Below are 57671 nucleotides of genomic sequence, written 5' to 3'. Positions count from 1 at the left end.
GACTTTTAGGGTAACCTTGTCTGTCTGTTTCAGATATTCCCGGACTAGGATGAAAGCGCTATAAAAAATTGTTGACTACATGTATATACAGGAATACAATATAGTCATAAGTTGTATATACAAGTTATAAAAACGGATACGGAGGGGTTGGCATGGGGGAACTGAACAAATCGGCACGGCAGATTGTCGAAGCAGTCGGCGGTGCTGAAAATATTGCAGCGGCAACTCATTGTGTTACACGTTTGCGTTTTGCATTAATAGATGAAAGCAAGGTTGATCAAGAGGAACTTGATCAGATTGACGTTGTAAAGGGGTCGTTTTCGACAAACGGGCAGTTTCAGGTCGTGATCGGCCAGGGAACGGTCAACAAAGTGTACGCTGAACTGGTCAAGGAAACGGGGATTGGCGAGTCAACAAAGGATGAAGTGAAGAAGGCTTCAGAAAAAAATATGAATCCTTTGCAGCGTGCTGTGAAAACGCTTGCAGATATTTTTATTCCGATATTGCCTGCGATTGTCACGGCGGGTCTCTTGATGGGGATCAATAACATTTTAACGGCGCAGGGCATTTTCTTCAGTACAAAGTCGATTGTGCAGGTCTATCCGCAGTGGGCGGATCTCGCTAATATGATTAACCTGATTGCAGGCACGGCCTTTACGTTTCTGCCTGCGTTAATCGGCTGGTCTGCGGTCAAACGGTTCGGCGGCAATCCGCTCCTTGGCATTGTGCTTGGCGTTATGCTCGTGCATCCTGATTTGCTGAATGCGTGGGGATATGGCGCCGCAGAACAAAGCGGAAAGATCCCGGTATGGAATTTGTTCGGCCTTGAGGTGCAGAAAGTCGGCTATCAGGGACAGGTGCTCCCGATTTTGCTGGCATCCTATGTGCTGGCGAAGATTGAGGTGTTTTTAACAAAGCGTACACCTGAGGGCATACAGCTGCTCGTTGTTGCGCCGATTACGCTTCTCGTAACAGGTTTTGCTTCTTTTATCATTATCGGCCCGGTTACATTTGCGATCGGAAACGTGCTGACTTCAGGGCTTATCTCAGTGTTTGGCTCTTTTGCCGCACTGGGCGGTTTGTTATATGGCGGTTTCTACTCAGCGCTCGTCATTACCGGCATGCATCACACGTTTCTTGCAGTCGACCTGCAGCTCATCGGCTCAAAGCTTGGCGGCACATTTTTATGGCCGATGCTGGCGCTTTCTAATATCGCACAAGGTTCAGCTGCGCTGGCCATGATGTTTATCGTGAAAGATGAGAAACAAAAAGGCCTTTCCCTCACATCAGGGATTTCTGCTTATCTCGGTATTACAGAGCCTGCCATCTTCGGAGTGAATCTGCGATACAGATTCCCGTTTATCATTGCGATGGTCAGCTCCGGGCTGGCCGGAATGTATATTTCTTCTCAAGGTGTGCTGGCAAGCTCCGTCGGTGTCGGCGGCGTGCCGGGTATTTTCTCAATCATGAGCCAGCACTGGGGCGCGTTTGCAATCGGGATGGCTATTGTATTGATCGTGCCGTTTGCCGGAACATACGCGTATGCAAGATTCAAACATAAATAACCAATGGGGAGCGGGACGTGTTTTAGCGTTCCCTTTTCCCGTTTTTATTCTGAAAAATCGGTGGTGGAGACAGATGAAAACAGAACAAACGCCATGGTGGAAAAAAGCTGTGGTCTATCAAATTTATCCGAAAAGCTTTAACGATACGACAGGAAACGGTGTCGGCGATCTGAACGGCATTATTGAAAAGCTTGATTACTTAAAAACACTTCAGGTGGATGTGCTTTGGCTGACACCGATTTATGACTCTCCGCAGCAGGATAATGGGTATGACATTCGTGATTATTACTCGATTTATCCTGAATACGGGACGATGGAGGATTTTGAGCGGTTATTGTCCGAAGCCCATAAAAGAGGCCTGAAAGTCGTCATGGATCTTGTCGTCAATCATACGTCAACAGAGCACAAATGGTTTCAAGAGGCGATTTCGTCAAAAGACAGCCCGTACCGTGATTTTTATATATGGAAAAACCCGCAGGAAAACGGTTCTCTTCCGACGAACTGGGAATCGAAATTCGGCGGCTCGGCATGGGAGCTTGACGAAGCATCGGGCCAATACTATTTGCATCTGTTTGATGTGACGCAGGCTGATTTGAATTGGGAAAATGAAGAGGTCAGAAAGCATGTCTATGAGATGATGCATTTTTGGTTTGAAAAGGGAATAGACGGCTTCAGGCTTGATGTCATTAACCTGATTTCTAAAGACCAGCGCTTTCCGAATGCGGAAGACGGCGGTGACGGCCGTTCCTTTTACACTGACGGGCCGCGGGTGCATGAATTTCTGCATGAAATGAACGAAAAGGTGTTTTCACATTATGACAGTATGACGGTCGGTGAGATGTCTTCAACAACTGTAGATCATTGCATCCGGTATACAAATCCCAAAAATAAAGAACTTGATATGACGTTCAGCTTCCATCATCTCAAGGTTGATTATCCAAACGGTGAAAAATGGGCTTTGGCGCCGTTTGACTTTTTGAAGCTGAAGGAGATCTTATCCGAGTGGCAGACGGGGATGCACGCTGGAGGGGGATGGAACGCTCTGTTCTGGTGCAATCACGATCAGCCGCGCGTTGTATCTAGATATGGAGATGACGGCGCGTACAGGGTGAAATCGGCGAAAATGCTCGCTACCGCCATTCATATGATGCAGGGCACGCCTTATATTTATCAGGGCGAGGAGCTGGGAATGACGAATCCGAAGTTTGCTGATATCAGCTCGTATCGGGATGTCGAATCACTGAACATGTATCACGCTTTTAAGGAAAAAGGAATGCCCGACCAAGAGATCACAGCAATTTTACAGGCGAAATCCCGCGACAACTCCAGAACGCCTGTCCAGTGGGATGATACGGAGAATGGCGGTTTTACAACGGGCACGCCATGGATACCGGTCGCCGGCAACTATCGGGAAATCAATGCTGAAGCGGCGTTGCAGGATCAGAACTCGGTGTTTTACCATTATCAAAAACTGATTCAGATTCGAAAAACATATGACATTGTGACAGAGGGGACGTATGAATTAATCGCAAAGGATGATCCGAACGTTTTTGCGTATCTCAGACACGGCAGCAATGAAAAGCTGCTCGTGATCAATAATTTCTATGGGACAGAGGCAGCCTTTACACTGCCGGATTCTATAGCGCCTGACGAGTGGAAGGCAGAGGTGCTGCTGACGAACGATGATGTGAGGGAAGAGCTGCAGAACATGACGCTCCGTCCGTATGAGTCCATTGTTTATCGTTTAACGAAACCGTGTTAAACTAAGCTGGGTGGTCCATAATGAAGGTGAATAAATTCATCACAATCTATAAAGACATCGCGCAGCAAATTGAGGGCGGCCGATGGAAAGCGGAAGAGATTCTTCCGTCTGAACATGAGTTGACCGCACAGTATGATACATCAAGAGAAACGGTCCGAAAGGCGCTTCACATGCTTGCGCAAAACGGCTATATTCAGAAAATCAGAGGGAAGGGCTCTATCGTTCTCAACCGTGAAAAAATGCAGTTTCCCGTCTCAGGCCTTGTCAGTTTCAAGGAGCTCGCACAAACGCTTGGCAAAGAAACGAAAACAACTGTACACAAATTCGGGCTGGAGCCTCCGTCAGAGCTGATCCAAAAACAGCTCCGGGCCAATCCGGATGACGACATTTGGGAAGTCATCAGGTCTAGAAAGATTGACGGGGAACATGTAATTTTGGACAAGGATTACTTTTTCAGAAAGCATGTGCCTCACCTGACGAAAGAAATTTGTGAAAACTCCATATATGAATATATTGAAGGAGACCTGGGTCTTTCGATCAGTTATGCCCAAAAAGAAATTGTTGCCGAGCCATGTACGGATGAGGACAGGGAGTTGCTCGATTTACGCGGCTATGACCATATGGTCGTGGTGAGAAACTACGTCTTTTTGGAGGATACGAGTCTGTTTCAATATACGGAAAGCAGACACCGTCTCGACAAATTCCGATTTGTTGATTTTGCGCGGCGGGGAAAATGAGAAAGGCGCCTGCCTGCGGCAGCGCGCTTTTTTTGTTGGTATCAAAATTGATACTATCCAACAAAAATGTGCGTACTTTTACTTTTTATGATAATGGCTACAATAGAGATGAGAGTAACCATAAGGAGAGGTGTTTAACATGGCAGATGTAAAGAAACAAATTCTCGATGCATACAATTTCAGACATGCGACAAAGGAATTTGACCCGAATAAAAAAGTATCAGACAGCGATTTTGAATTTATTTTAGAGACAGGAAGACTGTCTCCGAGTTCCCTCGGCCTTGAGCCTTGGAAATTTGTTGTCGTCCAAAATCCGGAATTTCGCGAGAAACTTCGCGAATACACATGGGGCGCGCAAAAACAGCTGCCCACAGCAAGCCATTTCGTTCTGATTCTTGCACGTACAGCGAAGGATATCAAATACGATGCGGACTACATCAAACGTCATTTAAAAGAAGTGAAACAAATGCCTCAGGACGTGTACGAAGGCTACCTCAGCAAAACGGAAGAGTTCCAGAAAAACGATTTGCATTTGCTTGAAAGTGACAGAACATTGTTTGACTGGGCATCAAAACAAACCTATATTGCACTTGGCAACATGATGACGGCCGCTGCGCAAATAGGCGTTGATTCCTGCCCTGTAGAAGGCTTCCAGTATGATCACATTCACCGCATTCTTGAAGAAGAAGGCCTTCTGGAAAATGGAAGCTTCGACATTTCTGTGATGGTGGCATTCGGCTACCGTGTACGAGATCCTCGTCCGAAAACAAGATCTGCTGTTGAAGATGTTGTGAAGTGGGTCTAAATAAAGAAAGCTGCTCGCTTAACGAGCAGCTCTTTTTTTATGCCTGATTCGCTCTATTCTGTTTTCTTCTCTGATGCAAGTACATTGCCGTTCCGAGCGCGCTGATCAGAAATCCGGCCAAGAGGATCGAGTACATAGATGTGGCTGTGTCCGGAAGCAGGCCGCCAGCGGGACTGTCCGTTCCTGATCCGCCTGACCCGTTTCCTCCAGAGCCATTTGTCGGTTCAGTGCCGGGAGGTGTATCATTTCCTCCGTTCCCGTCAGTCGGCTGTTTTCCGCCTGGTTTATCGGAGCCTCCGCCATTGCTGCCGTCATCACCGCCGGTCGGCTGATCAGACGGGAATGCCGGCGGTTTGTTGTTCTCACCGGAATTTAAGATCGTGTATTCGCTGAAGTGGTTTGTATATCCTGTCACGATATCATCGTCAACTGATCCGTTTTCTGTCTTTGTGAAAGCTTTCTTTTTCCGGTCGACGTGGTAAATGGCAGGATTATGAGCTTCTTCAATATCAAACATGCGAAGCGAAAGCTGTACGGGCTCCTTGAATGATTTCACTTCTTTTCCTTTTTGCTTCACTGTAAAATCATATACATCTCCGATAGACACGTCCAATTCACCGGTAGATTTGATTCCAATTACAGTGTCCGCGGTTTTGATGTTCGCCATTGGAAGCTTCATGCTGTACCAGTAGTTGAACACCGTCAATGAAGGATCTGACTCTCTTTCTTTCAAAAGTTTGACCTGATCTTCTTTTACTTTAAGATTGATAGGCTTCTCTTGAGATCCTTCATATGTTTCATAATAGACAAACGGCGTGTTGGCATTTTTAGCATAAATCGCAAATTTGTCTTCATCGAGAGTCCAGCTGCCATCCTTCTGCTTTGTCGGCAGGAATACTTCTTTGATGCGTCCTTCGATTTTAGGAGAGACCTTGTTTCCTAGTTTTTTCAGCTGTTCGGTGAAAATCTCGTAATCCACGTAGCCAAGGTCTTCACCATGGGATGCTTCCGTAAAGACAGAATATCCGTCTCCTCCGGCGCCGACAAAATTATTTGTTGCCACGCGGTAGGTATTGTCAGGATCAAGATTAACTGTTTTTCCGTCACGCGATTCCAATTTGACTTCAAGAACACGGTGTCCAGGTTCCTTGTTTAATGTAAACGTATACTGGATTCCGGCCACCTGAGGGAAGGCGCCGCCTCCGTTTTCCACATTGCTTAAGCCTTGTTCAAGGGCTTCTTTGATTTGTTTTCCGGTCAAATCGGCCACGTAAAGCGTGTTGCCGAACGGCATCACGTTCAGCACCTCGCCGAGTGTGATGTCGCCTTTGTCAATGCCGGCTCTGATGCCGCCGCCATTTGTTATCGCTATTCTGGCGCCGGCAGCTTCTTTCGCTTTTGCCAGCATGCCGTCTGCAATGAAGTTTCCGAGATTGGTTTCCTTCGTGCGCACATGCTCGCGCTGGCCGTCAAGCGCGACATCCGTGTATCCTACTTTTTCATTTTTCACGTCCTCTAATTCAGTTTTGAACTGATCGAGCTCTTTTTTGGCTTTTGCGTTTTCTTCTGTATGTTCATCAATTGGCAGCACGCTTAGATTTGATTTGTCTGTTTGCACCACGCCGTTTTCATCAAACACGACATCGACACGTCCCAAGTATTGTCCGTATTCTTTTGCCTGCGCCACAATCGTCGGTTCTTCGTTGTCCACGACCTCCATTTTGTCAACGAGGGTATGGGTGTGTCCACCGATGATCAAGTCAATGCCTTTCACTTTTTTGGCCAGCTCAAGATCACGGTTATGCCCGATATGGGTTAAAGCAATGATTTTGTTTACTTTTTCTTCTTCCTGAATCGCTTTGACGGTGTTTTGTGCTGTTTCAAAGGCATCATTGAAAACGATGCTTTTGCCCGGGCTTGATGTGGTGGCTGTATCTTCCGTTGTCAGTCCGAATACGGCGACTTTCTCACCGTCAACATCTAACAGAATGTAAGGGTGGATGCCGGGCTCTTTCTTTTCACCTGCCGTAAAGGTTTGCGGCTTTTTGACATATGATGTCAGCTTAGGCTCATTTGACACATCTACATTTGCGCTGACGAACGGAAATTCAGGTGCTTCAAAGTGATAGCGGTTCGCCGGGTCGACGGTTGTGCTGTTTCCGCTGAGAAAATCAGAAAGCACTGTCGGTCCTTTATCAAACTCGTGGTTTCCGAAGGTCATGGCGTCATAGCCCATCATGTTCATCAATTTCAAATCAGCTAAACCGTTCCATTTTGTGAAATACAAGTCGCCGGAAAATACATCTCCCGCATCAAGGAGAATGTTGTGGTCTGTTTCGCTTCGCACTTCGTTGATTTTCGTCATTCGTCTCGCCGCGTCATCGAGGTGAGCGTGCGTATCATTGGTGTGCATCACAGTCAGATCCCACAGTCCGTCTTTTGGAGGATCAGGATTTGAATCATCATCGAATTGCAGCTTGTACACACCATAGCCACTATTTTCAGACTCGCCTACATAAGCGACATCATCCGCTTTATCGGCAAACGGCTTAGCCAAAAGCGAGGATTCAAACGTCACATTCGTTCCGGAAACAGGCGCGATTGACCAGTTGTTGTCCGCTTTTGGATTGACTGTTTTTTGTTCGATAATGTAATCCATCAGCACCTGTCTGTTTTCAACTGCGGAGCCATGGACAATCTTATCACTCGTCAGGTGAGGGAAACCGCCGCCTCCGGACGCGCGATAATTATTTGTGACAACGAGAAATTCCTGATTCGGGCTGATTGCTTTGCCTTCATAGGAAAGGTTGATGATCCGGGATGAGTCCGCGTTGATCACTTTTCCGTTCTCATCGTACTTCGCCGGTTTTGTGACATCGACCTGATATGTGACACCGTCAATCACATCAAAATTATAGGAGCGGAAATTGTCATTCAGCAAGGCTTGATCGCCGCCTTTTGACGGGTCAATTTGATTGAATTGGCCTGCTGACATCTCCAGCCAGTCCTTGACTTCGCTGCCTGTCAGCTTGACGATCTGAACGGTATTATCGTACAGATACAAGTCACCGACGTTTTTAATGGCAAGATCTCCAGCCGGAATATTCGTATAGTAATTGGCCCCGTTTCTGCCGCCTGCTTTAAACGGCGCTCCAGCGGATAAAATCGGCAGGTCCTTGTACTCGGTATCCTTCATTTCCTTTTCGGCATACCATTTTTGCGCGTCGGTCACAACCTGAATGGAAGGGTCATCTTTGACCTGTGCAAAGAAGCTGTTAATATCTGCTTCTGTTTTGCCGACTGGTTTTCTGACATATTCCAGTGTGTTTTGGTGTGTTTGCTGAATGGTGTTTGTGACCGTTTCATTTCGGGATGTGACACTGCCGGCAATGGATTCAATACTGCCTTTGGAATCTGCCACCTTCCATGAGCCGTCCGTCTTTTCGAGTTTGAGATCAATCACGCCTAAGTATTTGCCCCAGCTGCTTGGCATGACGACAGGAATGCCGTTAATCGTTCCGTTTTCAACATCGAATTGAGAAACACCCGCATACTCTGCGGAAGGGAAAAGTCCGTGCTGATGGCCCGAGATAATCGCGTCAATGCCTTTCGTTTTGGTGGCTAGGTCAAATACAGCGTTTTCCGCGCCTGGCGATTGCGCTTGCTTTTCAATACCGCTGTGGGCGAGGGCGATAATGACATCTGCGCCTTTCGCCTTCATTTTAGGGATCGTTTCATTGGCGGATTCTACGATATCCTGCACTTGCACCTGACCTTCGAGATGCTTTTTGTCCCACGTCATAATTTGCGGCGGGACAAAGCCTATGTAGCCGACTTTTACTATCTGCTCATTGCCGTTTTCGTCAGTGACGGCTTTTTCTTTAATGACATACGGCGTATAACGGTTTTCACCGCTTGTTGTTTTGACGTTGGCATTTACAATCGGGAAATCGGCCCCTTTGATCGTGCCGTCGAGAAAGTCGAGCCCGTAATTGAATTCATGATTCCCCAATGTGCCGGCGTCGTATTTCAGCGCATTCATGACACTGATGATCGGATGGGTTTTCGCGCCGGAGATAATGTCGTCTTTTTCATATTTCACCGCGTATTCGCCCAGCGGATTCCCTTGAATCAAGTCGCCGTTATCGACGAGCAGGGTGTTTGGGTTTTGCTCGCGGTGCTTTTGGATCAGCTGTGCCGTTCTTGCCAGCCCGAAATCCGTCGTTTCTTTGTCGCTGTAGTAATCGTAATCCATCATGTTGGCATGAATATCAGTCGTGGCCAAAATACTCAGTTGTACCTGAGGAGCCGCGCTTTCTTCTGCATGAATGGGTGGTGTTGGGAGGATTAGGCTAAGTATCATAATTGGGGGCAAAAGAATACGGAGAATGTTACCGACGTGTGTTCGTCTTTTCTGTATTCTCACCGGTTCTCCACCTTTCAACGAAATTTGTGTTACAGCTCCTATTGTAAGAATATTTTGTAACTATTTGTAGGTGTTTCTTTATGATTATTGTAAAAGGGAGAAAAATGAGTATTATGTAGCAGCATCAAACGACAAATGCTGGGTATTTATGCTTATCGTTTGTCAGATTCGCGGAATGTTTATTTTAGTGTGGCTGGGGTAGAGTGTTTTATGTAGGCATATTAAAGCGGGAGGTAATGATTCATGGGGAAAAAAATTGCAGTTGTTTTGACAGATTATTTTGAGGACAGCGAGTACACTGAACCTGCGAAAGCCTTTAAAGAAGCGGGACATGAACTGACTGTCATTGAAAATGAAAAAGGAAAAACAGTAAAAGGCAAGCAGGGGAACGCGGAAGTGACGGTTGACGCGTCCATTGACGACGTAAACCCTTCAGACTTTGATGCGCTTTTGATTCCCGGAGGATTTTCGCCAGACCAGCTTCGCGCGGATGACCGTTTCGTCCAATTTGCAAAAGCGTTTATGACTGACAAAAAACCGGTATTTGCGATTTGCCACGGCCCGCAGCTTTTAATCAATGCGAAAGCGCTCGATGGCCGAAAAGCGACAGGCTATACGTCCATTCGTGTTGACATGGAAAACGCGGGTGCTGACGTTGTGGATCAGGAAGTGGTCGTTTGCCAAGATCAATTGGTCACAAGCCGCACACCGGATGATATTCCGGCGTTTAATCGTGAATCGTTAGCATTGCTTGAGAAATAAAAAAACGGACGCTCCCGGGCGTCCGTTTTTTGTTGCTTAGGCTTGAGCACCTGTCAGTTTCTTGTATCTGTAATATAAGAAGGCGGCTGCAGCTGTTCCGATGACTGCTATGCCGAAGTCGAACATAAAGATATGGGCGATGCCTCCCGATTTTGCGATGAGCCCCGTGGCAATCGGCAGCAGAATCGACGCGATGCTTGAAGCGGTGGCTACAATTCCGGTAACGGTTCCTTTTCGCTTCCAGAAAAGCTCTGTCATTAATGTAATGGTAATTTGAAACACACCCGCGGTAGAAAAGCCTAAGAAAAAGGCAGTGATGTCCAGCACAACCGGGACATGAACCGTCAGCATGACTGCGAGTGTACATAAAGTAATAACAGGATATAAGAGCGTAATCATGACCGGCTTTATCCATCTGTTCAGCAAAACGGCTAGCAATAATACAGATGTCAGAGATCCTATGCTGTAATAACTCAGCAATTGCACGGATGCTGATTCAGCTAAACCGGCAGCCTTTTGCGCATAGCTCGGAAGCCAGATTTGAGAAACAGTAAATAAAGCCGTTGATGTAAAACCGATAATGATCAGTGCGGTGCCTTCTTTCTGAAAAACGGGTTCAGACAAGAAAGCGGGAGATTCCTGTTGGCTGCTGTTAGTTGGTTTCTGTTTCTTAGGAAACGAAAGCGTTGATAGATAAACGATATTCAGCGCATAGACCGCTGCCGGCAGATAAAAAGCAAATCCGTAAAACAGGCTGTGGTCTGAAAAAAATGTGATCAAAAGCGGCAAAAGAGCGGCCCCAACAGACATAAAGGCTTTGACCAGGACATTCGCCGAGCCGGAAGCAGCCGGGAAGAGCTCGGTTAGGGCCGGATATGTTCCAGCGTCCATCGCTGAATTTGCGACTCCGGCTAATAAGGCGAACACAAACGCCAGTTCATAGCTCGGTGACAAAGGAATACCGACTAAAAAGACGGCCATAATTCCCGCAGAAGCGATAACAAGCGGCTTTCTGCCAATTTTATCTGATAAAACGCCGGAAATTCCGTATGTCAGCAGCTTGCCGAAGCCGATAGCGGCAATGACATAACTGATGCCGGTCGGGTCGGTATTCCACTGTTTCGTTAAAGAGGACATATTGGATGCCAGAATGATGTTGACCATCCCCAGAAAGAAGTAGTTGATATACATTCCGGATGCTGTTTTGATAGCTGTCGTTTTCATGCTTGTACTCCTTCAAATCTTATTCGAACATTGTCATCAACAGGCATTTCTTTACCGGTCAAATAGCAGAAAGCGAAAACGTTCTGCCACAGTATCATGTTTGGCCGCCTGTTTCTTCCGGTTGTAAAAATAAAGTTCATGACGCCTGTTTTAAGGAAAATTGGTTTTGGGGCAATGATAAAAAAGACTCGCCGAGTTTCCGGCCAGTCTCATTTATTTACGAAGTGAGGCTAGTTCTTGAGCAATCGCCTGCATTTCACTAGGGCTAAATGATTGTTTTTTCATCACCATGCTGTGAAGGTACGTGAGGTCTTCGATCTTTTCATCACTGAAATCCTCCGCTTTAATCACGCCGACGTTCAGCATGTTCAGTTTTTGGGAAATCTCTTCAATCATTTGAGTTAACGTTTCTGTATTTGGGCTGGACAAATGGTTCCATCCTTTCTTTGCGCGATATTCGGTATATTTTATTCTAACAGAATTCGATCAGAAAAAAACCCTAATCTAAGAGCTTGCTGTTGATTTCAAAAAAGTGGAGACATCAGTTGAAAAGGAAATGAACATCCTACTAAGATATTGATGAAGGTTTCTTTTTAGAGAAATATGGGCAAAGAATAGGGAGGTTGCACAAGATGATAAGCGTGTTATTTGTTTGTTTAGGAAACATTTGCCGGTCTCCGATGGCGGAAGCGATTTTTCGGGACTTGGCAGCCAAAAAAGGATTAGAGGGGAAAATCAAGACGGACTCAGCGGGCATCGGCGGCTGGCACATCGGCAATCCGCCGCATGAAGGAACGCAGGAGATATTGCGCAGAGAAGGAATCAGCTTTGAGGGCATGCTGGCGCGTCAAGTCAGCGAACAGGATCTGGCCGATTTTGATTACATCATTGCGATGGATGCAGAAAATATCGGGAGTCTCAGAAGCATGGCGGGCTTTAAGAACACGCCGCATATCAAAAGGCTGCTGGACTATGTTGAAGATTCAGATTTGGCTGACGTTCCCGATCCTTACTACACAGGTAACTTTGAAGAGGTCTGCCAATTAATCAAATCGGGCTGTGAGCATCTGCTTGCATCCATTCAAAAAGAAAACCAATTGTGAGTGAAAGGAGAATTTGCATGAACAACGAACGTTTAATGCTGAAAGGTATATTTCTCGGAGCTGCGGCAGGTGCGGCGTTATCGCTGCTCCATAAGCCGACAAGACAGGCATGCGGCATGAGATGGCTGACATGCAAGCATAAACTTTCACTGTACAAAAGCAATCCGGAGCTGTTGAAAAACACCGTCATCACAAAAGTGGATGAGGCCAAGAAGCTGGCCCAGACGCTGTCAAATGAAGTCGGCTTTGTAAATCAGCAGGTGAAAGAGCTGAAGAAAACAACACCGCAAGTGATGGAGCTTGTACAAGAAACGAAAGAGCATTTTTCAAAAAAGTGATCAAACATGCGAGGTGAGACGACATGAATTTTTTGAAAGAGCTTTTCAGCAGATACACCCTTCATGAAGGGCAAAGCAAATCAGCGGAGCTGGCGTATTTCTTTCTATTGTCGTTGTTTCCGTTTTTGATTTTTATGCTGACCCTCACTGCGTATCTGCCTATTTCTACCAATGATGTCCTGGGAGTTGTAAAACAATATGCTCCCGACAGTGCGATGTCCCTCGTTGAATCCATTACCCAACAAACCTTAAATAATCGAAATGGCGGCTTGCTGTCATTCGGGATTATCGCGGCTTTATGGTCTGCGTCTAATGGAATGAACGCCATCGTCCGATCATTAAACCACGCGTATGAAGTGGAGGAAAACCGCTCTTTTATCATTGTTCGTCTAACCTCAATTTTTCTGACAATCGCCATGGTATTTACGATTTTAGTGGCCCTGCTGCTGCCGGTATTCGGCCGGGAGATTGGAAGGCTCGCTTCAGATTTTGTCGGCGCATCGGATCTGTTTTTATCTATATGGGCCGCAATTCGCTGGGGTGTCAGCCCGCTTGTACTGCTAATCGTTTTTTCCGCCCTGTATGTGATTGCGCCGAACAAAAAACTGTCCCTTCGGTTTGTCATGCCGGGTGCGGTGTTTGCGACCATCGGCTGGATCGTTGTCAGCACTCTGTTTTCGTTTTACGTCAGCACGTTTGCCAACTATAGCGCCACATATGGAAGCATCGGGGGAATCATCGTCCTGATGATTTGGTTTTACCTGAGCGGCATTTTAATTATTTTGGGGGGAGAAATCAACGCTCTTTTACATAAACGTAAAAAGCTTCCTGATGAAAATCCCTATCATTAGCGCACCCTATAAATGAACTTCGGTTCAAAAAAGAAGTCGGGGGGCTATCGTGATGACCAAGCATACAAAAAAAGGCGGAAGCCATAACAAACAAAATTCGAAAAGCAAATCGAGCAATAAAACAAGCGGAAGCGCCAACGGACAAAACGGCTATCATTAGCATAAAAGCCTCCTGACATGATGTCAGGAGGCTTTTCGATTAAGAAGATGAAGAATAGGTTTCAGCCGGTGACCAGCTTTTCGGTTTGCCCAGCACAAGGGCAAGCCACACAGCGCTAAGCGTAAGGGTAATGAAATAAAACAAGTTTGCGCTTTCAAATGTCTGCATATACCAGCCGCCGGCAATCGGACCGAGGATGCTGCCGAGACTGAATGTAATGCCGCAAAGCAGGTTCCCCGCCGGCAGCAGGTGGGACGGAAGCAGATCTGTCATATAGCTGATGCCAAGGGTAAAGGTGGATCCTACTGCCATTCCTGCAATAAAAAAGCAGCAGCCGATTATGTAAGGCAAAGGAAACACGCCGGCGATGAAAAAGCAGAGTGCCCCTGTCAGCAAAATCACAAGCAGCACATTCCGTCGCCCGTATTTATCGCTGAGGATACCGAGCGGAAACTGAAAGATTATGCTCCCAATCGCAAATGCGGGAAGGATCAGTGCCACTGCGTCTACAGATATCCCCAAACGGAGCGCATACACCGGAAAGCTTCCGTTTAGCGCCGTCTCCAGAAAGCCGTAGCCAAATGTAGGCATAAAGGCAACCCATCCAAACAGCATGGCTTGATAAAACCGCCTGAAACTATTGTCTGATTTGGTTTCGTGAGGACTGGTTTCCGGGTATGCATTTTGTAGAAAGAAAACAAAAAGCCACGCAAACAGACTGAAGCAGCCGGACACGATAAAAGGCAGCGACGGGCTCAGCTTGACAAGCGGAACCATGAACGGGCCCGCGGCAAAGCCAAGGCCGAAGGAAAGCCCGTAAATAGACAGATTTCTTCCGCGATTTTGTTTCGATGACATGGAGGTCACCCACGTTTGCGTAGAAAAGTGAAGCATGTGGTCGCCGATCCCGATAAACAGGCGAAGCAGGAACCAGATCCAAACCGAATGAAGCCAAATAAATCCGAACAAGCTTAAAATGACAATGCTTCCGCCAATGACGATCAGCGGCTTGAATCCGAGCTTTCTGAGCGGCGCTTCCATAAACGGAGAAGCCAAAAGCACGCCGATATACAATCCGGTTGCGTGCAGGCCATTGATGGCGGCCGATTCCCCATTTGTTTCAAAAATAATCGAGATGACAGGCAGCAGCATGCCTTGTGAAAAACCGGAAATGGAAACGAGCAAAACAAGGATAAAGAAATGAAATCGTGACATCGTGTTTTTCTCCTTATGTGGAATCTATGTTGATCGTACAATGATTTCCAAAAGCAGGCAACATGAAAAAAAGCTTATATCACAAGTAAACAATTGAACTCGTGTAATCATGATGATTTTTGTGAAGAATAAAAATAAAACAAGTCATATAAAAGGAGCCAACTCACCATGAATCGTATCTTTTTTATTTTAGTGGCGGCGGGGATTCCGCTTTCTGTGATCGGCAGTTTCATGCATTGGCCTTCTGCCATTCTCTTTGCAGTGTATTGCATAACAATTATCGCACTTGCAAGCTATATGGGGAGGGCAACAGAATCGCTGTCCATAATCGCAGGACCGCGGATCGGCGGTTTGCTGAACGCCACCTTCGGGAATGCTGTTGAGTTAATCATCTCTTTATTTGCACTAAAGGAAGGCCTGACAGGAATCGTGCTTGCCTCTTTAACCGGTTCAGTGCTGGGGAACCTGTTGCTGGTAGCGGGCTTATCGTTTTTTGTCGGCGGTTTAAAATATAAGCGGCAGGAATTTAATATCCATGATGCCCGCCATAATTCCGGTCTTTTGATTTTTGCCATCATTGTCGCTTTCGTGATTCCGGAGGTATTCTCCGTTGGTATGGGCGACGTGAGCAAGCTTAATTTAAGCATCGGCATCAGCATCATTTTGATTCTGTTATATGTGGCTGCTCTGTACTTTAAACTCGTTACGCACCGCGGTGTTTATCAGCCGAACAATGCCGCCCAGCATGTGGAAGAAGAGGAACCGGAATGGTCAGGCAAGGTGGCTACGATTGTCTTGTTTGCAGCAACGATTGCCGTGGCATATATATCCGAAAACCTGGTGCACACATTCCACTCGGTGGCCGAACAGTTCGGCTGGAGCGAGCTGTTTATCGGGGTCATCATCGTGGCGATTGTCGGTAATGCCGCGGAGCACGCGTCAGCCATCATTATGGCCTATAAAAATAAAATGGATATTGCAGTTGAAATCGCAGTCGGCTCGACGCTGCAGATTGCTATGTTTGTCGCACCGGTTCTTGTGATCTGTTCCATCTTTTTCCCGGTAAGCATGCCGCTAGTCTTTACATTGCCGGAGCTTGTTGCGATGGTATCATCGGTTCTCTTGATGATCGCGATTTCGAATGACGGGGATTCCAACTGGTTTGAAGGGGCGACACTGCTTGCCGCCTATGTCATTATGGCAATCGGCTTTTTCCTTCTATAACCTGAAAAAATGATGGATAACAACAAACAGGGATGAAAAGACTAAGGGAAAATGCCATAGAAAGAGTGATATGATGAAAAAGCTATTTCATTCCACACTTATTGTGTTGTTATTCTTTAGTTTTTTCGGTGTTCAGCCCATCCACGCGAAAAAGCAGTTTAAGGTTCCTAATTCTGTCGCAAGCATTTCAAAGGAAAACACATATCCGAATGCTTCACAGGATCAGCCGATGCTTCAGCCGAGCAAGCTGGCAAAGGAATTGCTCGATCATTCTGAGGTGAAGATTGAAAACCCGCACCTTATCAAAATGCTGAATGAGTCCAACATATCCGGTACACCGCTTGCAGTCGGCTACCGGGCGACAATATTTCTCGGGAAATGGGCGCTCGGCTATGAATCAAATGAAACAGTCGCGAACTGGGAATATAAAAAAATAAACACAAACCGTGCAGATAACCGCGGCGGAAAAGAAACGGCTGAGATGCATTATGCCCAGGAACAGCAATACAAAGTGAAGGGCGGCTTGACAGCTAAGGTTCCAAATGCTGAAGATGTCAAAAGCATGATGATGCTGAAAGCGATGAAGAAAACGAACCTTCCGCTTGCATTTGATACGGTTGTCGGTGCGGGTACAAAGCGGGATCAAATTTATAAAGTCGCTCCTAAAAAACTCGGTTATCTAAATGCATATGCACCGGCTGTGAATGAAAAAGGAAAAGTGACTTACGGAGAAGTATACTTAGTGCTGAAAGGGAATAAACGAAAACTTGTCGTCAAAAATGTCACCTCACAGGGCATCGGCGCTTGGATTCCGGTTCAAGACCACCTCACGTTTAGCTTTCAGCTTTCCTCGCAGCCAAGATAAACAAAAAACTGATTCCAACTCGGAATCAGTTTTTTATTTATTGCGTTCTCTCAATTCTGACCGCTTCCTCAAGCATTTGCACATTGTTTTGGTACAGCTGGCGAACGAGAACCCGTCTTACTGCGAGGCTGGCGCTGAAATAATCATCATCTTTCACCATGCCTTTTACCGTAAATTCGACGCCGCGATTGATTTTATTCAATGCGGTGATCCCGTGGATTTGAAACGGTTCTGTTGGATTGCCGAATTCATCCCGCTTCAATGAATCCTGAAGCTCTTCATTCAGCATGTCACATGCTTCTTCCAATACGTTGTACACGCGGTCCGGATCTTCTTTAAAGCTGATGAGAAAGGATTCGGTAATCCTCATAAAATCGATATTATAGTTCTCTATCTGTCTGACCTCGCCGTTGCTGATGGTGAGCAGCTTCCCGCTCCATTCCCGGATTTGCAGCGAGCGAAGGCCGATTTCCTCCACAGTCCCGTTAAACAAATTGTTGACGGTGACATAATCGCCTTTGTGCAGCTGTCGTTCATAAATTAAGAACACACCCGCCAGCACGTCCTTGATCAGCGATTGGGCGCCAAAACCGATGACGATACCGGCTACGCCAGCCCCGGCTAATATTTTGCCGAAATCATGCACAAATAAAGAAATGACGTAAAAGATAAAACCAATCGTCGCCGTATACTGGGTGATAGAACGGACAAGGCTTTCAATCGTTTTTTCTTTTCTTTCTTCAATAAAGTCCGTCCGTTTAAAGAATAGCTGTACCAGCCGGTTGATGATAAAGACGCCGATCCAAAGGATAACAGCAACGAGGAGAATATCGACGATTTTATTCTGAAAAATTTCCGTGAGTGTTTCTTCCATCCACATCTAACTCCTGGCTTGACGTTTTGAGAAATCTGTATCTTGATAATAACTGTTTTTGACGAGAACATTCGGCCCGAGGCATCGGACATTCGGACAGTGGCAATTCAGCTCTTTCGCAAGCTTGGTCTCTCTCCATTTTTCATAGGCGGAAGGGAGGCTGTCCGTCTGAATATTGCCAAGCGGCGGTGTATCGCCGAAATCGGTCACGATAATGTTTCCGTCGAAAATGTTCACATTCAGGCGGGAACGGCCGTCAGGGTCATTTCTCACCGTGACGTTTTTCGCCGCGCGAAGCCGGCGAAGCAGCTTTTGATCATCTTCGTTCTGACTGCAGGCATAAAACGGCAGTGTCCCGAACAGCATCCACGTATTTTCATCACGGATATCCAGCAAGCGGTGAATGGCCTGTCTCATCTCTTTCAGACTCAGAGATTCAAGAGCGCTTGCGAAATCGCTTGGATACATCGGATGGACTTCGTGACGCTGACATTTCATATCTTCTGTGATTTGGCGGTGAATATGCTCGATATGAGGAAGTGTGCGTTTATTAAGCATTGTTTCCGCAGATACCATCACCCCGGCATCGACTAACGTGCGGCTGTTTTCGATCATTTTTTCAAAATAGCGCGCGCGCTGTTCGAAGGTCGGTTTTCTGTCCATCATGGCAAAACCGATCTCAGCAAAATCCTCAACTGTACCCCAGTTATGAGAAATATGCAGCACATCAAGATACGGAATAATCCATTCGTATCGATCAATATCAAGGGTCAGGTTGGAATTGATCTGCGTCCGCACGCCCCGTTCGTGGGCGTATTTCAATAACGGAACGACATATTCTTTTACTGATTTTAACGAAAGCATCGGCTCTCCGCCTGTAATACTGATGGATCTCAGACGCGGGATTTCCTCCAGTCGTTTTAACAGAAGATCTATTGGCAGAGCATTGGGGTCTTTAGGCTGCAATGTATAGCCTACAGCACAATGCTCGCATCTCATATTGCACAGTGTCGTCGTTGTGAATTCAACGTTTGTCAGCTGCATGTCTCCGTATTGGTCAACATCCATATAGGCTTCCCAAGGGTCAAACTCAGGTGTGATCGGACGCAGCTTCGTGTTTTGTGTCATGACTATCTAACTCCTTTATAAATGGGGCATACTAACGCTGCCAACAGTTAATTTTAGACCTGATTTGTCAAGATCGCAAGTAGCGCAGCGATTGAAAAACGGCAAAAAATGAGCTACCATAATAAAAAATGAATGGAGGAACAGAATGGGGAACGCCGTAAACAATAAGGATCAGCAGATTGATTATTTAAAGAACAGACTTGACATGTTTATGAACGTCATCGATTCATTAGACCCTGAAGCAACCGACGTTGAAGATATAGACAGGCTCATTAGCATGCTTGATGATCTGGAAGCCAAATACGAACGCTTTAAAAAAGACTGGGAATAAAACCGCGCGCACGCCGCGGTTTTTTGTTTGGCATAAAGCGTCAGTATAAAACGAAGCGCCTTTCTGTAAAATAAGAAAAAATGCAGAAGGAGCGCTGGCCATGAAATGGATGTGTTCAATATGCTGTGCCGCCGTCTTGCTTGCTGGGGGCGCAGCACAGGCGGAAGCGGTGCCGAATGAGCCGATCAATTGGGGCTTTAAACGTAGTGTCAACCATCAGCCGCCTGATGCCGGGAAGCAGCTGAACAGTTTAATTGAAAAATATGACGCGTTTTATTTAGGCAATACAAAGGAAAAAACGATTTACTTGACGTTTGATAATGGCTATGAAAATGGCTATACGCCAAAAGTGCTTGATGTCTTAAAAAAACATCGCGTAACAGGCACATTTTTTGTCACAGGGCATTTCGTAAAGGATCAGCCTGAGCTGGTTAAGCGAATGTCAGATGAAGGCCATATTATCGGCAACCATTCCTTTCACCATCCGGATTTAACCACAAAAACGGCTGATCAAATTCAGGACGAACTTGATTCAGTCAACGAAGAGGTCTATAAAATTACGGGAAAGCAGGACAACCTGTATCTGCGCCCGCCCCGCGGCGTGTTCAGTGAATACGTGCTGAAAGAAACGAAACGCTTAGGCTATCAAACCGTTTTCTGGTCGGTCGCTTTTGTTGATTGGAAAATCAATAACCAAAAGGGGAAGAAATATGCCTATGATCATATGATCAAACAGGCGCATCCAGGAGCCATTTACCTGCTTCACACCGTATCAAGGGACAATGCCGAAGCACTGGATGATGCAATCACAGATCTGAAAAAACAAGGCTACACATTTAAAAGCCTTGATGATTTAATGTTTGAGAAAGAAATGAAGCTGCCGTCTTTGTAACGAGAAGAGCCTCTCCTTTAAGGAGAGGCTCTCTTATTATTTTATACATTTGATAAGTGCGGCCCAATCCAAGTCTCCGAAGCCTTTTTCAATTCCGCTTTCAAAATGGCTCTTGGCCAGCTCGGCAAGAGGGAGGTTTGCAGAGACCTGTTCTGCGGCGGCGAGTGCCAGATTGGTATCCTTCAGCCCTAAAGACATTTTGAAACCGGCCGGCTCAAATTTCTGCTCGGCCATGATGGTTCCGTAATTTTGATAGACAGGAGAGCCAAAGAGCGCGCTGGCGATTTCTAAAAATTGTTTTTGTTCTAAGCCGTATTTTTCCATCATTAAGAATGATTCAGATAATGCCTCCAGCATGGACACGAGCAAGAAATTGATGCTGATTTTGGCCGCGTTTGCTGTCTTGCTTTCTTCGCCGACGTCAAATACCTGCTGGCTCAGGCTGTCAAGCAGTGGCTTGGCGGTTTGCTTCGCTTCCGCCGGTCCGGCTGTTATGATGCGGAGCGCGGCTTTGGCGGCGGCATCCGGTCTTCCGAGCACAGGAGCTGCGAGGAAGGATTGTTCTTTCTCCGCATGAGCCGCTGCGAGCTTTTCTGAGAACTCAACACTGATGGTGCTCATCGAGATGTGAATGCCGTTCTTGGCTAATCCTTCAATCAGCCCGTCTTCTCCGAATGTCACAGCGCGGACAGAATCGTCATCTGAAAGCATCGTTATGACAATATCAGCGGACTCTGCCGCCTGTCGCGGCGTATCAGCTGCTTGTGCGCCTTCTGTTATAAATTCTTCCGTCTTTTGTTTTGTTCGATTATAAACAGTCAATTCATAGCCTGCCTGAAGCACGTTTCGGGCAATGGGCTGTCCCATATTGCCGAGTCCGATCACAGCAATTTTCAATCTGATCACTCCCAGAACATTTTTTCCATTATAAACAAAATGAACATCATATGCATGGAAATCTGCTTGCCAACATAAAAAGAACAGCTTCACGCTGTCCTCATTTAAAAATTTTGAACCATCCTTTATGTAAAAACCATATCAACATCCCGATCACAAGCGCGGCCATCAGGCCAAGTACAGCAAAATATCCGTATTTCCAATGCAGCTCCGGCATGTTGTCAAAGTTCATGCCGTATACGCCGGCAATAAAGGTGAGCGGGATAAAAATGGTCGATACGATCGTCAGTGTCATCATAATCGCGTTCATCCGGTTTGAATTCAATGTCACGTAGCTGTCGCGCAAGTCGGACGTCATGTCACGATTGGATTCGACAATCTCAGACAATTTTAACAAATGATCGTATATGTCGCTGAAGTAGGCTTTCGTTTCCCGCTGCTCTTTCACATGGTCAAGGCTTAAAATCCGATAGAGCAAATCACGCATCGGAATAATGGTCCGTCTTAGATGCAAAAGGTCTGTCCTGAGATCAAACACCTCGTTCATCAGTGTTCCGTACGTTTTGTGGGGCCGGCTCTCTTCAATTTCGTTCAGCCGGTCTTCAATTTTGTACACGAGAGGAAAATATTCATCAACAAGCTGATCCATAATCATGTAAGAGATATGCCCAGGCCCTTTTTTCAATATGTCCGGTGAAGCATACAAACGCTCCCGGACTTTGGCGATTCCGGGTGTTTCGTGTAAATGAAAGGTGACGACAAATCGTTCGCCTTGAAAAATATCAACTTCCTCCGTCTCAAGCGTTTCCTTATTCAGCGCATGAATCACGTAAAAGCGATAACCGTCATAATGGTCAAGCTTCGGCCGCTGCATATGCTGGAAGCAATCCTCAATGGCAAGCGGATGAAAATGAAAAAAATCTCTCAATAATGCCGTTTCCGTATCCTCCGGGCCATATAAATCAACCCAGTACCACGCAATATCAGGCTGTTCCACTCGTTCGATCGGTATATTTTTCAGCAGCTGATGCTCTGTTGTAATTGCCGTAATGTTGATCATAAACAACCCTCCACCTGCCATTATATCATGCGGCCTTTAGGAGAAAAGTATACGGTGTTCTGCCTATTTCCAGCGGCGTGTTATACTGGACAAAAAACGGAAAAAGGGTGGATTGCATGTGGAAGGAAAAAGTATCTGTCACGCCTCCGTACCATTTTGACCGCGTGTTGGACAGACTGTCTTTAGACCCTCTCAATGCGGCAGATAAAGAAACGCGGGAAATATGCGTGCCGATCAGAAACCAAGCGGGAGACGTGTGCATTGTGAAGGTACAGGCGTTAGGCCATGCGGATGAGCCTGAGTTTCTCGTCAGCGGAGAAACGGATCAGGATGAGATGATGAAGGAAATCAAGCGGATTTTTCAATGGGAAAATGATCTGCAGCACGTTCTCGATCATTTTTCGAAAACGAGTCTGTCCGCCATCTTTGAAGCACATGCAGGCACGCCACTTGTACTGGACTACAGCGTGTACAATTGCATCATGAAATGCATCATCCACCAGCAGCTCAATCTTTCCTTCGCTTACACGCTAACAGAACGGTTTGTCCATGCGTTTGGCGAACAGAAGGACGGCGTGTGGTGCTATCCAAAGCCGGAAACGATTGCGGAACTCGATTATCAGGATCTGCGCGATCTGCAATTCAGCATGAGAAAAGCGGAATACACCATTGATACGTCAAGGATGATCGCAGAAGGCACACTCGACTTGTCAGAGCTTCCGAATATGACGGATGAGGACATTATGAAGAAACTAATCAAAATCAGAGGCATCGGCCCGTGGACCGTACAAAACGTCCTCATGTTCGGCCTTGGACGCCCTAATTTATTTCCGCTTGCCGATATCGGACTCCAGAATGCGATCAAACGCCATTTTCAGCTGGACGATAAGCCGGCAAAGGATGTCATGCTTGCGATGAGCAAAGAGTGGGAGCCTTATTTAAGCTATGCGTCTTTGTATTTGTGGAGGAGTATAGAATAATTCGTCTGACAATGAAGGAAATCCTGCAAACGTGTTATACTAGTTAGATGTGAAAAAAACATTTCACTTTCTGCTATCTGCAGAAAGCTTCATATAGAAACGGAGAGAACAACGTGAACCAACAAAAAAAACAGGCGCCCGTCGAACTGAAAGTCGGACAAACCTTTCCCCTGACGATTAAGCGTCTCGGCATTAACGGAGAAGGTGTCGGCTATTTTAAGAAAAAAGTCGTCTTTGTGCCCGGCGCGCTTCCTGGCGAAGAGGTTGTCGTGCAGGCGACAAAGGTTCAGCCGAAGTTTTCGGAGGGCCGCATTAAGAAGATCCGCAAGCCGTCAGAGCACCGCGTGACACCGCCTTGTCCTGTATACGAACAGTGCGGCGGCTGTCAGCTTCAGCACCTTGCATACAGCCAGCAGCTTCGGGAAAAACGCGACATCGTCATTCAGTCGCTTGAACGCCATACGAAGTTTAAAATAGAAAACATGGAAATCAAAGAAACGATCGGCATGGACAACCCGTGGAATTACCGCAACAAAAGCCAATTCCAGATCGGGCGCTCGCAAAGCGGCAGCATCATCGCCGGCTTATACGGCCTTGATTCTCATGACATTGTGCCGATTAAAGACTGTGTCGTTCAGCATCCGGCAACCAACAAAACAACAGGCATCGTCCGCCGCATTTTAGAGGACTTCAATGTGTCTGTTTATAATGAACGGAAACGAAAAGGCGACGTTCGCACCATTGTGACAAGAGTCGGATTTGAAACAGGTGAAGTGCAGATCGTGCTTGTAACAGCAAAAGAAACGCTTCCGCACAAGGAAGAAATCGTCAAAGCGATCCAAAAGCGCCTGCCAGAGGTCAAATCCATTATCCAGAATGTAAACGGAGCGAAAACCTCAGTGATTTTCGGTGAGAAAACAAAACCGCTCGCCGGAAAAACAGTGATTCAAGAAGTGCTTGGCGACGTTTCATTTGAACTGAGCGCCCGCGCCTTCTTCCAGCTCAACCCGGAACAAACCGTCAAGCTGTATGATGAAGTAAAAAAAGCGGCGCAGCTGACCGGAAAAGAAAAAGTCGTTGACGCGTATTGCGGCGTCGGCACCATCGGCATGTGGGTGGCGGACGGAGCGAAGGAAGTCCGCGGCATGGACGTCATCAAGGAATCAATTGATGATGCCAAGAAAAACGCCAAAAAACACGGCATGACAAATGCCACATACGTAACAGGAACAGCCGAGCACTGGCTCCCGAAATGGACGAAAGAAGGCTTCCGCCCGGACGTCGTCATCGTAGACCCGCCAAGAACCGGCTGTGACAGCACGTTTCTGGATACGATCAAAAAAGTCAAACCGAAACGCTTTGTCTACGTTTCCTGCAATCCATCCACGCTTGCGAAGGATTTGCAGGCGCTGTCGAAGGACTATCGCGTGGACTATATTCAGCCTGTCGATATGTTTCCGCAGACGGCGCATGTTGAAGCAGTGGCGAAGCTTGTATTGAAATCGTCTAACTAAAATAAACAATTCGTAATCAGACCTGGATTTCGGTAAAATAAACAATTCCGATTTCTGGGTCTTTTCACGCGCAGCCTATTTATTTAGGTAGGGACGAACTAAGTATGTGATGAGCTTCCTAGCTATTGTAAGAAGTTTTCAAGAACATACAGTAGAATACTGGATAATGAACCTAACCCTATGGCTCAAACTGCCTTTTCTTAGTCAGTTTACTTTGTCGCTTTTTATGTAGTAAAGGGTTTAAATGTTCAAAATTTACTATAGTTTGATAAGAAGTGCTTAAGCATGCTATAAGTGTAAAAGAAGCATGATCAGCTTTTTAATTTTGGGATAAAAGTTTGGCCGTATCCCATTATGAAAGGATTTGAATTTGTTATGATAGATAATTTCTGGCGTGATTTACCACGACCATTTTTTGTACTGGCACCAATGGAAGATGTGACAGATGTAGTTTTCCGGCATGTAGTAAGTGAAGCAGGCAGACCGGATGTGTTTTTTACAGAGTTCACAAACTCAGAGAGCTATTGCCACCCGGATGGGAAGGATAGCGTGCGCGGCCGTTTGACTTTTACAGAGGATGAACAGCCAATTGTGGCCCATATATGGGGAGATAAGCCTGAAAACTTCCGCCAAATGAGTATTGGTATGGCGGAATTAGGATTTAAGGGTCTAGATATCAATATGGGCTGTCCTGTGCCTAATGTAGCGGGCAATGGGAAGGGAAGCGGCCTTATTTGTCGTCCTGAAGTTGCGGCAGAATTAATACAAGCTGCAAAAGCAGGGGGATTGCCTGTAAGTGTGAAGACAAGGCTTGGTTACACAGATGTAGACGAATGGCGCGACTGGCTGACACACGTATTGAAACAAGACATTGCGAATCTTTCCATTCATCTGCGTACAAGAGCGGAAATGAGTAAAGTGGATGCGCATTGGGAACTCATCCCGGAGATTAAGAAACTTCGTGACGAGGTGGCACCAGATACCCTTTTGACAATCAACGGGGATATCCCTGACCGTCAAACTGGCTTGAAACTTGCTGAACAATACGGTGTTGATGGGATTATGATTGGGCGTGGTATTTTTACAAATCCATTTGCCTTTGAAAAGGAGCCGAAAGAGCATAGCAGCAAGGAATTGCTTGATCTCTTAAGGCTGCATCTGGATCTCCATGATAAATATTCAGCATTAGAAGCCCGCCCGTACAAGCCTCTTCCTCGCTTTTTCAAGATTTACCTCCGCGGATTCCGAGGGGCAAGTGAATTAAGAAATCAATGCATGAACACAAAGTCAACACATGAAGTGCGTGCATTGCTCGATGACTTTGAGAGAAAGTATCTTGAGGGGATAGAGTAACAGCAGTGCTTGATTCAAAAAAGGCTAATAAAATAAAGGGGTTTGAACCCAGTTCTTGACTAAAATAAATACACTCCAGTAAAAATAGACCTGGATTTCGGTAAAATAAACAATTCCGATTTCCGGGTTTTTTTCGTGCGCAGTCCTTGCTCTGTCTGGTTTTTTGGTATTCTATTTCTTATTTTCGAGATCTATATTTTAAATCGAGGGAAAGGTGGAATAAATTAAGCCGATGACGGTCAATTTGAACTATAATAGTGTAAAAATGAAGATATAGAAAAATACTATTCTAACGTGTAAGTGAGTTGGAATAGTGAGCATTTAGTTGTGGAACTTTTTTATATAAAAGACTTCTTTATTACTGGTCTTTAGATCTGTAAGTGTGAATTACACCATTTTTTCACTTATTGACAAAATGTTTGAGTTCCATAAAAGAAACATCAAAGACATATATATTTAGTTACTTTGATTTAAAGTAAAATAATCTCTTAATAAGGAATATAATCTTTTTTAGAGAGAAAGTATCAGAAAAGGGAATGATATTTACATTTTTAATATATTATGCTAACATTTACTAGGTGTTGGTCATAGATTATAGTGTAGAAGTATAAAAGGGGAAGGATAGTTTTATGGCAAAGGTAGTAGAAACGGTTATTAAAGTTAGTTTAGGTTTCCTTAAGGTTGAGAGAAAAGTAACAAAAAAAGTTCCTGACAAGAAGAAAAAGAAAAAGAAGAAAAAGTAATTACATAAAATATTATTTCTGTATTTGATATAATTAAATAAAAAATCTATACTATATCTATGACTAACCTGCATGGGGGAATACATCATATGTCTAAAAAAACAATAGTAGAAGTTATAAAATATACTTTACCAGTGAAAAGCAGAATCGCTTTGGTGATAGCGTTCATTTTATCGTTGCTAAGTGCTGCTATTGGTTTGGTTTCTCCGATGATTGTAAAGGAGTTTGTTGATCAATTTTCAAACCAAGTTATAGATTGGACGTTAGTTGCCCTTGTTGTAGGATTGTTAATAGCAGATAGTGTATCTTCTACAGTTGCTTCCTCTATAATAAAGTTTACAGAAGAAAAAGTAGTATATTTATTAAGGGAAATTTTATGGAGCAAAATATTAAAACTACCTGTTTCATATTTCCAAAAAAATAAGTCGGAGTCTTTAGTTAGTCGTCTAACTGAAGATGCCACATTAATTTCATCTATCTTAACAAAAGATCTAATAGATTTTGTGATGGCTATTATCTCTGTGATTGGGGCCATTATAGTTTTAATGTTAACTGATTTTTGGTTAACTATATTAGTCATCGTGCTTGTTCCGCTTACTTTTGTTCTAGTTTTACCGCTTTTTAAAAGAATAGAGCATATTAATTATAGTCGACAAGAAAAATTATCAGAAGTTACCGTCTTTTCTTCACAAATACTTAGGAATTTCAAAATTGTGAAAGCTTATGGTAGGGAAGCAGATGAACAAGCTAAAGGAAAGAACTTTTTTTCTAATATGTATCAATTGAGTATTAGAGAAGCGATTATAGATTCCGTAATCTATCCTTTATTGAGTGTGATTGGTTTTGTGATTGTCGTTATAGTTGTTGGATTTGGTTTCTGGCGTTTAGGTTCTGGAGACCTTACAATGGGTACGTTGGTTGCTTTTGTATTATACTTATTCCAGGTTATTGTTCATGTGGCGGGGATTGGAATGAACATTGGCTCCTATCATGAAGCGAAAGGTTCCTTAAAACAAGTGTTTGGAATATTGATGGAAAAAGAAGAAGAGAGCAAAATAGAGAATGGCAGCAAAATGAGATTTCCTTTTAATGAAATTAGACTTGAAAATGTTGATTTTTCTTACAATAAGAAGGAGAATGTTGTCTCTAATCTATCTTTAAATGTTTGTCGTGGGGAAGTACTGGCGTTGATTGGCGAGAGTGGCGCGGGAAAATCAACGATTATCAATTTGCTTGAAAGATTCTACGAACCGGATTCAGGCAACATGCTAATTGATAACGTTTCTTATAAAAATATTCCTCCCCAAATTTGGCGAAAAGGGTTTAGCCTTGTTTCGCAAGATACATCGTTGTTTGACGGAACAATAAAGGATAATATCAAATATGCAAATCCAAATGCAACAGACGAAGAAGTCATATTTGCAGCAAAACAAGCGAGTGCTCACGAATTTATAATGAAATTAGACGATGGATATGATTCGGATATTGGTGACTATGGTAGTTATCTATCTGGAGGGCAAAAACAAAGAATAGCAATTGCTAGAGCTTTTTTAAGAAAAAGTTCATTCGTCTTGTTAGATGAGTATACTTCTAATGTTGACAGTGATACTGAACAGGAATTAATTAAGGCAGTTTCTCAGATGAGAGGGGATATGGGGTTTATTATCATAGCTCATAGACTTTCCACTGTAAAAGGTGCCGATAAAATTGCTGTGATTAAAGATGGGCAGTTAGAGGATATTGGAACACACGAAGAATTAATCAAGAGAAATGATTATTATGTAAGAGTAATTAGAGAACAAATGGATCGTGGCAATGATGTACTATGTAAGTTAGACGAACAAACTAATAATATAGGGTCAAGTTGATATACTCAATTAGGCTGCTCTGCTACCAAATTCTATTGGTGTATGTTTGCCTGATTTTTTTATACATTCTTTCTTTTCCCTCAATTAATATTGGATGAATATTATTTTACATACAAGCAAATAATTGAATGGTGTGAGGTGTAGATATCTTTTTCAATACCCAGAGCTGCCTTTTCAAAAAGAAGAAAACTGCTTGAAGGCGGAACGGTGACAAATATTATTCCTCAGCAAGCCAAAATGATTATTGAAACACGCCTTGATTCAGAAGAGGTCAATCGTGATCTTGAGGAACGAGTGCGAAGGATTATTGCCCACAGTGCAGCCATGCATGAACTCGAATATAACATTGAAATCATGGCAAGCTATATCCGATTAAATGTGATGAGGAAGTGGTCAAAACTGTACTTGAAGCGGCTACAGAGGTTGACACGGGGAAGGGAAGACGCAAGCCAAGCTACATGATCGAAAGTGTAAACGAGCAGGGAGGAAAAGGAACGTATATGATTATCGGCACCGACAACGCCGCCCCGCATCATTATGAAAAATTCGAGATCCAGGAAGACATTCAGCCACGAGGTGTCCAGCTGCTGGAGCGGGCGGCAATGAAGCTGTTGAAATAGAGGGATTATAAATGTAAGAGTCAAGATAGCAGGGACAATTTTCCTTGCTATCTTTTTTTATCTAAAAGGATAAGATAAAATACATGGTAATAATAGGAGATGGTGCGGATACAATGAAGGGGGAATTTGATGAAAGAATTTCCTATAATTGAAACAAAAAGATTATGTTTAAGAGAAGTAGACTTTGAAGATGCCAAAGATATGCTAACATATCTTTCAGATCAAGATGTTGTTAAGCCAATGGGGTTAGAACCCTTTGAAACAACTAGTGATGTTTGTAAAGAGATTAGGTGGTATAAATCCATATATGAAAAAGGTACAGGAATCAGATGGGGAATTACACTTAAAGATTCTGGCATAGTAATAGGAAGTTGTGGATTTCTTAATAGACTTGCAAAACATTATCGAGCTGAAGTTGGGTATGAATTAAGCAAAGATCACTGGAGAAAAGGAATAGTCAGTGAAGCATTAGAGGCTGTCGTCAAATATGGATATAACCACTTGCAGCTGGAAAGAATTGAAGCTCTTATTGAACCTTCTAATATCCCATCGATAAAACTAGTAGAAAAACAAGGTTTTAGCAGAGAGGGCTTGCTGAGACATTATGAATTTACTTGTGGTAAATTTGAAGATTTATATATGTATTCAATGATCAAAGAAGATTTAAAAACTGGTTTGGGAAAAGATAAATATGAACTTTAACTAATTTCTCTATTGTGAGAAACTAACCGCGATCTGGAAAACAGATTCCATTCTTGGTGGTTTTTGACCTGCGAAATGCCAAGGAGAAATTAAACAGGGCACTTGTTATTTTGGCTATTATATGAAACAGAAATAGGTGGAGAAAAATGAAACGACTATGCATCATCCCCTGCGGAAAGAAAAAAATATGGGACATCCATCCAGATACAGGGCCGGTAAGGGCGGAGGACGCCTATCTCAGCCCGTTTCATCAGGCGTGCGAGCGGTATGCGAAAACATTTTTCGATGAGTGGGTGATTTTGTCGGCGAAGCACGGCTTTCTTCGCCCTGATGATATCGTATCGGGAAATTACGATGTGACTTTTGGCACCGCTCATCCGGAGATTATGACAACAGAGGAGCTGCGCCGCCAATTTTGCGAAAAAGGCTTTTCCAACATCGAAGAGCTTGTCATGCTTGGCGGAAAAAAATATCGAAGAGTCCTAAACGCCGTCATCGGCGAGCATCAGCATATCAACTGGCCGCTGTCACCGTACAAAGGCATTGGCTACATGCTTCAAGCACTGAACCGGGCTGTTGAAGAAAAACAAGAATTGTAGCACAACATATCAAGGAAAGAGTGTGAACATGAAAAAACTTGTGGGTGGCTTGATTGCCATTGCGGTATTCGGATGTGGACTATATATCTATCATGTATGGTTCGGTGATCCATTTGCGAAAAATGCTGCAGAGCAGAAGCTTGTCTCTTATGTGAAACAAACCTATCCTAAAAAAGAAATTAAGATCACGAATGGGGTATATAACGCTAAAACCTCTGAATATGTATTCCAAGCAAACACCCAAACTCATCGCTCCCCAATGTGTACGAAGGGATTTCTCCATCCTAAAGTAACGTGCGATGGAATTGAAGAAGCGTATACTGAATCAGTAGCAAAAGATGTAAGTGAAGAAGCATCGAAGGCAATCGAAGCAGACCTGAAAAAAGCGGTTCCGCAAGTCATAAAAGCTGATGCTGCTTTGAGTATCGAAAACGGCCAGTTCACGTTAGATACAAAATGGAACAAACAGCTCGCTGAACAAGCACCTATGAGCATGACGATTCAGTTAGACGCCAGCGGGTTATCAAAAACAGATGCCGCAAAGATGGCGGAAACAGTCAGAAAAACGCTTAATGAAAAGGGATATACATACTCAAACGGCATCATAGACTGTATGCAGAAGGACGGGGACGGCGGTATCGGATATGTCAAATATTCAATTGATTTTCTTTCAAAAGCAGCTATTCAATCAAACGATGCAGAGGAACTAGGAAGTTAAAATCATTTCCAAGGAAATAAATACGTCGATCATTGTCAAAGGCCGGGTGATGCCCGGTCTTTTTTGCATGTCATAAAACGAGACAAATGGATCAGATTGAGACAAAATGAGACACCTGTCTCTAACTGTCTCCAGTGTAAAAATGAAACGACTGATTTTACGGGCTCCAAAGACTGGCACGCTTCTTGCATTTATAAACGTGAACCCTAATTAGAAGGAGGCGCACAAAATGGAATTGTTAAAACGAGAAGGCTTGTCATTAACTGAGGAGAAAGCGCTGTGGATGTACCAAAAGATGCTGGAGATCAGGGGCTTTGAAGACAAAGTGCATGAGCTGTTCGCACAAGGAGTGCTTCCCGGATTTGTCCATTTATATGCCGGTGAGGAAGCGGTGGCTGTAGGGGTGTGCGCTCATTTACATGATGGCGATAGCATTACAAGTACGCACAGGGGGCATGGCCATTGTATCGCCAAAGGCTGTGATCTGGACGGCATGATGGCGGAAATTTTCGGGAAAGCGACCGGATTGTGTAAAGGCAAGGGCGGATCTATGCACATTGCCGATCTCGATAAAGGCATGTTAGGGGCTAATGGAATTGTGGGGGGTGGATTTACGCTTGCATGCGGATCAGCGCTCACCGCTAAATATAAACAGACTAAAAATGTAAGCGTTTGCTTTTTTGGGGATGGAGCAAATAACCAAGGCACCTTCCATGAAGGGCTGAACTTAGCGGCAGTATGGAACCTTCCTGTCGTATTTGTTGCTGAAAACAACGGCTACGGCGAAGCAACCCCATTTGAGTACGCGTCGGCCTGTGATTCAATCGCCGATCGGGCGGCTGCCTATAACATGCCGGGAGTGACGGTGGACGGAAAAGATATTTTAGCAGTTTACCAAGCAGCGGAGGAAGCGATTGAAAGAGCAAGAAACGGCGGAGGACCGTCTTTGATCGAATGTATGACCTACAGAAATTATGGCCATTTCGAAGGGGATGCCCAAACGTATAAAACGAAGGATGAAAGAGTTGAGCACCTTGAAGAAAAGGATGCCATTCAAGGCTTTAAAAACTATCTTTTAAAAGAAATAGATGTTAATAAACTGTCAGACATTGAACAGCGTGTTAGCAAATCGATTGAAAAAGCCGTCTCGTTCAGTGAAGACAGCCCATATCCGAAAGAGTCAGAGTTGCTGACTGACGTCTACGTGTCATATGAAAAAGGGGGAATGTGAGATGGCGAGAGTCATAAGCATGTCAGACGCAATCAATGAAGCGATGAAGCTTGCGATGAGAAAAGACGAAAATGTGCTTTTGATCGGTGAGGATGTCGCCGGGGGAGCGGCAATCGATCATTTGCAGGATGATGAAGCATGGGGCGGCGTGTTAGGAGTCACAAAGGGGCTTGTACAGGAATTCGGGCGCAGCCGAGTGCTGGACACACCGATTTCTGAGGCGGGCTATATGGGTGCGGCTATGGCTGCGGCATCAACCGGGCTGAGACCGATTGCCGAGCTGATGTTTAACGATTTTATCGGCACGTGCTTTGACCAGGTGATTAATCAAGGGGCGAAATTCCGCTATATGTTCGGAGGAAAAGCGCAAGTGCCGATTACCGTCCGCACCACATACGGAGCGGGGTTCCGGGCAGCTGCCCAGCATTCACAGGCGCTGTATGGCCTTTTCACCAGCATCCCGGGGCTAAAGACGGTTGTTCCTTCTAATCCGTATGATGCCAAAGGCCTGCTGCTTGCAGCAATCGAAGACAATGATCCGGTGTTCTTCTTTGAAGACAAAACGTCCTATAACATGAAGGGCGAGGTGCCGGAAGATTATTATACAATTCCGCTTGGAAAGGCGGACATCAAACGCGAAGGCGGCGATGTCACGCTATTTGCAGTCGGCAAGCAGGTCAATACCGCGCTTGAAGCGGCGGCGAAGCTTTCAGAGAAAGGCATCGAAGCCGAGGTGCTGGATCCCCGCAGTCTGTCTCCTCTGGATGAGGAAGCGATTTTCACATCTTTAGAAAAAACAAACAGGCTGATCATCATTGATGAAGCCAATCCGCGATGCAGCATTGCCACGGATATTGCTGCGATTGTCGCCGACAAGGGCTTTGATTTGCTTGATGCGCCGATTAAACGGATTACAGCGCCGCATACACCAGTGCCGTTTTCACCAGTGCTTGAAGATCAATATTTGCCAACACCAGATCAAATTGTCAGCGTCACGCTTGAATTGCTTGGCGAGCCGGCAATGAATTAAAGGGGGGACACAAATGGCGGTAAAAGTAGTGATGCCAAAATTGGGAATGGCCATGAAACAAGGGGAAGTATCGATATGGAATAAAAAAGTAGGCGACCCGGTTGAAAAGGGAGAAAGCATTGCCAGCATTCAATCGGAGAAAATTGAAATGGACATCGAGGCGCCTGAAAAAGGAACGCTGATCGATATCAAAGTAAAAGAGGGGGAGGAGGTCCCGCCCGGCACAGCGATCTGCTACATCGGGGACGCCAATGAATCGGTGCAGGAAGAGGCGAGCGCGCCTGCTGCTGAAGACAGTGTGCCGCAAGCCGTCCAGCCCGTCAAACAAGAAAGCAAACCCGCAGCCTCCAAAAAAGAACGAATCAAAATATCTCCAGTTGCCAGGAAAATAGCAGAAAAGGCAGGATTAGACCTGAAACAGCTGAAAGGTACTGGACCAGGCGGACGAATCGTAAAGGACGACGTGACAAAAGCGCTTGCTGAACAGAAAAATGATCGGACAGAGCCGGTTTCTGAGCAGAAGGCGCAAGAAACGCCGGTGACAGGCATGAGAAAAGTTATCGCGGCCAGAATGCAGGAAAGCCTGGCAAACAGCGCGCAGCTGACGATTACGATGAAGGCTGATATCACCAAGCTGGCAGCCCTTCAAAAACAGCTTTCTCCAACAGCCGAAGAGCGGTACGGCACAAAGCTGACGATCACTCATTTGGTCTCAAGAGCCGCCGTTCTCGCTCTGCAAGCTCATCCTGCGCTGAACAGTTTTTATCAAAATGAGCGCATCATCACACATCCTCATGTGCACCTCGGAATGGCTGTGGCCTTGGAAAATGGATTAGTTGTGCCTGTGATCCGCAACGCTGATAAGAAATCGCTGATTGATCTGGCTCAATCCATCTCCGAAAATGCAAAAAAAGCACGCGAGGGGCGGGCGGGAAGCGAAGAACTGCAAGGCTCAACCTTCTCCATTACAAACCTTGGCGCTTTTGGAGTGGAGCATTTTACGCCGATATTAAATCCGCCGGAAACAGGCATTCTCGGCATCGGAGCAAGCTATGACACGCCGGTGTATCAAGGGGAGGAGATTGTCAGAAGCACGATTCTTCCGCTCAGCCTGACATTTGACCACAGAGCGTGTGACGGCGCCCCTGCCGCTGCATTCCTGAAGGCGATTAAAACATATTTGGAAGAACCCGCAGCATTAATTTTATAGGAAAAGCAGGTGAAGACGACATGACACTAGCCATTATCGGCGGCGGACCTGCAGGCTATGCGGCTGCGGTCTCTGCGGCACAGCAGGGCAGAAACGTGCTGCTCATTGACAAAGGCCAGCTTGGGGGAACCTGCCTGAATGAAGGCTGCATCCCGACGAAGTCTTTGTTAGAAAGCGCAAACGTTCTTGACAAAATCAAGCATGCCGACCACTTTGGAGTTGAACTTCCAGCAGGTGAGATATCGGTTGATTGGAGCAAAATGCAGAACCGAAAACAACAGGTTGTTAGACAGCTTGTCCAAGGTGTTCAATACTTAATGAAGAAAAATCAAATACAGGTTGTGAAGGGGAAGGCCTCCTTTCTTTCAGACAGAAAGCTCTTGATCGAAGGAGTGAACGGAAAAGAAATCAGAGAGGCGGACCAAGTATTGATTGCATCCGGATCAGAACCGATCGAGCTGCCATTCGCGCCGTATGACGGCGAATGGATCATCGACAGCAAGGACGCGCTTTCTCTTTCTGAGATTCCGTCTTCACTTGTCATTGTCGGCGGCGGTGTTATCGGCTGTGAGTATGCCGGGCTGTTTGCCAGACTGGGATCGAAGGTGACCATCATTGAAACAGCCGGCCAGCTGATCCCGGCTGAAGATGAAGATATTGCCCGTCTGTTTCAGGAGAAACTTGAGGAAGACGGTGTTGAAGTGCATACCTCATCCCGATTAGAGCGGGTGGATCAAACGGCCAAAACAGCAATATGGAAAAGCGGGCAGCGGGAGTTTAAAACGAAGGCTGATTATGTACTCGTGGCGATCGGCAGAAAACCTCGTCTTGACGGATTACAGCTGGAGCAGGCTGGAGTTGATTTTTCTCCAAAAGGTATTCAGGTAAACGGTCACATGCAGACGAACGTGCCTCATATTTATGCGTGCGGAGACGCAATCGGAGGCATTCAGCTGGCCCATGCGGCTTTCCATGAGGGCATTATCGCTGCTTCTCATGCTTCCGGAAGGGATGTCAAAATCAATGAGAAACATGTGCCCCGTTGCATCTATACATCACCGGAAATCGCGTGCATCGGATTGACAGAACAACAAGCAAGAGGCATATACGGGGATGTGAAGATTGGCGAATTTCCTTTTTCCGCAAACGGCAAGGCGCTCATTAAACAGCAAGCGGAAGGAAAGGTCAAAATCGTGGCAGAACCGGAATTCGGCGAAATCGTCGGTGTCTCAATGATTGGTCCTGATGTGACCGAGCTCATCGGTCAAGCGGCTGCGATCATGAATGGTGAGATGACCGCTGATATGGCGGAGCATTTTATCGCCGCCCATCCGACACTGTCAGAAACATTGCACGAGGCGCTGTTAAGCACGATCGGGCTTGCAGTACATGCGTAACAATAAAAAAAGCAGGCGCAGGGAGTACAAGGCGCCTGCTTTTTTTATTGTTGAAAGCGCTTTATTTTTCCCCTACAATAGATGAAAACGGCGTGTAAGGGAGGAGCGATCAAGGAAATGAATTCGGTCCCAAACGATTTGCAAACCTGGAAACGTTTTGTGAAAGACGGTGTGCTTGACGAAGCCCGATTAAGAAAGCGGATCGCCGAGTCATGGCATCGCTGCAAAAAAGCTGAGGTCAATCCTTATTTAGAAAAAGGCCCGAAGGTTTTACAGCAAACGGAGCTGGATCAGCAGTCAAAAAAACATTCATTCTTCCTGACGACCGCACAGCTTTACCTCGAAAAGCTGCTGCCTGCCATAAAAGAAATGGAAATGATGGCACTGTTAATTGATTCTGACGGTGTTGTTCTCGCATTGGACGGCCATCCCCGTGCGCTCTATGAAGCCAAACGCATCAACTTTGTCGAAGGCGCGTGCTGGACGGAAACGGCTGTCGGAACAAATGCGATTGGCACGGCGCTCCACATCAGTGAGCCGGTTGCAATACAAGGATCAGAACATTACTCCATCGCTTCCCATCACTGGAACTGTTCAGCCGCTCCGATTCACCATGAGGATGGCAGTCTTGCAGGTGTGATTGACATATCGTGTCCGGCGGCAGGGGCGCATCCTCATATGCTCGGTATTGCCACGGCGATCGCCTATGCCGCGGAACGGGAACTGGCAGCTAAAAGCCGTGAGAAAGAGCTAGAGCTGATCAGCTGTTTTGGCGATAGGGCTGCATCCCGTGTGCCGATGGTGCTCTGCAATACCAAACAGCATATCATCAGCGCGAGCATACCGATTCGAACCTCAATGCCGGATTGGCAGGGCCGGCACCTGTATGAGGTGAAGGAACGGGGCTTCTCAATCGAAAAAGCCGTCACCATAGGGGATGGCGGCACTTGTTTTTATCTGTCGGAACAAAAGAAAAAGAAGGCGTTTCGATTCAATGGAGTCATCGGGCAAAGCGGCCGATCGCAAACAATGCTGAAGAACCTTGAACGAGCGGCTGCGGCGGATGCAACGGTCTGTCTGTCGGGGGAAACTGGCACGGGGAAGGAAGTCGCAGCCCGCGCGCTTCATGAAAACAGCGAGAGGCGGCACGGCCCGTTTGTTGCTGTCAATTGCGGAGCGATCCCGTCTGATTTGATTGAAAGCGAGCTGTTCGGCTATGCGGAGGGCGCTTTTACGGGAGCGAAACGAAACGGCTACAAAGGCGCCTTTCAAAAAGCGAATCAAGGCACCTTATTTTTAGATGAGATCGGAGAAATCTCCCACTCGATGCAGGTTGCGCTTTTACGGGTGCTTCAGGAACGCAAGATTACACCGGTTGGCGGGACGAAAGAAATTCCGGTTGATATCAGAGTCATTGCCGCCACACATTGTGATTTACGAGAGCTTGCCGAAAGCGGGAAAATCAGAGAGGACTTGTTTTACCGCCTTCATGTCTATCCGATCGAGCTTCCTCCTTTACGCGACCGCCCCGAGGATATTCCAGACCTCTTTCAGTACTACAAACAGAAGAATCATTGGCCTGGCGAACTTCCCCCTGCTTTTTTGGATGTGCTGAAGCAATGGAGGTGGCCGGGGAATATTCGCGAGCTGTTCAATGTGTTTGAACGTCTTTCCATCAGGTTTCCGGACGGCCGGCTGAGGGATGAGCCGCTTACGGCTTTACTGGAAGCCGCAGGACTGCTGATCAGCCCGGCAGAAAAAAAGCCGGCTGCTGCCGGCGCGCTGACCCTTCGTGAGCAAATCCAAAAAGACATCATCATCAAAGCGCTTGAATCCGCACAAGGAAACGTCTCTCAAGCTGCCAAAATCAGCGGGATACCCCGGAGCACTTTCTACAAACGTCTGAAAAAATTCAATTTATTCGCTAAATCATAAAGCATACTTCTTTCAAGAAATGGAAACGTTATGTATGAAGGAGGGTGTTAGAATGAATAGTCAAAGGGCGAAAGAAATTGTAGAATCTCCCGACATGAAGAAAGTAACATATAACGGAGTTCCTATTTACATTCAGCACGTGAATGAAGAAAACGGAACAGCGAGAATTTATCCGCTTGATGAACCTGAGCAGGAGCATGAAGTACAGCTGACCAACTTAAAAGAGGACTAAACTAAAATGGCCCGCTTCATAAGCAGGCCATTTTGTTATCCGCGCGGCGCAAATAAAATCACACAGACGCCGATGAGACAAATGAATGCGCCGATCCAGTCATAGAAATCAGGTATTTTCCGGTCGACAAGCCATCCCCATAGAACCGCAAGCGCGATGAATACCCCGCCATATGCGGCGTATACACGGCCGAAGGAAGGGAAGGACTGAAACGTCGGAAGAATGCCATATACAATCAGGATCAGCGCTCCGGCGATCCCATAGCCGACTGGCTTTGCTTCTCTCAGCCACAGCCAAACTAAATACCCGCCGCCAATTTCGGCAAGCCCCGCCGCGAGAAATAATAGAATGGTAATCAGCATCACGCGCACTCCTCAACTTGCTTTTATCTTTCATTATAAAGGAGGAGTGCTGTTAAAGCTTCGGATGATTCTCAAATTCCTTCAAATACGCCTTTCGCTGAATCTCCGTAAATTGGCCGATCCAATTGTTTTTCGCCTCATCACTCAGATGGGGGAGGATATAGCGTTCCACCGCTTCAAAAAACAGCGGATTGGCGATAATATTCCAGGTAGGGATGCGAACGACCTTTCCGTCAGTTTTCTCAATGATGATATCCTCAAAAAAGATCCCTTTCAGACTGTAATGATGCCGTCCCATATAAATCCGTTTGATCTCAGAAAAACGCGCACTGCGCTTTCTCGAGAAGATCTCGCCATCAGGCCCGGTCTTTACACTGAAAATGACATTTCCCCGGCTTGTAAATGCCGGGAAAGCCATAAAAAATGTGATCAAGCCATAAACAATTGCCATTAATCCGCCGCCCAAATAAAGCAGGGAATACTTAGATTCAAATGTAAGAGCTTCAGACACCAGCCACACCCCTGCAATAAAAGCGCCCCCTGTGGCGAGGAACAGCCATATTCTAAAAAACATTCTGCTTTTGACCTTAATTACTTCATTGTTTTTCAATTGCTATTCTCCTTTATCGCTCTTTAGCAAAAAAGTATACCTTTTATAACATCCTTATTTGCTGGTACGATAGAAAATTCATTTTGAGTAATGCCTGTTACCAGCCAAGTATGACGGCTGCCAGGCAAGACGAAAGCCATGTCGGCCACTTCCGGCGAATTGTCTTTGTCATAAACAAGACGCATCAGTGTATCCATTTTCCCTTTTCGCAAAGCCAGATCATTTACAAATCGGGTAACGTCCTCTTGATGGTCATGTTTTTCAAGGAATTCTTTTAGGTAAGAGGGGTTGTCTGAAGCGCCCTCTAAGAGCTTCTCAAATTCATTTGATGTCAATCTCAGAAGCAAACCTCTGCTATTCTCTTCCTCTACTATATGTAAAAATTCATCTGTCTTAGTAAGCAGGCCTTCATTCGATTCTAGTTTTGTAATGCGGTGGACTTGCTCGTCAAAAAGGAGTTCGTGAGAGTAGGTGCCGAATTTTGATACGTGGCAGGACACATTCTGTTCGGCGCCTTGCCCGTTAAATTTAGAAAGCTTCACTGTATAGTCAGCGTCGTTTAATACATGGATAAACGGACAGTACTCGTCCTTTAACCGATATTGATGATTCCGAAATTCCGCGGCATCCTTGGCTAAAAGTGAGCGGCACGCCGCTTCAAACAAAGCGCCGAGCTGTTCATCTTCTATCTCTGGAAAATAGGCCTGCTTCAAGGCCATTCCCTGTTCAAAAAACCCTTCGCTATAAAAACAAAATAAGAGTTCCTCTATGCTGATTGTAAACTGCTTCATTCATTATTCTCCTATCCAAATGAAAATTTCCCTTTAAGGAAATGGGTTGCGCCTTGTATAAGCGAGTCCGCTGTTTTCTTTGCTGTTTCCATTCCTTTTTTCGCGTTGTCTATCCCTTTATGTATCGTTTGATTCGCCGCATCTATCCCATCATTTACTGATTTGACGACTTTGCCGGCTGATTCCAATCCTTTCTTGGCAGTATCAACGACAGCGTGAATCGGTTCTTTCAGCTTTACAGCTGCTTTTTCAGCAAAGCCTGATGTGAATTTTGCGATTTTTTCTCCCACAAAACCTCCTACGGCTGATCCGATTGTGCCTCCGACTACTGTACCAACAGGGCCTAACACACTTCCAAGGGCACCGCCGACGACAGCGCCTGCCGTTGCCCCTCCTGCGATGAAAATAGTATTATTCACAGCATTCCCGACGGCCTTGGCGTTTTCACGCTTGAGAACTTCCGGTTTGTCTTGGTATTTTGCGTAATTTTCAGCAATTTTCAAGCCCGCTCCGAACGTTTCAGTCGCACCGGTGATCAGTGTGGCGGTAATGGCATTTCCTTTTGCGAATTTCAAGCCCGTTTTTCCGACATCCTTCAAAGTTGAGCGTACGCCGGCTTCATTAAGAAATCCTCTTGTGTAGCTTCTGACGCTGTTTGAAAAATCCACCGTATCCTGGGGGAAATACTTTGTAAACTTTTTATGTACCAAATCTGAAAATGGCCGGTTTGTCTTTTTAAACAAATATTTAGGATTCAAAAGCACTCTGGCCGCTTTTTGATAATGTGAGCTGTCAACGGCCCTGGAAATGTCCAACAGAAGCTTTGAGTGCCGGGCGGTATGTAAGCCGCTTGGCTGTTTCACAAACTTTGTAAGCCCTAATCCGTAGTATTTTCCCTGAGTCAGCATAAGGGCGGTTAAGCTTGTCATCGTGCCGTATTTGTCGTAAGCGTTATAAAGCTTTCGCAAAATATCATCTTGTTGAACAAACTTGTCGCTCGTTTTTCTGATGAAAATCTCATTGTCACTCAGTTTGGTGACGAGCGCTTTCCCTGAGCTCCACGCATCGCCGACTCCGGAAAAACAGCTGCTGTAGCGGGGATCGCATTGCAAAATCATCTGCCCCAGCTCTAAATGCAGTTCCTTATATTTGTTTTCCATATCGGTTAATTCAGTGACAACATCATTTGCCAGCTGTTCGAGCTTATCTGGATCAACTGCAATGTTTCCTGACACACTGTTCACCCCCCGAGTTTATGTCTTTCCTCTCTTGCTTTACGTTCCAGTTCTTCCATTCTGGCAATTTCAGCTTTTCGTTCTTCTATTTTGACGGCGGCTGCCTTCAGCTCCTGGCATGTTTCAAGCAGCTCCTGTTCGAATTGGTCGTAGGAGGCTTTCGTTTCCTCGAAATCCTGGTCGAATGAGTCTCTTGCTTTTCCCTGCCAAGCATCCCCCAATGCAGATAACCGGGATTCAAGCAGCATTTTAGAGCTTCTGACCTGTTCCGCGGCCGCACTGTACTTGTTTGCCAGCTCAATGACTTTATATGAGTCCAACTTTTGTCCCCTGCCTTTTCTAAATTCACGCACAAATGGATGTTTTATATAAATGATTATAAATAATTCGGCATGTATCCGAATCGTACAAAAGAACCTTTTCATAAGAACTGGAAGGGCGTATATTCACTTAAATTTCACAGTTGGTGAGACTTTAAGATTACAAAAAAGGTAAAAAAATCAAATCTCCCAGACGTAAGGTAAGTGAGAAATTTCCCGCTCTATGGGAAAAAACACTAAAGTTGATCAAATGACCTAAGTGCGCCAAACGTGTTACGGGACGGGCCCTTCCATGGTATAAATGGAATTGTAAACGTTATCAAGGAGGTCGTCATATGAAGAAAAAATCATTCTCAATCGTAATAGCGGGCGGAGGGAGCACTTTCACTCCAGGGATCGTTCTGATGCTCTTGGACCATTTGGAGGAGTTTCCGATCAGAAAGCTGAAGCTGTATGATAATGATAAGGAGAGACAGGATCGCATTGCAGGCGCCTGTGACGTTTTTATCAGAGAAAAAGCGCCGGATATTGAATTTACAGCGACGACTGACCCGGAAGAAGCTTTTACAGATGTCGATTTTGTCATGGCGCACATTAGGGTAGGGAAATACGCAATGCGTGCGCTCGATGAGCAAATTCCGCTGAAGTACGGAGTTGTCGGCCAGGAGACGTGCGGGCCGGGCGGTATCGCATACGGCATGCGTTCAATTGGCGGCGTGCTTGAAATATTAGATTACATGGAAAAATATTCGCCTAATGCGTGGATGCTCAATTATTCCAACCCGGCGGCAATCGTAGCCGAAGCAACGAGACGCCTCAGACCGAATTCGAAAATTCTCAATATCTGTGATATGCCGGTTGGAATCGAAGACCGGATGGCGCAAATTCTCGGCCTGTCCTCAAGAAAAGAAATGAAGGTCCGTTATTACGGATTAAATCATTTCGGCTGGTGGACATCGATTCAGGATCAAGAGGGCAACGATTTAATGCCGAAGCTGAAGGAGCATGTATCTCAATACGGGTACATTCCGAAGACGGAGGCTGAAGCTGTGGAGGCGAGCTGGAATGACACGTTCGCCAAAGCGCGTGATGTGCAGGCTGCAGATCCTGACACACTGCCGAATACGTATTTGCAATATTATTTGTTCCCGGATGATATGGTGAAAAAATCAAATCCGAATCATACGCGGGCAAACGAAGTGATGGAAGGGCGCGAAGCCTTTATTTTCAGCCAATGTGACATGATCACACGCGAGCAGTCCTCGGAAAACAGCGAAATCAAAATCGATGATCACGCATCATATATCGTTGATCTAGCCCGGGCGATTGCCTACAACACAGGTGAAAGAATGCTGTTGATTGTTGAAAATAACGGCGCGATTGCAAACTTTGACCCGACTGCAATGGTCGAGGTGCCATGTATTGTCGGCTCAAACGGACCTGAACCGATCACCGTCGGCACTATTCCGCAATTCCAAAAAGGGCTGATGGAGCAGCAGGTATCCGTTGAGAAACTGACTGTTGAAGCATGGGAGGAGAAATCGTTCCAAAAGCTGTGGCAGGCGCTGATCCTGTCAAAAACAGTGCCGAACGCGCGTGTAGCAAGGCTCATTCTCGAGGATTTAATAGAGGCCAACAAAGACTATTGGCCAGAGCTTGATCAAAGCCCAACTCGCATTTCATAACTGAAATTCCCCCATTTTCGAATCTGTAATTGTATATAATAGAAAGAAAATGGGGGGATCTGATATGCAGCTCGAAGAACTGATTAATCAGCACTACAGCAGATTAAATGACAACGATTTTCATATTTTAAAATATATATTGAATCACAAGCACACGTGCTATCACCTTGGAATCGACGCGCTGGCCAAAGCTTGCAGCGTATCGCGTTCCTCAATTTTACGGCTTGCCCAAAAGCTCGGTTTCAGCGGCTACAGTGAATTTCGCGTCTATTTAAAGTGGGAAGATCAGCCGGAAGAAGGCGAGAGTATGAGTTTTCAAAAGTTGCTTGACGATATTGAATCAAATTTGAAATTTTTAAGGACAAAGGACATGACGGAGATGTGCCAGCTGATTGATGAAGCTGACCGCATTTTCGTGTACGGATCTGGAAATGCGCAAAAGATATGCGCCCGTGATCTTCAAAGGATGTTTATTCCGCGCCATCGGTATCTCATTTTGATTGAAGACAGAAATGAATTTAATCTGATGCGCGATGATTTTAAAGTAAACGATCTGTTTATCATCATTTCTCTTTCCGGCGAAACACCGGAGCTGATTCCTCAGGCAAGAATGCTTTCTGCAAAGGGTATTCCCTTTATTTCCATTACGAATTTAAAAAACAATGTCCTCGCCCAGCTGACTCCGCATAATCTTTATGCGACAAGCAAACCTGTGACATTAAGCGATAAAACGGAAATTGTCGCTTTTGCACCATTTTTTCTCGTTGGCGAAGCATTGTTCCGCGCATATGTTGATTACAAAGAGGCAGAAAAAAATAACATTAAGTAGCAGGGGGTTCTGGTATGATGCAAAAGATCCAGCGCTTTGGAAGCGCGATGTTTGTGCCTGTTCTATTATTCGCGTTCGCCGGCATTATCGTCGGTGTCAGTACGCTTTTTAAAAATAAAACCCTCATGGGCCCACTTGCCGATCCTGACGGGTTTTGGTATCAGTGCTGGTATATCATTGAGCAGGGCGGCTGGACAGTATTTAATCAAATGCCGCTCTTATTCGCCATCGGCATCCCGGTTGCTTTGGCGAAGAAAGCTCAGGCGCGCGCTTGTTTGGAAGCGCTTACGGTTTACTTGACGTTCAATTACTTTGTCAGCTCGATCTTGTCGGTATGGGGAGGGGCATTTGGCGTCGATATGAACCAAGAGGTCGGCGGAACGAGCGGGTTAACGATGATCGCGGGCATCAAAACGCTTGATACCAACATTATCGGAGCCATCTTTATTTCTTCGATTGTCGTCTTTTTGCATAACCGTTATTTTGATAAAAAACTGCCCGATTTTCTCGGCATCTTTCAAGGCTCAACGTATATCGTGATGATTTCCTTCTTCATTATGATCCCGATCGCCTTGGCCGTGTCTTACATTTGGCCGATGGTTCAGACGGGAATCGGCTCGCTTCAAAGCTTCCTGGTTGCTTCCGGGGCGGTGGGCGTCTGGATATACACGTTTTTGGAACGGATTTTGATTCCGACCGGTCTTCATCACTTTATTTACACACCGTTTATTTATGGGCCTGCTGTAGCAGAAGGCGGGATCGTCACGTATTGGGCACAGCACCTCGGCGAATATTCGCAAAGCGCCAAGCCGTTGAAGGAGCTCTTCCCGCAAGGCGGATTCGCGCTCCACGGCAACTCGAAAATCTTCGGCATTCCGGGGATCGCACTGGCGTTTTACGTCACGGCCAAAAAGGAAAAGAAAAAACTTGTCGCAGGGCTGCTGATTCCTGTCACGCTGACAGCGATTGTCGCGGGCATTACAGAGCCGATTGAGTTCACTTTCTTATTTATTTCTCCTTTCTTATTTGCGGTTCACGCCCTGCTTGCTGCGACAATGTCGACGGTCATGTATATGGCCGGTGTTGTCGGAAACATGGGGGGTGGTTTAATCGAGGCGGTTACCCTGAACTGGATTCCGCTCTTTGGCAGCCACGGTATGACGTATGTGTATCAAATTTTGATCGGGCTTTCTTTTACAGCTATTTATTTTTTCGTCTTCCGTTTTCTGATCCTCAAATTCAATATTGCTACACCGGGACGGGAAATTGACGATCAGCAGGAAACAAAGCTGTATTCGAAAAAGGAATACAGAGAAAGAAAAAACAAGGATGAAACAGCTTCTGCTGCTGAAACGGCAGATGACACCGCTTTTCTTTATATTGAAGCGCTGGGTGGAAAAGACAATATCACTGAAGTGACAAACTGCGCCACCCGCCTCAGAGTCAGCGTCAAGGATGAAACAAAGGTTGAGCCCGACAGCGTATTCCGCGCGCTTGGCGCGCACGGCGTCGTCAGGAACGGGAAGGCGTTTCAGGTGATTATCGGATTGAGCGTGCCGCAGATGCGGGAGCGTGTAGAAAAAATATTGAATCAATAAAGCCAGCCCTCCTATTCGGGAGGGTTTTCGTTTGCCGTCAAAAAGACCGCCATAGTAAAGTAAAGAAAGAGACAATCGAGTAAAAAGGGGTTTGGAGGCTTTTACATGCAAAAGGCTTTATCGTTTTTAAAACCATACTCATTGCTGGTAGGAACTGCGTTGATTCTCATGTTGACTGAGCTTGCGGTTGAACTGATGCAGCCTTTATTAATCGCAAAAATCATTGACGATGGGATTTTAAAGCAAGATCTGCGGCATGTGTGGACATGGGGCGCGGTCATGGTCGGACTGACCGTGTTATCATTTGCGGCGGGAATGCTGAATTCCTTTTATGCCGCCCATGTCAGCCAAAGCTTTTCCTATGATACGAGAAAAGGGCTTTTTCAAAAAATCCAGTCCTTCTCTTATTCTACATTTGGACAGTTTTCATCCTCTTCTTATATCACAAGGCTGACAAACGATGTCACACAGGTTCAAAATATGATTTTTATGAGCTTGCGGTTTATGCTGCGGGCTCCATTAATGATTGTAGGCGGCATTGTGCTGTCGCTCGCCGTTAATGTGAAGCTCGGTTTTTTTCTGCTTGTGACCATTCCGATCCTGATCTTGTTTTTGCTTTGGGTATTAAAGAAGGGCGGGGCACTGTTCCGCTCAGTGCAGAAACGGCTGGATCAGGTGAACACCGTCATGCAGGAAAACTTAACAGCGATTAAGCTGATCAAAGCGCTGCTTCGCGGCAGCCACGAGGTCAAAAGATTTATCAAAGCCAACACGAGGCTAATGGAAAAAACAGTTTCAGCTTTTCAGCTTGTGGAATTCACGATGCCTGTGCTGATGCTGCTGATGAACCTCTGCATCCTTTTGATTTTGTGGGCAGGGGCCTTCAGTATCACGAACGGAAACACTCAAGTCGGTGATGTTGTGGCGATTATTAACTACGCAACACGAATTACGGGCGCGCTTTCGATGTTTCCGTTTTTGATTATGATTTTCACCCGGGCGAAGGCTTCAGGGGATAGAATCGGCGAGGTGCTTGAAACGGAAGGCGATGAGCGGGAGGAAGGCATCATATCTGATCGTTTGTCGGGAAGGATTGAGTTTCAGCATGTATCCTTCCGTTATCCGGAAATGGATAGAGAAGCGCTGCGGAATGTCTCATTTTCCGCAAAAACGAGGGAAACGATCGCGATTCTCGGTGCGACGGGATCAGGCAAGTCCACCCTCTTTCAGCTCATTCCACGGCTTTATCAGCCGGATTCGGGCAGCATTTACATAGATGAAAAGCCAATTTATGATTTTCCGGCTGAAGGGCTTCGCAAGCAAATTGGATATGTCCCGCAGGAAGTGCTCCTGTTTTCCGGCACAATCAAAGAAAATATTGCTTGGGGCAAAGAAAATGCTTCACTTGATGAAATAATGGAAGCGGCCAAACATGCGCAAATTCATGAAACGATTATGAAGCTCCCAAATGGGTATGATACCGTGTTGGGACAAAGAGGCGTCAACCTGTCCGGCGGCCAGAAGCAGCGGATTTCCATTGCGCGGGCGCTGATCCGAAAGCCGGCCATCCTTCTTTTAGATGACAGCACAAGCGCGCTTGACCTGCAAACGGAGGCAAAGCTGCTTGAGGCGATCAGCACATATGAGTGCACAACTTTGATCATTACGCAAAAAATCACCACGGCGATGAAAGCTGATGAGATTTTGCTGCTTGAGGATGGCGAACTGATAGAAAAAGGCACGCACAGTGAACTTCTTTCTGAATCTGAGTTATACAAGCGCATTTACGAGTCGCAATTCGGAAGGGAGGGGAGCGAGTCATGCTAAAAGACATCCGCAAGCCTTTCCAATATCCCAAACTGCCAATCGACAAAAAAGAAGGCGCGAAAAAGCGGGCGAAAGCAAAGGATGCAAAAGGCACACTGAAGCGAATCTGGTCTTACTTGGCTGAACGAAAAGGACTGCTCATCCTTGTCATGCTGATGGTTGTCATCAGCGCGATATTCGGGCTCCTTGGCCCCTTTGTGATCGGAAAGGCCATTGACCATTTTATCGTCGGGAAAACGGTCAGCGGCTTAATTCCCGTTTTGCTCCTTCTGCTCGTCATTTACGTAATTCAGTCCCTGTCGCTCTGGTTTCAAAACTATTGGATGATTACGATCTCGCAGGGCACGGTTTTCAGAATGAGAAGCGAATTGTTCACCCATCTGCATGAGCTGCCGATTCCGTTTTTTGATAAACAGCGGCACGGCGAGCTGATGAGCCGGGTGACGAATGACATCGAAAATGTAAGTTCTACCTTAAACACGTCAGTCATTCAAATTTTGTCAAGCGTCATCACCTTTGTCGGGACGATTGCGGTGATGCTGTACATGAGCCCGCTCCTTACAGTGATTACGCTAACGATCATTCCGGTGATGGCAGTAAGCCTGAAATGGATCACCAACCGGACGGGAAAGCTGTTTAAAGAACAGCAGAAAAACCTTGGTGAGCTGAATGGATATATTGAGGAATCTGTTTCCGGCGCAAAGGTCATCAAAGCCTATTCGCGAGAGAAGCAGATTACTGCCGAATTTCTCGAAAAAAACGCTGCGCTCAAGACTTCGGGCTTTTGGGCACAGACGATTTCTGGATTTATCCCGAAAGTCATGAACTCGCTGAATAACTTAAGCTTTACGATGATTGCGGCAATCGGCGGTCTGTTCGCGCTGAAAGGCTGGATCTCGATCGGCTCCATCGTTGTCTTTGCCGAGTATTCAAGACAATTCACACGCCCTTTAAACGATCTGGCCAACCAGTTTAATACAATGCTGTCCGCGATTGCCGGAGCTGAACGGGTGTTTGACGTGCTTGATGAAAAAGAGGAGCGCGAGGATGAAAAGGACGCCGTGCATCAGCCGATCAAAACAGGCAGTATTGAATTCCGGGATGTGTCCTTCGGTTACGACGAGGGGCAGCAGACACTGAAGCATTTACAGTTTACCGTGCCCGCCGGACAGTCCATCGCGTTTGTCGGACCGACGGGAGCGGGGAAAACAACTGTCACAAATCTTCTCGCCCGTTTTTACGAACCTGATGACGGAAGGATTTTAATCGACGGTACCGATATTAAAACCCTCACTAGAGCAAGCCTAAGGAAAAACATGGGGTTTGTCCTTCAGGATTCGTTTTTGTTTCAGGGTACGATCAGAGAAAATATTCGCTACGGCAGGCTCGATGCTTCTGATCAGGAAGTCGAAGCCGCTGCAAAAACAGCGAATGCCCATAGTTTTATTGAAAGGCTGCCAAAAGGGTATGATACCGTGCTGACGCAAAACGGTTCGGGCATCAGTCAAGGACAGAAGCAGTTGATTTCTATAGCGCGGGCGGTGCTTGCCGATCCGGTTCTTCTCATCTTGGATGAAGCGACAAGCAACATCGATACCGTAACAGAAGTCAACATTCAAGAAGCGCTCGCCCGTTTAATGGAGGGAAGAACAAGCGTCATCATTGCCCACAGGCTGAACACCATTCAAAGAGCGGACCAGATTGTGGTGCTAAAAGACGGCAAAATGATTGAAAAAGGCAGCCATGGCGAGCTTATCCGGCAAAAAGGGTTTTACAGTGACTTATATGAAAGCCAATTTGAGAAATAGACCTTTGTCCTGCACAAAGGTCTTTTTTGTTACAGTTTTATAGTACTTTTATTTCATTTTCGTGAAATGTAACAAAATTACTTGACGTAAACAAGTTATGTATATATACTAGATTACATTAAGTAAGTGATAAAATTTATCAAGGAGGATAAAATGAATAAATCATTTGAAATTGGCACATTACTTTTAAGAGTTATTACAGGTATTATCTTTTTTGTTCATGGTTTATCAAAGTTTCAGGGAATGGAGGGCACCATCCAATTTTTTGGCAGCATAGGCCTTCCAAGTTTTATGGCGTACGTCATCGCAGCGATTGAACTGGTAGGCGGAGTTCTTGTCTTCTTCGGATTGGCTACACGTATTGTCGGTGTTCTGTTTGCCCTCACGCTGATCGGAGCCATCATTACAGTCAAGCTGAAAGCGCCTTTCATGGGCAATGCAGAATTTGATTACCTTCTGCTTTTAACATCAATCCATCTGGCTCTTTCTGGAAGCCGTTTCTTGGCGCTGGATCCACTTGTGTTTAAAGCAAAAAAGAGCGAAAACGTATCAGCATAAGAAAAGAGGCATACAGCATGACCAGCATTCATGAGGATACAAATATTGGCTATGTCAAACTCACAATCCGCAGCCTGGAGCGTTCCCTTCAGTTCTACTGTAACGTTATCGGCTTTCAAGTCTTACAAAAGACGGATCGCCAAGCTGAATTAACCGCTGACGGGAAACGTGTACTGCTTATTCTTGAAGAAAATCCGAGCGCCGTCGTCTTGCCTGAACGGTCTGTGACGGGTTTATATCACTTTGCGATTCTTCTTCCGAACCGGAAGGAACTTGGTATCGCGCTCGCTCGCCTGATTGAACACGGCATTGCGATCGGACATGGGGATCATGCTGTGAGCGAAGCACTCTACCTGTCTGATCCTGATGGAAACGGAATTGAAATGTATGCTGACCGCCCCCGCAGCACGTGGCAGCGTGATCAAGAAGGAAACTATGTCATGACGACAACCGCTGTTGACATTGAGGGTCTTATGGAAAAAGCCGGAGATGAGCGGAAAACAGCGCTTCCGAACGGTACCATCATCGGACACATTCATTTGCATGTCAGTGATTTGAACGAAGCAAAAGCGTTTTATACAGATGTGCTGGGCTTTGACATTGTCGGAGACTATGCAGGTATGTCCGCTCTCTTCGTTTCAGCTGGAGGCTACCACCATCATATTGGCTTAAACATTTGGGCTGGAAGAAATGCGCCGCCTAAACCGACAAATGCTAGCGGATTAGACTATTACACTGTTGTCCTGCCTCATCGAGAGGAACTCGATCGAGTGGCAGACCGAGTCAAACATGCCGGATATTCGATCGAAAAAACGGAAAACAGCTTCCGCGTGAAAGATCCTGTTTCTGGGGTCCATATTCTATTTGTGATTTGACTGTAATCCCTTTGCCGAAAAAACGGCAGGGGGATTTTTTATTTTCCAGAAATTCCTGTCAAAAATGACCTGAGGCAGGTATGATAAGAAGGGAATTGGGGAACGGGAGTGATGAGTGTGAAGGCTCTTATATTTACTAGGATATTCACCCTAATGGTAAGCTGTTCGGTTTACTTTTTTCTTGTAAAAGATGACCGTTGGTTTGAGTATTTGTTCATCGCTGGTGGTGCAGGTGTGTTCTTAGCAAATCATCTCTTATTAAGAGTAGAGAAATATGGCATTTTGTTTTGTCTAATTGATATTGCAGTTGGCTTTTCGTTCGGTTTCATGTTTCCGGGTACAGGTTTATATATCACATTGCTCAGCCCGGTTGCAGTTACCTTTTTTCTGAAGGGATTTGACCGAAAAACAGTATGGTCTGTCCTGTGTTTTTGTTTTATGATGTGGCTGATTGTGCTAATCCGCACATATCGTATGTTCGGCGATGAATATGTTATGGATCATTGTATCAGCATGACATTCGTTGTCTTTTGCGGAGTCGTCGGCAAATTAATCCGCAAGCTTTTGGATGCGCAGGAAACGGCAAAACAGCAGTTTCAGGAACTGACGGAGTCCCATCTGGCGCTGTCTGCTGCACACCAGGAGCTGCATTTATATGCGAAGCAGGTTGAAGAGCTGACTGCCATTCATGAGCGGAACAGAATGGCAAGAGAAATCCATGATACAGTAGGACACAAAATGACGGCGCTCCTCGTCCAGCTGCAGCTTCTGCGTGAATGGCAAAAAAGAGACAGCCAAAAAGCGGAGAAGACAGTCGGGGTATGTGAAACGCTTGCCCGTGAAGCGCTTGATGCTGTCCGCTTATCAGTACGCACCCTGCAAACGGAAAACGATCATTCGTTAATCGATTCACTGAAACAGCTGACAGAAGACTTCTATAAAAATGCAGGAGTCACAACCGAATTTGCGGTCAGCGGCGATCCGGCGATGATCCCGCTGTCTCTTCATCCGACTCTGGTCAGAACGGTGCAGGAAGCATTGACCAATGCCAAACGGCACGGCGGCGCCACAGCTTGTTCGGTACAGCTTGCCTGCACAACGGACAGCATCAGCCTTGTCATTAAGGATGACGGAAAAGGAAATCCCGAGGCAGCACTCGGCTTTGGCCTTTTGAACATGAAAAAGCGGGCGGCAGAGCATGGCGGAATGATTCGCTTTGAGAGCGAACGGGATCAAGGATTTACAGTAATCGCGGAATTTTCACTGGTCAATAAAAAATGGAGCTTCGGGCCCGCGCAGCAAAAGGAGAGTTTATCATGATTAAGATCATCATTACCGACGATCAGGATATCGTCAGAGAAGGGCTGGCGTCCTTGCTCCAGCTCCGAGATGAGCTCGATGTCATCGCCACGGCGCGAAACGGACAGGAAGCCTTCGAAAAGGCGAAAGAGCTTGAACCGGATATCGTGTTAATGGACATCCGCATGCCGGTTTCCAACGGGGTGGAGGGAACAAAATTAATCACAAGCTCGCTGCCCGGCGTAAAGGTTTTGATGCTGACAACCTTCAAGGATTCAGAGCTGATTGCAGAAGCGCTTGAAGAAGGAGCGAGCGGGTACCTGCTGAAGGACATGTCAGCCGATACGATTGTAAAAGCGGTGATGACTGTACAATCTGGCGGAATGGTGCTTCCTCCGGAACTGACTGCTCAAATGCTGAATGAATGGAAGCGTGAAAAACAGCTGAAAGGAATAAACGAGAAAGAAAAACCTAAGGAGCTTCTCGACCTGACCGAACGCGAAATGGAAGTTCTCGCTGAGCTTGGCTACGGGCTGAATAATAAAGAAATTGCTGAGAAGCTGTTCATTACAGAAGGCACAGTGAAAAATCACGTTTCTAACATTATCAGCAAACTGTCTGTTAGAGACAGAACCCAAGCCGCCATCTATTCGGTCAGATATGGTGTATCTGACTTTTGACATATGACATTCAGCATATGCGTTTCTCTGAAAAGGCCTTTTACAGGCCTTTTTTTCATGCCTTACATTCTATCTGGCGCTACATGCCGCACGCCCTTCTTTTATCTACAATGGCAATGGGATTAAAAAAGGAGTGAAACGACGTGCTGCAAGCAGAAAACATCAAAAAGGCATACGGGAAAAAAACAATTGTGAAAGGCATTTCTTTTTCCCTGCAAAAGGGGGAGTCGTTCGGGCTGCTTGGGCCAAACGGTGCGGGAAAGTCCACAACCATCTCGATGATTTCCGGCCTCGTGCCGCATGACAGCGGGAACATCACAGTGGGCGGCTATGTCATCGGAAAAGAAACGGCCAAAGCGAAACAAAAAATCGGCGTTGTCCCACAGGAAATTGCTTTATATCCGACGCTGACGGCTCATGAGAATCTTATGTTTTGGGGGAAAATGTACGGACTTACGCACGGCGATGCCAAAAAAAGATCGGTAGAGGTCCTTGAATATGTCGGCCTGACTGAGCGGGCCAAAGATAAAATTGAAACGTTCTCAGGCGGAATGAAACGGAGAATCAACATCGGTGCTGCCTTAATGCACAAGCCTGAGCTTCTGATCATGGATGAACCGACTGTCGGTATTGATCCTCAATCGAGAAATCATATTTTAGAAACGGTGAAACAGCTCAATGAAACCGGCATGACGGTGATCTATACGAGTCATTACATGGAAGAGGTCGAGTATTTATGCGACCGGATTGGCATTATTGATCAGGGAGAAATGATTGCGATCGGCACAAAAACCGATTTGTGCAGCCGCCTTGGAGGCGATACCATCATTCAGCTCACTGTCAGCGGGATCGATGAAGCGTTTCTTTTTGCAATCCGTTCCCTGGCCCATGTGAATGATGTGACAGTACATGAGTCAGAACTCAAAATTGACATTTCTGCGGCTCATCATGAAAAAGTCGTTACCAGTTTGCTTGCGGAGGCCGCTGCCCATCATACAAACCTGCTGTCTCTTCAGGTGCAGGAACCAAATTTGGAGCGCTTGTTTCTGAATTTGACCGGGCGCACTTTGCGGGATTAAGGAGGTATCGCTATGAAAAAAAGCATATGGATCGCATGGAAAGATGTCAAAATCAGAATCACGGACAGAAAAGGGTTTATGATGCTTATCTTAATGCCGCTGATCCTGACCTGTATTTTAGGGGCGGCCCTTGGATCGGTTGTTGACGGTGGCAGCCAGGTTGATGACATCAGAGTCGGCTATGTCCAATCAGACCAGTCAGAAGCAGCAAACATGTTTAAAACAGATGTGCTCAAAAAAATGAAGTCGATAAAGGTCACACAAGCCAGCAGCGAAGACGAGATAAAGAAGCTGCTTGATGAAAAGAAAATTGATGTCGGTATCGTCATTCCGAATCAATGGGAAGCCGGCAAAACTTCAGCTTTTGTTTATGCGGATCCGGATCAAACATTAAAAAGTTCCATCATCGAAACAGCCGCCGCATCTTTCATAGACCAATATAAAGCGGTAAAAGAAGCCGCTTCAGCCTCAATGGACTACATCAGCAAAACGGCAGCTGTAAAACAAGGAAAACTTGATCCTTCACATTTTGCCGAAAAGCTGGTAAAGACACTTGAAAAAGAAACGGGTGACAAACTTACTATTACGGAAAAATCAGTCGGCAGCAAGGCCGTGACCAGCTTTCAATACTATTCGGCAGCAATGCTTTGCATGTTCATGCTGTTTCATATGACACTCGGGGCGAAATCATTTTTACAGGAAAAGGAGACGGAAACGCTTGCCAGAATGCTGATGACGCCTGCGCAAAAATACGCCATTCTCTTCGGAAAATGGCTCGGAACCTATCTGTTTGCCATCATACAATTTTTCATATTTCTGATTGTCACGGTCAATGTATTTGGTGTGGACTGGGGCGGCAATCTACTGTTTGTAAGTGTACTCGGGCTTGCTTACGCTGCAGCTGTATCAGGTATTTCAATGCTGCTTGCATCGTGCATCAGCGATATGAAATCTGCAGATGCGATAGGCGGCTTCGGCATTCAATTGCTTGCGGTTCTCGGCGGGTCCATGCTGCCGCTGTACCAATTTCCGGACTTCTTACAGTCTGTATCCAAAGCGGTGCCGAATCGATTGGCGCTTGACGGCTTTCTTTCTTTAATGGAAGGGGGAGGCTGGGCTGACCTTCAAAAGCCTGTGCTTCTTTTTGCCGTGATCGGCCTTTGTTCACTCATGCTTGGTATCAGACGGCTTCATACAAGATAAGGAGGTACAAGGTGAAAAAAATCATAGCCATTTGCGGCATTGAGCTTTCTCTCATTTTCAAGAAGCGGCAGAATTATTTGATGATGTTTGCTGCCCCGCTTTTGCTGACCTTTGTATTTGGGAGTATGCTCGGCAGTAATGATGACAAGCTGCGCCTTGCAATCGTTGATCAGGACAACACGATTCTCTCACAGCATTATATTCGGCAGCTGAAGGCACACGATGGTATGTACACATTCGAAAACATGTCTGAAAGCAAAGCGTCAGAAAAGCTGAAGCAAAAGAAAATAGCTGGGATCATCGTCATTTCTCACTCGTTCCAGGCACAGCTCGAAAAAGGAAAAAATCCTGAGCTGATCTTCCGTCACGGCCCGGAGCTGTCGGAAGCGCCTATGGCCAAACAGTATGCGGAAAGCACATTGGCAAAGCTCAATATTCAGGTTTCCGCGGCGAAAACGGTGGCTCAGGCAGCGGGGGAGAACTGGAAGGCAGCTTATAAAACAGTTATTGCCAAAGATCATGAACATGCAGCACCAGCCGTAAAACAAAAGGTGCTCAGCGATAAAAAAGAAGGCGCAAGTGACACAGCCTCCAGAGCAGCAGGCTTTTCCATCCTGTTTGTCATGTTGACAATGATGGGGGCAGCGGGAACGATTTTAGAAGCAAGAAAAAACGGCGTCTGGTCCAGATTGCTTACAGCCCCTGTCAGCCGAATGGAAATCGGTGCAGGGTATGTGCTGTCCTTCTTTGTCATTGGCTGGATTCAATTTGGCATCTTGCTTCTTGCATCCCATTGGCTGTTTGGCATCAACTGGGGCAACCCTGCTGCAGTTATTGTGTTAGTATCGTTTTTTCTGCTGACCGTTGTCGGCATTGGATTGGTGATTGCGGCCAATGTCAGAACGCCGGAACAGCAGCTTGCGTTTGGCAACTTGTTCGTCATCGCAACGTGTATGGTAAGCGGAATGTATTGGCCGATAGACATTGAACCGAAATTTATGCAGTCCATCGCTGAATTTCTTCCGCAAAAGTGGGCGATGAGCGGGCTGACTGAGATTATGGCTAACGGTGCCCACGTCACAGATATTCTCGGGATCTGCGTCATCTTGCTTGTTTTCGCAGCAATTACCTTCACAGTGGGGCTGAAAGCGCTCCGCGCCTAAAAAACATCTGCCTTCGGGGCAGATGTTTTTTGCAATCATTTTGCTTTTTCTGCAAGCTTCAGTCTCTGTTCCAAATGCTGTTTCACGGAAGGCCAGTCGCTGTCGATGATGCTGAAAAATACTGAATTGCGAAATGTTCCGTCTTTTCTGATCATTTGGTTTCTCAATATGCCTTCTTTAACTGCTCCCAGCCGTTCAATCGCCTTTTGCGATCTGATATTCCGCTCATCTGTTTTGAACTGCACCCGAATCGTGTTCAGGTGTTCAAAGCAGTATTGTAACAGCAAATATTTGCATTCAGTGTTGACCGAGGTGCCCCACACCGATGGGTGAAACCATGTCCAGCCGATCTCAAGGCTCCTTGCAGCGGACGACATATACAGAAATCGCGTCGTTCCGACGATTTTGCCAGTTTCACGCTGAATAATCACGAATGGAAATTCTGCTCCGGACTCTTTCGTTTGCAGCGCTTCCTCAACAAAAGCCTCCATACCATGCAGCGTTGTGATCGTTTTCGGTAAATGGGTCCAGATGTTTTCATCATTTGCAGCTTCATATAAACCTTGAATATGGCTTTTGTCCATCGGCACCACTCGAATCAGTTCCCCTGTTAATTCGTGCAATGTCACATTCATCGTTCGTCCCCCACATTAAGTATTGGAGCAGCCTGAAGGCCGCTCCTGGTTAACCCTTATCTATCATAGTTAAAATCGATTCAAGCCAAGAAACGTAATTTTTCTCCCGCTCCAGCGCTTTCGTCAGCACGAGATAGTGGCCGAAGTCCGGTGAAGAAAACGACATCGGCTCCGCTGAAGCCATAAGCTTTTCATAGCTTCCCTGCAGATCAGACAGCTTGGCCTTGCGTTTCAGCAGTTGGTCTGTGAACAAATCAGAAGCCTCCTGCCGCGATAGACAAGAAATGAAATAAGCCTTCAGCATAAATTCATCCTTCACCGTCTCCGGTATCGGCTGGTGGCGGATCAGCCAGTCATGCAGCTCCTGCTTTCCGCTGTCTGTCAGGGTGTACATCTTTTTCTCCAGCTTTGTGCCTTGAATTGTTGTCCGGAACGTGATAAACCCTTCATCGGTCAGTTTTTTGAGCTCAGGATAAATCTGGCTGTGCTTGGCACTCCAAAATTGGCCGAGCTCCTCTTTAAAATAACTTGTAATATCATATCCGCTCAATTCGCCTTTTCGCAAAAGCCCTAATATAGCGTATTTTAATACTCTCATGCTATCCTCCGTGTCTATGGCTGTTTCGCAAAACAGATGAGCAAGTGCCCATCTGTGATCCTAACTGCCTATTCCCCTTATTATAGAAAAGGGAGAAAGGGAACACAACCGGTCTACCTGTGAAATTAAGATAAAAGGTATGTAATGATTTCGAAGGTGGCGGAT

Annotated in this window: 54 protein-coding genes; 39 read left to right on the top strand and 15 right to left on the bottom strand. The window is 45.8% G+C overall.

The annotated features are described in order from the left end of the window. The first annotated feature begins 152 nt into the window (after nucleotides 1-152). From treP to RAC86_RS00255, 4 genes are all read left to right on the top strand, one after another. A complete protein-coding gene (gene treP, locus RAC86_RS00270; protein ID WP_072565938.1) occupies nucleotides 153-1565 on the top strand; it encodes a PTS system trehalose-specific EIIBC component in 1413 nt (470 codons plus the stop codon). 73 nt (nucleotides 1566-1638) lie between these two features. After that, the gene (treC, locus tag RAC86_RS00265; RefSeq protein WP_072565939.1) at nucleotides 1639-3327 is read left to right on the top strand and encodes an alpha,alpha-phosphotrehalase; all 1689 of its coding nucleotides are present in this window, start codon (nucleotides 1639-1641) and stop codon (nucleotides 3325-3327) included. 20 nt (nucleotides 3328-3347) lie between these two features. Beyond that, the gene (gene treR / locus RAC86_RS00260; RefSeq protein ID WP_072565940.1) at nucleotides 3348-4064 is read left to right on the top strand and encodes a trehalose operon repressor; all 717 of its coding nucleotides are present in this window, start codon (nucleotides 3348-3350) and stop codon (nucleotides 4062-4064) included. Between the two features lie 139 nt (nucleotides 4065-4203). Next, nucleotides 4204-4869, top strand: coding sequence for an NAD(P)H-dependent oxidoreductase (locus RAC86_RS00255; protein WP_003223097.1), 666 nt, complete (start codon nucleotides 4204-4206; stop codon nucleotides 4867-4869). A 37-nt stretch (nucleotides 4870-4906) separates the two neighbouring features. Here RAC86_RS00255 and RAC86_RS00250 read toward each other — a convergent pair whose 3' ends face one another. After that, nucleotides 4907-9295, bottom strand: a complete 4389-nt coding sequence (locus tag RAC86_RS00250) for a multifunctional 2',3'-cyclic-nucleotide 2'-phosphodiesterase/3'-nucleotidase/5'-nucleotidase (protein ID WP_072565941.1) — start codon at nucleotides 9293-9295, stop codon at nucleotides 4907-4909. A 243-nt stretch (nucleotides 9296-9538) separates the two neighbouring features. On the opposite strand from RAC86_RS00250, the gene yfkM reads away from it, so the two are divergent. After that, entirely contained in the window at nucleotides 9539-10057 is a 519-nt protein-coding gene (gene yfkM / locus RAC86_RS00245) for a general stress protein 18 (RefSeq protein ID WP_072182792.1), read from the top strand. Nucleotides 10058-10093: 36 nt separating this feature from the next. On the opposite strand, the gene RAC86_RS00240 is transcribed toward yfkM, so the two are convergent. Further along, nucleotides 10094-11281, bottom strand: a complete 1188-nt coding sequence (locus RAC86_RS00240; RefSeq protein WP_061188174.1) for an MFS transporter — start codon at nucleotides 11279-11281, stop codon at nucleotides 10094-10096. 213 nt (nucleotides 11282-11494) lie between these two features. Then, complete coding sequence (locus RAC86_RS00235; RefSeq protein WP_003223104.1) at nucleotides 11495-11710, bottom strand: DUF1128 domain-containing protein; 216 nt, start codon at nucleotides 11708-11710, stop codon at nucleotides 11495-11497. 203 nt (nucleotides 11711-11913) lie between these two features. Here RAC86_RS00235 and yfkJ point away from each other — a divergent pair, with 203 nt between their 5' ends. From yfkJ to RAC86_RS00220, 3 genes are read left to right on the top strand one after another with little or no spacing between them, the layout of a single operon-like run. Continuing rightward, nucleotides 11914-12384, top strand: coding sequence for a protein-tyrosine-phosphatase (yfkJ, locus tag RAC86_RS00230; protein ID WP_072565942.1), 471 nt, complete (start codon nucleotides 11914-11916; stop codon nucleotides 12382-12384). Between the two features lie 17 nt (nucleotides 12385-12401). After that, nucleotides 12402-12722 (top strand): hypothetical protein, encoded by a 321-nt coding sequence (locus tag RAC86_RS00225; RefSeq protein WP_061188176.1) that lies wholly within the window; start codon nucleotides 12402-12404, stop codon nucleotides 12720-12722. A 23-nt stretch (nucleotides 12723-12745) separates the two neighbouring features. After that, nucleotides 12746-13573: a YihY family inner membrane protein gene (locus RAC86_RS00220; protein WP_014113047.1), complete on the top strand. Its 828-nt coding sequence runs from the start codon at nucleotides 12746-12748 to the stop codon at nucleotides 13571-13573. Nucleotides 13574-13772: 199 nt separating this feature from the next. Here RAC86_RS00220 and RAC86_RS00215 read toward each other — a convergent pair whose 3' ends face one another. Further along, nucleotides 13773-14948 (bottom strand): MFS transporter, encoded by a 1176-nt coding sequence (locus RAC86_RS00215; protein ID WP_072565943.1) that lies wholly within the window; start codon nucleotides 14946-14948, stop codon nucleotides 13773-13775. 168 nt (nucleotides 14949-15116) lie between these two features. Here RAC86_RS00215 and cax point away from each other — a divergent pair, with 168 nt between their 5' ends. Then, on the top strand, nucleotides 15117-16172 hold the full coding sequence (gene cax, locus RAC86_RS00210; RefSeq protein WP_014113049.1) for a calcium/proton exchanger: 1056 nt from the start codon (nucleotides 15117-15119) through the stop codon (nucleotides 16170-16172). Nucleotides 16173-16242: 70 nt separating this feature from the next. Beyond that, entirely contained in the window at nucleotides 16243-17037 is a 795-nt protein-coding gene (locus RAC86_RS00205) for a YfkD famly protein (RefSeq protein WP_014113050.1), read from the top strand. A gap of 37 nt (nucleotides 17038-17074) precedes the next feature. Here the strand turns inward: RAC86_RS00205 and mscC are convergent, their stop codons facing one another. Both mscC and yfkAB read right to left on the bottom strand, forming a co-directional pair. Beyond that, a complete protein-coding gene (gene mscC / locus RAC86_RS00200) occupies nucleotides 17075-17917 on the bottom strand; it encodes a mechanosensitive ion channel protein MscC (protein WP_072565944.1) in 843 nt (280 codons plus the stop codon). Continuing rightward, the gene (gene yfkAB / locus RAC86_RS00195; RefSeq protein WP_014113052.1) at nucleotides 17918-19039 is read right to left on the bottom strand and encodes a radical SAM/CxCxxxxC motif protein YfkAB; all 1122 of its coding nucleotides are present in this window, start codon (nucleotides 19037-19039) and stop codon (nucleotides 17918-17920) included. Nucleotides 19040-19184: 145 nt separating this feature from the next. Here yfkAB and RAC86_RS00190 point away from each other — a divergent pair, with 145 nt between their 5' ends. Further along, complete coding sequence (locus RAC86_RS00190) at nucleotides 19185-19370, top strand: SE1561 family protein (RefSeq protein ID WP_003223132.1); 186 nt, start codon at nucleotides 19185-19187, stop codon at nucleotides 19368-19370. A gap of 100 nt (nucleotides 19371-19470) precedes the next feature. Continuing rightward, entirely contained in the window at nucleotides 19471-20262 is a 792-nt protein-coding gene (gene pdaA / locus RAC86_RS00185) for a delta-lactam-biosynthetic de-N-acetylase (RefSeq protein WP_061188178.1), read from the top strand. Between the two features lie 36 nt (nucleotides 20263-20298). Here pdaA and RAC86_RS00180 read toward each other — a convergent pair whose 3' ends face one another. Together RAC86_RS00180 and corA are read right to left on the bottom strand one after the other, a co-directional pair. Continuing rightward, on the bottom strand, nucleotides 20299-21159 hold the full coding sequence (locus tag RAC86_RS00180) for an NAD(P)-dependent oxidoreductase (protein WP_061188223.1): 861 nt from the start codon (nucleotides 21157-21159) through the stop codon (nucleotides 20299-20301). 100 nt (nucleotides 21160-21259) lie between these two features. Then, nucleotides 21260-22219 carry a magnesium/cobalt transporter CorA gene (corA, locus tag RAC86_RS00175; RefSeq protein WP_014113054.1) on the bottom strand — a complete coding sequence of 320 codons (960 nt, stop codon included), beginning with the start codon at nucleotides 22217-22219 and terminating at the stop codon, nucleotides 21260-21262. Between the two features lie 116 nt (nucleotides 22220-22335). Here corA and RAC86_RS00170 point away from each other — a divergent pair, with 116 nt between their 5' ends. The 15 genes from RAC86_RS00170 to RAC86_RS00100 all read left to right on the top strand — a co-directional run bounded on the left by RAC86_RS00170 (nucleotide 22336) and on the right by RAC86_RS00100 (nucleotide 38351). Beyond that, nucleotides 22336-23199 carry a DNA-3-methyladenine glycosylase family protein gene (locus RAC86_RS00170; RefSeq protein ID WP_072565945.1) on the top strand — a complete coding sequence of 288 codons (864 nt, stop codon included), beginning with the start codon at nucleotides 22336-22338 and terminating at the stop codon, nucleotides 23197-23199. Nucleotides 23200-23312: 113 nt separating this feature from the next. Beyond that, nucleotides 23313-24713 carry a 23S rRNA (uracil(1939)-C(5))-methyltransferase RlmD gene (gene rlmD, locus RAC86_RS00165; protein ID WP_072565946.1) on the top strand — a complete coding sequence of 467 codons (1401 nt, stop codon included), beginning with the start codon at nucleotides 23313-23315 and terminating at the stop codon, nucleotides 24711-24713. A 375-nt stretch (nucleotides 24714-25088) separates the two neighbouring features. Further along, nucleotides 25089-26066 (top strand): tRNA dihydrouridine synthase, encoded by a 978-nt coding sequence (locus RAC86_RS00160; protein WP_072565947.1) that lies wholly within the window; start codon nucleotides 25089-25091, stop codon nucleotides 26064-26066. An 832-nt stretch (nucleotides 26067-26898) separates the two neighbouring features. Then, a complete protein-coding gene (locus RAC86_RS00155) occupies nucleotides 26899-28677 on the top strand; it encodes an ABC transporter ATP-binding protein (protein WP_072565948.1) in 1779 nt (592 codons plus the stop codon). A 207-nt stretch (nucleotides 28678-28884) separates the two neighbouring features. After that, complete coding sequence (locus RAC86_RS00150) at nucleotides 28885-29139, top strand: hypothetical protein (protein ID WP_072565949.1); 255 nt, start codon at nucleotides 28885-28887, stop codon at nucleotides 29137-29139. Further along, the gene (locus tag RAC86_RS00145; protein WP_377885324.1) at nucleotides 29136-29297 is read left to right on the top strand and encodes a hypothetical protein; all 162 of its coding nucleotides are present in this window, start codon (nucleotides 29136-29138) and stop codon (nucleotides 29295-29297) included. The genes RAC86_RS00150 and RAC86_RS00145 overlap by 4 nt, the downstream gene beginning before the upstream one ends. Nucleotides 29298-29426: 129 nt before the next feature. Further along, nucleotides 29427-29999, top strand: coding sequence for a GNAT family N-acetyltransferase (locus RAC86_RS00140; protein ID WP_014113058.1), 573 nt, complete (start codon nucleotides 29427-29429; stop codon nucleotides 29997-29999). Nucleotides 30000-30145: 146 nt separating this feature from the next. Further along, nucleotides 30146-30598 (top strand): DUF6884 domain-containing protein, encoded by a 453-nt coding sequence (locus tag RAC86_RS00135; protein WP_072565950.1) that lies wholly within the window; start codon nucleotides 30146-30148, stop codon nucleotides 30596-30598. A gap of 28 nt (nucleotides 30599-30626) precedes the next feature. Further along, nucleotides 30627-31316, top strand: coding sequence for a YfjL-like protein (locus tag RAC86_RS00130; protein WP_072565951.1), 690 nt, complete (start codon nucleotides 30627-30629; stop codon nucleotides 31314-31316). Between the two features lie 229 nt (nucleotides 31317-31545). Next, nucleotides 31546-32547: an acetoin:2,6-dichlorophenolindophenol oxidoreductase subunit alpha gene (gene acoA / locus RAC86_RS00125; RefSeq protein ID WP_072565952.1), complete on the top strand. Its 1002-nt coding sequence runs from the start codon at nucleotides 31546-31548 to the stop codon at nucleotides 32545-32547. A gap of 1 nt (nucleotide 32548) precedes the next feature. After that, nucleotides 32549-33577, top strand: a complete 1029-nt coding sequence (gene acoB / locus RAC86_RS00120) for an acetoin:2,6-dichlorophenolindophenol oxidoreductase subunit beta (RefSeq protein WP_072182475.1) — start codon at nucleotides 32549-32551, stop codon at nucleotides 33575-33577. Nucleotides 33578-33590: 13 nt separating this feature from the next. After that, nucleotides 33591-34787 (top strand): acetoin dehydrogenase complex dihydrolipoyllysine-residue acetyltransferase, encoded by a 1197-nt coding sequence (gene acoC / locus RAC86_RS00115; RefSeq protein ID WP_072565953.1) that lies wholly within the window; start codon nucleotides 33591-33593, stop codon nucleotides 34785-34787. Nucleotides 34788-34807: 20 nt separating this feature from the next. After that, the gene (gene acoL, locus RAC86_RS00110) at nucleotides 34808-36184 is read left to right on the top strand and encodes an acetoin dehydrogenase complex dihydrolipoyl dehydrogenase (RefSeq protein WP_072565954.1); all 1377 of its coding nucleotides are present in this window, start codon (nucleotides 34808-34810) and stop codon (nucleotides 36182-36184) included. Nucleotides 36185-36301: 117 nt separating this feature from the next. Then, nucleotides 36302-38119, top strand: a complete 1818-nt coding sequence (gene acoR, locus RAC86_RS00105) for an acetoin dehydrogenase operon transcriptional activator AcoR (protein ID WP_072565955.1) — start codon at nucleotides 36302-36304, stop codon at nucleotides 38117-38119. 52 nt (nucleotides 38120-38171) lie between these two features. Next, nucleotides 38172-38351 carry a small acid-soluble spore protein H gene (locus RAC86_RS00100; RefSeq protein ID WP_003239795.1) on the top strand — a complete coding sequence of 60 codons (180 nt, stop codon included), beginning with the start codon at nucleotides 38172-38174 and terminating at the stop codon, nucleotides 38349-38351. A gap of 35 nt (nucleotides 38352-38386) precedes the next feature. Here RAC86_RS00100 and RAC86_RS00095 read toward each other — a convergent pair whose 3' ends face one another. From RAC86_RS00095 to RAC86_RS00075, 5 genes are read right to left on the bottom strand one after another with little or no spacing between them, the layout of a single operon-like run. After that, nucleotides 38387-38716 (bottom strand): YnfA family protein, encoded by a 330-nt coding sequence (locus tag RAC86_RS00095; protein WP_072182479.1) that lies wholly within the window; start codon nucleotides 38714-38716, stop codon nucleotides 38387-38389. Nucleotides 38717-38765: 49 nt separating this feature from the next. Then, entirely contained in the window at nucleotides 38766-39323 is a 558-nt protein-coding gene (locus tag RAC86_RS00090; protein WP_161490084.1) for a YfjD family protein, read from the bottom strand. Between the two features lie 23 nt (nucleotides 39324-39346). Continuing rightward, the gene (locus tag RAC86_RS00085; protein ID WP_072182480.1) at nucleotides 39347-40114 is read right to left on the bottom strand and encodes a hypothetical protein; all 768 of its coding nucleotides are present in this window, start codon (nucleotides 40112-40114) and stop codon (nucleotides 39347-39349) included. A gap of 11 nt (nucleotides 40115-40125) precedes the next feature. Continuing rightward, nucleotides 40126-41349 (bottom strand): tape measure protein, encoded by a 1224-nt coding sequence (locus tag RAC86_RS00080; RefSeq protein WP_014113069.1) that lies wholly within the window; start codon nucleotides 41347-41349, stop codon nucleotides 40126-40128. Between the two features lie 5 nt (nucleotides 41350-41354). After that, the gene (locus tag RAC86_RS00075) at nucleotides 41355-41669 is read right to left on the bottom strand and encodes a WXG100 family type VII secretion target (protein ID WP_072565956.1); all 315 of its coding nucleotides are present in this window, start codon (nucleotides 41667-41669) and stop codon (nucleotides 41355-41357) included. 335 nt (nucleotides 41670-42004) lie between these two features. On the opposite strand from RAC86_RS00075, the gene glvA reads away from it, so the two are divergent. The 12 genes from glvA (at nucleotide 42005) to lnrN (ending at nucleotide 56273) form a co-directional block, all read left to right on the top strand. Further along, complete coding sequence (gene glvA / locus RAC86_RS00070) at nucleotides 42005-43354, top strand: maltose-6'-phosphate glucosidase (RefSeq protein WP_061188193.1); 1350 nt, start codon at nucleotides 42005-42007, stop codon at nucleotides 43352-43354. A gap of 64 nt (nucleotides 43355-43418) precedes the next feature. Beyond that, the gene (gene glvR, locus RAC86_RS00065; protein ID WP_072565957.1) at nucleotides 43419-44183 is read left to right on the top strand and encodes a MurR/RpiR family transcriptional regulator GlvR; all 765 of its coding nucleotides are present in this window, start codon (nucleotides 43419-43421) and stop codon (nucleotides 44181-44183) included. A gap of 14 nt (nucleotides 44184-44197) precedes the next feature. After that, nucleotides 44198-45781: a PTS maltose transporter subunit IIBC gene (gene malP, locus RAC86_RS00060; RefSeq protein WP_061188194.1), complete on the top strand. Its 1584-nt coding sequence runs from the start codon at nucleotides 44198-44200 to the stop codon at nucleotides 45779-45781. A gap of 105 nt (nucleotides 45782-45886) precedes the next feature. Next, nucleotides 45887-47608 (top strand): ABC transporter ATP-binding protein, encoded by a 1722-nt coding sequence (locus RAC86_RS00055; protein WP_072565958.1) that lies wholly within the window; start codon nucleotides 45887-45889, stop codon nucleotides 47606-47608. Further along, on the top strand, nucleotides 47602-49416 hold the full coding sequence (locus tag RAC86_RS00050; protein ID WP_072565959.1) for an ABC transporter ATP-binding protein: 1815 nt from the start codon (nucleotides 47602-47604) through the stop codon (nucleotides 49414-49416). Before RAC86_RS00055 ends, RAC86_RS00050 begins: the two co-directional genes overlap by 7 nt. Nucleotides 49417-49569: 153 nt before the next feature. Continuing rightward, nucleotides 49570-49974, top strand: a complete 405-nt coding sequence (gene catD / locus RAC86_RS00045; RefSeq protein WP_003239773.1) for a DoxX family oxidoreductase CatD — start codon at nucleotides 49570-49572, stop codon at nucleotides 49972-49974. 17 nt (nucleotides 49975-49991) lie between these two features. Further along, on the top strand, nucleotides 49992-50849 hold the full coding sequence (gene catE / locus RAC86_RS00040; protein ID WP_061188198.1) for a catechol 2,3-dioxygenase: 858 nt from the start codon (nucleotides 49992-49994) through the stop codon (nucleotides 50847-50849). 117 nt (nucleotides 50850-50966) lie between these two features. Further along, nucleotides 50967-52169, top strand: a complete 1203-nt coding sequence (locus RAC86_RS00035; RefSeq protein ID WP_072566820.1) for a sensor histidine kinase — start codon at nucleotides 50967-50969, stop codon at nucleotides 52167-52169. After that, the gene (gene lnrK, locus RAC86_RS00030) at nucleotides 52166-52828 is read left to right on the top strand and encodes a two-component system response regulator LnrK (RefSeq protein WP_014113083.1); all 663 of its coding nucleotides are present in this window, start codon (nucleotides 52166-52168) and stop codon (nucleotides 52826-52828) included. The genes RAC86_RS00035 and lnrK overlap by 4 nt, the downstream gene beginning before the upstream one ends. 143 nt (nucleotides 52829-52971) lie before the next feature. Further along, entirely contained in the window at nucleotides 52972-53907 is a 936-nt protein-coding gene (lnrL, locus tag RAC86_RS00025) for a linearmycin resistance ATP-binding protein LnrL (RefSeq protein WP_072565960.1), read from the top strand. 12 nt (nucleotides 53908-53919) lie between these two features. Continuing rightward, nucleotides 53920-55110: a linearmycin resistance permease LnrM gene (lnrM, locus tag RAC86_RS00020; RefSeq protein WP_072565961.1), complete on the top strand. Its 1191-nt coding sequence runs from the start codon at nucleotides 53920-53922 to the stop codon at nucleotides 55108-55110. A gap of 11 nt (nucleotides 55111-55121) precedes the next feature. Beyond that, nucleotides 55122-56273 (top strand): linearmycin resistance permease LnrN, encoded by a 1152-nt coding sequence (gene lnrN, locus RAC86_RS00015; protein ID WP_072565962.1) that lies wholly within the window; start codon nucleotides 55122-55124, stop codon nucleotides 56271-56273. Between the two features lie 35 nt (nucleotides 56274-56308). Here lnrN and RAC86_RS00010 read toward each other — a convergent pair whose 3' ends face one another. Beyond that, nucleotides 56309-56908, bottom strand: a complete 600-nt coding sequence (locus RAC86_RS00010; protein ID WP_072182491.1) for a GNAT family N-acetyltransferase — start codon at nucleotides 56906-56908, stop codon at nucleotides 56309-56311. A 49-nt stretch (nucleotides 56909-56957) separates the two neighbouring features. Beyond that, nucleotides 56958-57506 (bottom strand): transcriptional regulator PadR, encoded by a 549-nt coding sequence (padR, locus tag RAC86_RS00005; RefSeq protein ID WP_014113089.1) that lies wholly within the window; start codon nucleotides 57504-57506, stop codon nucleotides 56958-56960. Nucleotides 57507-57671: the final 165 nt, after the last annotated feature.

This window comes from Bacillus sp. LR_5 (genome assembly GCF_042709275.1).
This window is presented reverse-complemented; position numbering and strand designations above follow the sequence as displayed.

Bases quoted from the DNA above. Each gene is read 5' to 3' on its own strand.
- glvA (WP_061188193.1), top strand. From the start codon at position 42,005: ATGAAGAAAAAATCATTCTCAATCGTAATAGCGGGCGGAGGGAGCACT.
- lnrM (WP_072565961.1), top strand. From the start codon at position 53,920: ATGAAAAAAAGCATATGGATCGCATGGAAAGATGTCAAAATCAGAATC.
- RAC86_RS00240 (WP_061188174.1), bottom strand. From the start codon at position 11,281: ATGAAAACGACAGCTATCAAAACAGCATCCGGAATGTATATCAACTAC.
- treP (WP_072565938.1), top strand. From the start codon at position 153: ATGGGGGAACTGAACAAATCGGCACGGCAGATTGTCGAAGCAGTCGGC.
- acoR (WP_072565955.1), top strand. From the start codon at position 36,302: ATGAATTCGGTCCCAAACGATTTGCAAACCTGGAAACGTTTTGTGAAA.
- RAC86_RS00225 (WP_061188176.1), top strand. From the start codon at position 12,402: ATGAACAACGAACGTTTAATGCTGAAAGGTATATTTCTCGGAGCTGCG.
- padR (WP_014113089.1), bottom strand. From the start codon at position 57,506: ATGAGAGTATTAAAATACGCTATATTAGGGCTTTTGCGAAAAGGCGAA.
- RAC86_RS00205 (WP_014113050.1), top strand. From the start codon at position 16,243: ATGATGAAAAAGCTATTTCATTCCACACTTATTGTGTTGTTATTCTTT.
- RAC86_RS00010 (WP_072182491.1), bottom strand. From the start codon at position 56,908: ATGAATGTGACATTGCACGAATTAACAGGGGAACTGATTCGAGTGGTG.
- malP (WP_061188194.1), top strand. From the start codon at position 44,198: ATGATGCAAAAGATCCAGCGCTTTGGAAGCGCGATGTTTGTGCCTGTT.
- RAC86_RS00190 (WP_003223132.1), top strand. From the start codon at position 19,185: ATGGGGAACGCCGTAAACAATAAGGATCAGCAGATTGATTATTTAAAG.
- yfkM (WP_072182792.1), top strand. From the start codon at position 9,539: ATGGGGAAAAAAATTGCAGTTGTTTTGACAGATTATTTTGAGGACAGC.
- catD (WP_003239773.1), top strand. From the start codon at position 49,570: ATGAATAAATCATTTGAAATTGGCACATTACTTTTAAGAGTTATTACA.
- lnrK (WP_014113083.1), top strand. From the start codon at position 52,166: ATGATTAAGATCATCATTACCGACGATCAGGATATCGTCAGAGAAGGG.
- mscC (WP_072565944.1), bottom strand. From the start codon at position 17,917: ATGTGGATGGAAGAAACACTCACGGAAATTTTTCAGAATAAAATCGTC.
- yfkAB (WP_014113052.1), bottom strand. From the start codon at position 19,039: ATGACACAAAACACGAAGCTGCGTCCGATCACACCTGAGTTTGACCCT.
- RAC86_RS00160 (WP_072565947.1), top strand. From the start codon at position 25,089: ATGATAGATAATTTCTGGCGTGATTTACCACGACCATTTTTTGTACTG.
- RAC86_RS00050 (WP_072565959.1), top strand. From the start codon at position 47,602: ATGCTAAAAGACATCCGCAAGCCTTTCCAATATCCCAAACTGCCAATC.
- catE (WP_061188198.1), top strand. From the start codon at position 49,992: ATGACCAGCATTCATGAGGATACAAATATTGGCTATGTCAAACTCACA.
- cax (WP_014113049.1), top strand. From the start codon at position 15,117: ATGAATCGTATCTTTTTTATTTTAGTGGCGGCGGGGATTCCGCTTTCT.
- RAC86_RS00135 (WP_072565950.1), top strand. From the start codon at position 30,146: ATGAAACGACTATGCATCATCCCCTGCGGAAAGAAAAAAATATGGGAC.
- RAC86_RS00085 (WP_072182480.1), bottom strand. From the start codon at position 40,114: ATGAAGCAGTTTACAATCAGCATAGAGGAACTCTTATTTTGTTTTTAT.
- treR (WP_072565940.1), top strand. From the start codon at position 3,348: ATGAAGGTGAATAAATTCATCACAATCTATAAAGACATCGCGCAGCAA.
- acoC (WP_072565953.1), top strand. From the start codon at position 33,591: ATGGCGGTAAAAGTAGTGATGCCAAAATTGGGAATGGCCATGAAACAA.
- glvR (WP_072565957.1), top strand. From the start codon at position 43,419: ATGCAGCTCGAAGAACTGATTAATCAGCACTACAGCAGATTAAATGAC.
- RAC86_RS00145 (WP_377885324.1), top strand. From the start codon at position 29,136: ATGATCGAAAGTGTAAACGAGCAGGGAGGAAAAGGAACGTATATGATT.
- corA (WP_014113054.1), bottom strand. From the start codon at position 22,219: ATGATCAACATTACGGCAATTACAACAGAGCATCAGCTGCTGAAAAAT.
- RAC86_RS00215 (WP_072565943.1), bottom strand. From the start codon at position 14,948: ATGTCACGATTTCATTTCTTTATCCTTGTTTTGCTCGTTTCCATTTCC.
- RAC86_RS00140 (WP_014113058.1), top strand. From the start codon at position 29,427: ATGAAAGAATTTCCTATAATTGAAACAAAAAGATTATGTTTAAGAGAA.
- treC (WP_072565939.1), top strand. From the start codon at position 1,639: ATGAAAACAGAACAAACGCCATGGTGGAAAAAAGCTGTGGTCTATCAA.
- RAC86_RS00155 (WP_072565948.1), top strand. From the start codon at position 26,899: ATGTCTAAAAAAACAATAGTAGAAGTTATAAAATATACTTTACCAGTG.
- yfkJ (WP_072565942.1), top strand. From the start codon at position 11,914: ATGATAAGCGTGTTATTTGTTTGTTTAGGAAACATTTGCCGGTCTCCG.
- acoB (WP_072182475.1), top strand. From the start codon at position 32,549: ATGGCGAGAGTCATAAGCATGTCAGACGCAATCAATGAAGCGATGAAG.
- RAC86_RS00255 (WP_003223097.1), top strand. From the start codon at position 4,204: ATGGCAGATGTAAAGAAACAAATTCTCGATGCATACAATTTCAGACAT.
- acoA (WP_072565952.1), top strand. From the start codon at position 31,546: ATGGAATTGTTAAAACGAGAAGGCTTGTCATTAACTGAGGAGAAAGCG.
- RAC86_RS00055 (WP_072565958.1), top strand. From the start codon at position 45,887: ATGCAAAAGGCTTTATCGTTTTTAAAACCATACTCATTGCTGGTAGGA.
- RAC86_RS00170 (WP_072565945.1), top strand. From the start codon at position 22,336: ATGTGGAAGGAAAAAGTATCTGTCACGCCTCCGTACCATTTTGACCGC.
- RAC86_RS00100 (WP_003239795.1), top strand. From the start codon at position 38,172: ATGAATAGTCAAAGGGCGAAAGAAATTGTAGAATCTCCCGACATGAAG.
- pdaA (WP_061188178.1), top strand. From the start codon at position 19,471: ATGAAATGGATGTGTTCAATATGCTGTGCCGCCGTCTTGCTTGCTGGG.
- RAC86_RS00220 (WP_014113047.1), top strand. From the start codon at position 12,746: ATGAATTTTTTGAAAGAGCTTTTCAGCAGATACACCCTTCATGAAGGG.
- acoL (WP_072565954.1), top strand. From the start codon at position 34,808: ATGACACTAGCCATTATCGGCGGCGGACCTGCAGGCTATGCGGCTGCG.
- RAC86_RS00130 (WP_072565951.1), top strand. From the start codon at position 30,627: ATGAAAAAACTTGTGGGTGGCTTGATTGCCATTGCGGTATTCGGATGT.